The 57,671-nt window shown below is 56.3% G+C and carries 47 protein-coding genes and 1 other annotated feature (2 of these 48 cut by a window edge); of the genes, 30 read left to right on the forward strand and 17 right to left on the reverse strand.

Annotation, left to right across the window (positions count from 1 at the left end):
• Positions 1 to 1,378, reverse strand: the 5' portion of a protein-coding gene (locus IBT46_RS07475; protein WP_200545114.1) for a ShlB/FhaC/HecB family hemolysin secretion/activation protein. The gene continues 335 nt to the left of window position 1, outside the view; 1,378 of the gene's 1,713 nt are visible here — the first part of the coding sequence; it begins with the start codon at positions 1,376 to 1,378; its stop codon lies beyond the left edge, outside the window.
• 573 nt (positions 1,379 to 1,951) lie between these two features.
• Positions 1,952 to 3,619, reverse strand: a complete 1,668-nt coding sequence (gene ettA / locus IBT46_RS07480) for an energy-dependent translational throttle protein EttA (protein ID WP_200545115.1) — start codon at positions 3,617 to 3,619, stop codon at positions 1,952 to 1,954.
• Between the two features lie 205 nt (positions 3,620 to 3,824).
• On the opposite strand from ettA, the gene IBT46_RS07485 reads away from it, so the two are divergent.
• On the forward strand, positions 3,825 to 4,772 hold the full coding sequence (locus IBT46_RS07485) for a 2-hydroxyacid dehydrogenase (protein ID WP_200545116.1): 948 nt from the start codon (positions 3,825 to 3,827) through the stop codon (positions 4,770 to 4,772).
• Positions 4,773 to 4,897: 125 nt separating this feature from the next.
• Here IBT46_RS07485 and deoR read toward each other — a convergent pair whose 3' ends face one another.
• The 9 genes from deoR to atzF all read right to left on the reverse strand — a co-directional run bounded on the left by deoR (position 4,898) and on the right by atzF (position 17,428).
• Positions 4,898 to 5,641, reverse strand: a complete 744-nt coding sequence (gene deoR, locus IBT46_RS07490; protein ID WP_200545323.1) for a DNA-binding transcriptional repressor DeoR — start codon at positions 5,639 to 5,641, stop codon at positions 4,898 to 4,900.
• 159 nt (positions 5,642 to 5,800) lie between these two features.
• On the reverse strand, positions 5,801 to 6,499 hold the full coding sequence (gene urtE, locus IBT46_RS07495) for an urea ABC transporter ATP-binding subunit UrtE (RefSeq protein ID WP_200545117.1): 699 nt from the start codon (positions 6,497 to 6,499) through the stop codon (positions 5,801 to 5,803).
• Position 6,500: 1 nt separating this feature from the next.
• Positions 6,501 to 7,292, reverse strand: a complete 792-nt coding sequence (urtD, locus tag IBT46_RS07500; protein WP_200545118.1) for an urea ABC transporter ATP-binding protein UrtD — start codon at positions 7,290 to 7,292, stop codon at positions 6,501 to 6,503.
• Entirely contained in the window at positions 7,285 to 8,361 is a 1,077-nt protein-coding gene (gene urtC / locus IBT46_RS07505; protein ID WP_123336405.1) for an urea ABC transporter permease subunit UrtC, read from the reverse strand. The genes urtD and urtC overlap by 8 nt, the downstream gene beginning before the upstream one ends.
• Positions 8,361 to 9,920, reverse strand: a complete 1,560-nt coding sequence (urtB, locus tag IBT46_RS07510; protein ID WP_200545119.1) for an urea ABC transporter permease subunit UrtB — start codon at positions 9,918 to 9,920, stop codon at positions 8,361 to 8,363. Before urtB ends, urtC begins: the two co-directional genes overlap by 1 nt.
• 77 nt (positions 9,921 to 9,997) lie before the next feature.
• Positions 9,998 to 11,266 carry an urea ABC transporter substrate-binding protein gene (gene urtA / locus IBT46_RS07515; RefSeq protein WP_200545120.1) on the reverse strand — a complete coding sequence of 423 codons (1,269 nt, stop codon included), beginning with the start codon at positions 11,264 to 11,266 and terminating at the stop codon, positions 9,998 to 10,000.
• A 28-nt stretch (positions 11,267 to 11,294) separates the two neighbouring features.
• Positions 11,295 to 12,005, reverse strand: coding sequence for a GntR family transcriptional regulator (locus IBT46_RS07520; RefSeq protein WP_200545121.1), 711 nt, complete (start codon positions 12,003 to 12,005; stop codon positions 11,295 to 11,297).
• Between the two features lie 10 nt (positions 12,006 to 12,015).
• Positions 12,016 to 15,633 carry an urea carboxylase gene (gene uca / locus IBT46_RS07525; protein ID WP_200545122.1) on the reverse strand — a complete coding sequence of 1,206 codons (3,618 nt, stop codon included), beginning with the start codon at positions 15,631 to 15,633 and terminating at the stop codon, positions 12,016 to 12,018.
• On the reverse strand, positions 15,626 to 17,428 hold the full coding sequence (gene atzF, locus IBT46_RS07530; RefSeq protein WP_200545123.1) for an allophanate hydrolase: 1,803 nt from the start codon (positions 17,426 to 17,428) through the stop codon (positions 15,626 to 15,628). The genes uca and atzF overlap by 8 nt, the downstream gene beginning before the upstream one ends.
• A 262-nt stretch (positions 17,429 to 17,690) precedes the next feature.
• Here atzF and sltY point away from each other — a divergent pair, with 262 nt between their 5' ends.
• Together sltY and trpR are read left to right on the forward strand one after the other, a co-directional pair.
• Positions 17,691 to 19,613 carry a murein transglycosylase gene (sltY, locus tag IBT46_RS07535; RefSeq protein ID WP_200545124.1) on the forward strand — a complete coding sequence of 641 codons (1,923 nt, stop codon included), beginning with the start codon at positions 17,691 to 17,693 and terminating at the stop codon, positions 19,611 to 19,613.
• Positions 19,614 to 19,713: 100 nt separating this feature from the next.
• Positions 19,714 to 20,046 carry a trp operon repressor gene (gene trpR / locus IBT46_RS07540; protein ID WP_105594795.1) on the forward strand — a complete coding sequence of 111 codons (333 nt, stop codon included), beginning with the start codon at positions 19,714 to 19,716 and terminating at the stop codon, positions 20,044 to 20,046.
• Here trpR and yjjX read toward each other — a convergent pair.
• Positions 20,043 to 20,567: an inosine/xanthosine triphosphatase gene (gene yjjX, locus IBT46_RS07545; protein ID WP_200545125.1), complete on the reverse strand. Its 525-nt coding sequence runs from the start codon at positions 20,565 to 20,567 to the stop codon at positions 20,043 to 20,045. The two genes, trpR and yjjX, sit on opposite strands and share 4 nt — an antisense overlap.
• A 49-nt stretch (positions 20,568 to 20,616) precedes the next feature.
• Here yjjX and gpmB point away from each other — a divergent pair, with 49 nt between their 5' ends.
• On the forward strand, positions 20,617 to 21,264 hold the full coding sequence (gene gpmB / locus IBT46_RS07550; RefSeq protein ID WP_200545126.1) for a 2,3-diphosphoglycerate-dependent phosphoglycerate mutase GpmB: 648 nt from the start codon (positions 20,617 to 20,619) through the stop codon (positions 21,262 to 21,264).
• Positions 21,265 to 21,304: 40 nt separating this feature from the next.
• On the opposite strand, the gene robA is transcribed toward gpmB, so the two are convergent.
• Complete coding sequence (gene robA / locus IBT46_RS07555; RefSeq protein ID WP_200545127.1) at positions 21,305 to 22,183, reverse strand: MDR efflux pump AcrAB transcriptional activator RobA; 879 nt, start codon at positions 22,181 to 22,183, stop codon at positions 21,305 to 21,307.
• A gap of 214 nt (positions 22,184 to 22,397) precedes the next feature.
• Here robA and creA point away from each other — a divergent pair, with 214 nt between their 5' ends.
• A complete protein-coding gene (gene creA, locus IBT46_RS07560) occupies positions 22,398 to 22,874 on the forward strand; it encodes a protein CreA (RefSeq protein WP_200545128.1) in 477 nt (158 codons plus the stop codon).
• 77 nt (positions 22,875 to 22,951) lie between these two features.
• On the opposite strand, the gene arcA is transcribed toward creA, so the two are convergent.
• Positions 22,952 to 23,668, reverse strand: a complete 717-nt coding sequence (arcA, locus tag IBT46_RS07565) for a two-component system response regulator ArcA (protein ID WP_105594790.1) — start codon at positions 23,666 to 23,668, stop codon at positions 22,952 to 22,954.
• Positions 23,669 to 24,280: 612 nt separating this feature from the next.
• Between arcA and IBT46_RS07570 the strand changes: the two genes are divergently transcribed.
• From IBT46_RS07570 to thrC, 5 genes are all read left to right on the forward strand, one after another.
• On the forward strand, positions 24,281 to 24,979 hold the full coding sequence (locus IBT46_RS07570; protein ID WP_200545129.1) for a tRNA/rRNA methyltransferase: 699 nt from the start codon (positions 24,281 to 24,283) through the stop codon (positions 24,977 to 24,979).
• Between the two features lie 193 nt (positions 24,980 to 25,172).
• Entirely contained in the window at positions 25,173 to 25,244 is a 72-nt protein-coding gene (thrL, locus tag IBT46_RS07575; RefSeq protein ID WP_105594825.1) for a thr operon leader peptide, read from the forward strand.
• Positions 25,180 to 25,301, forward strand: a sequence feature (Thr leader region). Its footprint overlaps the gene before it by 65 nt.
• A 24-nt stretch (positions 25,302 to 25,325) precedes the next feature.
• Complete coding sequence (gene thrA, locus IBT46_RS07580) at positions 25,326 to 27,788, forward strand: bifunctional aspartate kinase/homoserine dehydrogenase I (RefSeq protein ID WP_200545130.1); 2,463 nt, start codon at positions 25,326 to 25,328, stop codon at positions 27,786 to 27,788.
• A gap of 2 nt (positions 27,789 to 27,790) precedes the next feature.
• Positions 27,791 to 28,720 (forward strand): homoserine kinase, encoded by a 930-nt coding sequence (gene thrB, locus IBT46_RS07585; RefSeq protein ID WP_200545131.1) that lies wholly within the window; start codon positions 27,791 to 27,793, stop codon positions 28,718 to 28,720.
• A gap of 3 nt (positions 28,721 to 28,723) precedes the next feature.
• Positions 28,724 to 30,010 (forward strand): threonine synthase, encoded by a 1,287-nt coding sequence (gene thrC / locus IBT46_RS07590; RefSeq protein ID WP_200545132.1) that lies wholly within the window; start codon positions 28,724 to 28,726, stop codon positions 30,008 to 30,010.
• Between the two features lie 111 nt (positions 30,011 to 30,121).
• Here thrC and yaaA read toward each other — a convergent pair whose 3' ends face one another.
• Positions 30,122 to 30,898, reverse strand: a complete 777-nt coding sequence (yaaA, locus tag IBT46_RS07595; RefSeq protein WP_200545133.1) for a peroxide stress protein YaaA — start codon at positions 30,896 to 30,898, stop codon at positions 30,122 to 30,124.
• A gap of 266 nt (positions 30,899 to 31,164) precedes the next feature.
• Between yaaA and tal the strand changes: the two genes are divergently transcribed.
• The 7 genes from tal (at position 31,165) to nhaR (ending at position 40,135) form a co-directional block, all read left to right on the forward strand.
• Positions 31,165 to 32,118: a transaldolase gene (tal, locus tag IBT46_RS07600; protein WP_105594784.1), complete on the forward strand. Its 954-nt coding sequence runs from the start codon at positions 31,165 to 31,167 to the stop codon at positions 32,116 to 32,118.
• A 267-nt stretch (positions 32,119 to 32,385) separates the two neighbouring features.
• Entirely contained in the window at positions 32,386 to 32,973 is a 588-nt protein-coding gene (mog, locus tag IBT46_RS07605) for a molybdopterin adenylyltransferase (RefSeq protein ID WP_200545134.1), read from the forward strand.
• Between the two features lie 128 nt (positions 32,974 to 33,101).
• On the forward strand, positions 33,102 to 34,406 hold the full coding sequence (locus IBT46_RS07610) for an MFS transporter (RefSeq protein WP_200545135.1): 1,305 nt from the start codon (positions 33,102 to 33,104) through the stop codon (positions 34,404 to 34,406).
• Between the two features lie 236 nt (positions 34,407 to 34,642).
• The gene (gene dnaK / locus IBT46_RS07615) at positions 34,643 to 36,550 is read left to right on the forward strand and encodes a molecular chaperone DnaK (protein WP_200545136.1); all 1,908 of its coding nucleotides are present in this window, start codon (positions 34,643 to 34,645) and stop codon (positions 36,548 to 36,550) included.
• A 110-nt stretch (positions 36,551 to 36,660) separates the two neighbouring features.
• The gene (gene dnaJ / locus IBT46_RS07620; RefSeq protein WP_200545137.1) at positions 36,661 to 37,800 is read left to right on the forward strand and encodes a molecular chaperone DnaJ; all 1,140 of its coding nucleotides are present in this window, start codon (positions 36,661 to 36,663) and stop codon (positions 37,798 to 37,800) included.
• Between the two features lie 265 nt (positions 37,801 to 38,065).
• On the forward strand, positions 38,066 to 39,226 hold the full coding sequence (nhaA, locus tag IBT46_RS07625; protein WP_200545138.1) for a Na+/H+ antiporter NhaA: 1,161 nt from the start codon (positions 38,066 to 38,068) through the stop codon (positions 39,224 to 39,226).
• An 18-nt stretch (positions 39,227 to 39,244) separates the two neighbouring features.
• Complete coding sequence (gene nhaR, locus IBT46_RS07630; protein WP_105594774.1) at positions 39,245 to 40,135, forward strand: transcriptional activator NhaR; 891 nt, start codon at positions 39,245 to 39,247, stop codon at positions 40,133 to 40,135.
• Positions 40,136 to 40,192: 57 nt separating this feature from the next.
• Here the strand turns inward: nhaR and rpsT are convergent, their stop codons facing one another.
• Complete coding sequence (gene rpsT, locus IBT46_RS07635) at positions 40,193 to 40,456, reverse strand: 30S ribosomal protein S20 (protein WP_105594773.1); 264 nt, start codon at positions 40,454 to 40,456, stop codon at positions 40,193 to 40,195.
• A 317-nt stretch (positions 40,457 to 40,773) separates the two neighbouring features.
• Between rpsT and ribF the strand changes: the two genes are divergently transcribed.
• Genes ribF through ispH form a run of 5 tightly spaced genes read left to right on the forward strand, consistent with a single transcriptional unit; the run spans position 40,774 to position 46,481 of the window.
• Positions 40,774 to 41,712: a bifunctional riboflavin kinase/FAD synthetase gene (gene ribF, locus IBT46_RS07640; RefSeq protein ID WP_105594772.1), complete on the forward strand. Its 939-nt coding sequence runs from the start codon at positions 40,774 to 40,776 to the stop codon at positions 41,710 to 41,712.
• Between the two features lie 35 nt (positions 41,713 to 41,747).
• Positions 41,748 to 44,567 (forward strand): isoleucine--tRNA ligase, encoded by a 2,820-nt coding sequence (gene ileS, locus IBT46_RS07645; RefSeq protein ID WP_200545139.1) that lies wholly within the window; start codon positions 41,748 to 41,750, stop codon positions 44,565 to 44,567.
• Entirely contained in the window at positions 44,567 to 45,073 is a 507-nt protein-coding gene (gene lspA, locus IBT46_RS07650) for a signal peptidase II (RefSeq protein WP_200545140.1), read from the forward strand. The genes ileS and lspA overlap by 1 nt, the downstream gene beginning before the upstream one ends.
• A 3-nt stretch (positions 45,074 to 45,076) precedes the next feature.
• Positions 45,077 to 45,547: an FKBP-type peptidyl-prolyl cis-trans isomerase gene (gene fkpB / locus IBT46_RS07655; protein WP_200545141.1), complete on the forward strand. Its 471-nt coding sequence runs from the start codon at positions 45,077 to 45,079 to the stop codon at positions 45,545 to 45,547.
• Positions 45,528 to 46,481 carry a 4-hydroxy-3-methylbut-2-enyl diphosphate reductase gene (gene ispH, locus IBT46_RS07660; protein ID WP_200545142.1) on the forward strand — a complete coding sequence of 318 codons (954 nt, stop codon included), beginning with the start codon at positions 45,528 to 45,530 and terminating at the stop codon, positions 46,479 to 46,481. Before fkpB ends, ispH begins: the two co-directional genes overlap by 20 nt.
• Before the next feature lie 600 nt (positions 46,482 to 47,081).
• Here the strand turns inward: ispH and IBT46_RS07665 are convergent.
• Complete coding sequence (locus IBT46_RS07665; RefSeq protein WP_234480019.1) at positions 47,082 to 47,291, reverse strand: hypothetical protein; 210 nt, start codon at positions 47,289 to 47,291, stop codon at positions 47,082 to 47,084.
• 199 nt (positions 47,292 to 47,490) lie between these two features.
• Between IBT46_RS07665 and dapB the strand changes: the two genes are divergently transcribed.
• The 8 genes from dapB to IBT46_RS07705 all read left to right on the forward strand — a co-directional run.
• Complete coding sequence (dapB, locus tag IBT46_RS07670) at positions 47,491 to 48,312, forward strand: 4-hydroxy-tetrahydrodipicolinate reductase (protein ID WP_200545144.1); 822 nt, start codon at positions 47,491 to 47,493, stop codon at positions 48,310 to 48,312.
• Positions 48,313 to 48,778: 466 nt separating this feature from the next.
• On the forward strand, positions 48,779 to 49,927 hold the full coding sequence (carA, locus tag IBT46_RS07675) for a glutamine-hydrolyzing carbamoyl-phosphate synthase small subunit (protein ID WP_200545145.1): 1,149 nt from the start codon (positions 48,779 to 48,781) through the stop codon (positions 49,925 to 49,927).
• A 17-nt stretch (positions 49,928 to 49,944) separates the two neighbouring features.
• On the forward strand, positions 49,945 to 53,169 hold the full coding sequence (carB, locus tag IBT46_RS07680; protein ID WP_200545146.1) for a carbamoyl-phosphate synthase large subunit: 3,225 nt from the start codon (positions 49,945 to 49,947) through the stop codon (positions 53,167 to 53,169).
• Between the two features lie 195 nt (positions 53,170 to 53,364).
• Positions 53,365 to 54,108, forward strand: coding sequence for a phosphatase PAP2 family protein (locus IBT46_RS07685; RefSeq protein ID WP_200545147.1), 744 nt, complete (start codon positions 53,365 to 53,367; stop codon positions 54,106 to 54,108).
• A 222-nt stretch (positions 54,109 to 54,330) separates the two neighbouring features.
• Positions 54,331 to 55,050, forward strand: coding sequence for a FadR/GntR family transcriptional regulator (locus IBT46_RS07690; RefSeq protein ID WP_200545148.1), 720 nt, complete (start codon positions 54,331 to 54,333; stop codon positions 55,048 to 55,050).
• Positions 55,031 to 56,188: a PLP-dependent transferase gene (locus tag IBT46_RS07695; protein WP_200545149.1), complete on the forward strand. Its 1,158-nt coding sequence runs from the start codon at positions 55,031 to 55,033 to the stop codon at positions 56,186 to 56,188. Before IBT46_RS07690 ends, IBT46_RS07695 begins: the two co-directional genes overlap by 20 nt.
• A 43-nt stretch (positions 56,189 to 56,231) precedes the next feature.
• Positions 56,232 to 57,515, forward strand: coding sequence for a sugar ABC transporter substrate-binding protein (locus tag IBT46_RS07700; RefSeq protein ID WP_234471978.1), 1,284 nt, complete (start codon positions 56,232 to 56,234; stop codon positions 57,513 to 57,515).
• 42 nt (positions 57,516 to 57,557) lie between these two features.
• Positions 57,558 to 57,671 carry the 5' portion of a carbohydrate ABC transporter permease gene (locus IBT46_RS07705; protein WP_123337309.1) on the forward strand. Its footprint extends 810 nt past the window's final position, so only the first 114 of its 924 coding nucleotides appear in the window; the start codon lies at positions 57,558 to 57,560; its stop codon lies beyond the right edge, outside the window.

A 57,671-nucleotide genomic window follows, 5' to 3' on the forward strand; every position in this document is an offset into this window, starting at 1 on the left:
TTTGTTCAGCCCCATCCAGATTTTTGCTGGTTTGCTGCCCCGAAAAATTCAGGGTGAAGCTAATACGGGGGTAAAGCGCCTGCATAAAAGTGGCATTTTCTGTCAGCTTAACGAAACGGCCCCGGGTATGATTGCCGTTCCAGTCATCCAGATTGCTCAATCGCCCAATGGACGGGGAGAACTGATACTGCAAAATATTCGGTCTGTCCCACAATTCGCCTTGATTATCACCGGAAAGCTGTAACGACAATATCGGTGCATGGCGAATGTTTTTCATCCCCCAGAACTTATCCTGCATACGCTTATAGTCAAACGTAGCGCCAAGATTGATGGTCCTTTTCTCACGGCGTAACAGAGTCCAGCTACTATAGAGTGAGGCGACGTCGGCAAAGCCATCGCCCAGTCCGTGTAACACCGGCCCGCCTAGCCGATAACTCACACGAGATACGGCGGCACCTAAACGCCATCCCTTAACGTTAACCGGTGCATCATAGGACAAACGGCCTATCAGCGTATTACCGTGCTTACTGTCATTGTTTGTCTGCAAGAAGTCCGGTGCAGCATAGGCCAGAGCCTGAAGCCTGTCCCCTATTCCTGACGGACTGTTGACGTTCAGCTGGACTCCCAGACGACTGCGTCCGCTGGAAATTGATCCCATATTGTCAAACAGCACCGTGCCGTTTAAACGTGGTGCGGCAGTGAGGTCAAGGGCCAATATGCTGCCGCCAGCTTCGTTACCCACGCTAAGAAAAGATGAAAGGTTTTCCACGCCGGGCAGATCGGAAATACGCGACATGGATGTTTCTAATGCTTTTATTTTATCTTTTAACTCATACATCTGCGCAACATAGCGGTTAACCGTTTTATCATTAACCAGCGAGCTATTCTGATTAATTTTGATGGCTTCAATATGGCCGTTCATGACGTTCATTATCAGTATTCCATTCTGCATTTTTTGCTCTGGAATATAGGCGTAACTTAACCTTTCACCGTGTTTCTGAAGCAGGCTGGTAATGTTGATAGCGAGATTTTTTAACGCGGGAAACGTCATGTTTTTATTTTTGTAACGATCGACCAAATGTTTAACGTCACTTTTAGCGTTTTCCGATACATCTTTAACAATGACTTCGGATATATATACCGTTGGCCCTCCCTCATCTTCCTCAATCTTTTTTTCCGTCGGCGGGGTAAGCTTTTCCGTATTTTTTGTAGGTAAAGGGGGCGGTGTTGTTAATACGGGATTGTTTTGTAATAACTGTCCACTAACAGAACCAACTTCGGCCGAACATGGTTGAAAAGGATGTGAGAATAATGTTAACGCAAGCAATCCGGCTTGACGTTTGATAAAAGGGGGAGAGACAAAAAATCTTTCCTTCATAAAACTTTCCCTGTAAATACATCAAAGCAAAAGATAGCTAATTTACTTCTTTATTAAAAATTCATCCTGAATAAGATACGCAGTTCTAGATGAGTCAGATATATTATTTAAACAATCTTCTGAGATAAGGATGTTAGATCAAGTCAATTAGCAATACAATAGCTGTATTACTAATAATTTTGAAAAAATAAAAAATAAGAAATATTACTAAAGAAATATTCGATAAATGTTTTGTTATTAAATTCAACGAGATACTTCTCTGGAGTGTTAGAAATTCGAGTGGAAAGGTGGATTATTCTTTCTTTATAGTGAAAATTCTCTGAATTGAAGATGATTACATCGCATAACTAGCAGGATTCCCACCTCCGGCGATATGGGAGATTATTGAGATTATACTTACAATGCTTAAATGGACGTTAACTTTTACACATAGAAAACGTGTAATAAATATTTTTACAGGATGATGTTTAAAAGAGGGGAGGGATTTCCGGTACAGATAAAAAAGCCACGGTCGAAGGCCGTGGCTTGAAGGCGTTGAAATGGCAGAATCCTGGAGAATCCGCCGGTTTCGTTTTACTTAATCATACGCTTGTACTTGATACGCTTCGGCTCCAGCGCGTCGGCGCCCAGCGTGCGTTTCTTGTACTCTTCGTATTCGGTGAAGTTACCTTCGAAGAACTCGATCTTGCCTTCATCCTGGTAATCCAGAATGTGGGTCGCGATACGGTCCAGGAACCAGCGGTCGTGCGAGATAACCATCGCACAGCCCGGGAACTCCAGCAGGGCGTTTTCCAGCGCGCGCAGGGTTTCGATATCCAGGTCGTTGGTCGGTTCATCGAGCAGCAGCATGTTGCCGCCAACCTGCAACAGCTTCGCCAGGTGCAGACGACCGCGCTCACCGCCGGACAGTTCGCCCACGCGTTTGCCCTGGTCGACGCCTTTAAAGTTAAAGCGACCCACATAGGCACGGCTTGGCATCTCGGTGTTGCCGATACGCATAATATCCTGCCCGCCGGACACTTCTTCCCATACGGTCTTGGAGTTGTCCATGCTGTCGCGGAACTGATCGACCGAGGCCAGCTTAACGGTTTCACCCAGCACGATTTCGCCGGAATCAGGCTGTTCCTGACCGGACATCATGCGGAACAACGTGGATTTACCCGCGCCGTTCGGGCCGATAATCCCGACAATCGCACCCTTCGGTACGGAGAAGCTTAGATCGTCAATCAGCAGGCGGTCGCCGTAGGATTTACGCAGGTTGCTGACTTCCAGCACTTTGTCACCCAGACGGGCTCCAGGTGGAATAAACAGCTCGTTGGTTTCGTTACGCTTCTGGTATTCGGTGTTGTTCAGCTCTTCGAAGCGAGCCAGACGTGCCTTACCTTTCGACTGTTGGCCTTTGGCACCTTTACGCACCCACTCCAGCTCTTTCTCAATCGATTTACGGCGTGCAGCTTCGCTTGAGGCTTCCTGCGCCAGGCGCGCGTCTTTCTGTTCCAGCCATGAGGAGTAGTTGCCTTCCCATGGGATACCCTCGCCACGGTCCAGCTCCAGAATCCAGCCCGCCACGTTATCCAGGAAGTAACGGTCGTGGGTAATCGCCACGACGGTGCCTTCGAAGTCGTGCAGGAAGCGTTCCAGCCAGGCCACGGACTCGGCGTCCAGGTGGTTCGTTGGTTCGTCCAGCAGCAGCATGTCTGGTTTTTCCAGCAGCAGGCGGCACAGCGCGACGCGGCGGCGTTCACCACCGGACAGGTTGGCGATTTTGGCATCCCAGTCCGGCAGGCGCAGCGCATCGGCAGCACGTTCCAGCTGGGTGTTGAGGTTGTGGCCGTCGTGCGCCTGGATAATCTCTTCAAACTTGCCCTGCTGTGCGGCCAGTTTGTCGAAGTCTGCGTCCGGCTCTGCGTACTTCGCGTATACCTCGTCCAGACCTTTCAGCGCACTCACCACTTCGGCAACCGCTTCTTCCACCGATTCGCGCACGGTGTGTTCCAGGTTCAGCTGTGGTTCCTGCGGCAGGTAGCCGATCTTAATCCCCGGCTGTGGACGCGCTTCGCCTTCGATGTCTTTATCGATACCGGCCATAATGCGCAGCAGGGTAGATTTACCCGCACCGTTCAGGCCGAGCACGCCGATTTTGGCACCCGGGAAGAAGCTGAGTGAGATGTTCTTTAGAATATGACGCTTCGGCGGCACGACTTTGCCGACGCGATGCATGCTATAGACGAATTGAGCCACGTAGATTGAGCCTCTTATGGTCTGAGTAATTAGCAGGGCGCACTGTTGCCCCTTCAAACCACGGAGTTTAGCTGTTTTCCCCACTTAATCACAGCCACCTTGCAGCGGATTATCCCGATATCACCCCAACAATCGGATATCTGTTTGATTTCTCACCATGTAACGCTATGCTAATTTTTTTGCCTTATAAATTATGGAGATATCGATGAGAGTCCTGATCGCGGCGCAAGAAAATGCCTGGGGCGGTATGATCCAGCAGCTACGAGAGACGCTGCCCGACGTTGAATTTGTCGCTTCAGCAGAGCAGGCCGGGAAGAGCCTGGCCGGGTTTGATGCGCTGATCCCGACCATGACCCAGGTCAGCGAGCCGCTGCTGCAAACGGCCGATCGGCTGAAGCTGATCCAGCAGTCGGGTGCCGGACTGGAGCGGGTGGATATCGCCGCCGCCCGCGCTCGCGGCATCGCAGTCGCCAACGTGCCGACCGATATCTCCGGCAATGCGGATTCTGTTGCCGAGCTGGCAATCTGGATGATGCTGGGCCTGGCGCGTAAAGCCAGCGAAGTGCCGCAGATGCTGGCGGATCGTCGGCTCGGGCAGCCCATAGGCCTGGGGCTGAAGGGAAAAACCGTGGGCCTGGTGGGTCTCGGCGGCATCGGTAAGGCGCTGGCGCAGAGGCTGGCGGCGTTTGAGATGCGGACGATCGGCGTAAAGCGCAGCGTAGACGCAGAATTTGCCCGCCGCCATCGGCTGGACTGGCTGGGCACTATGGAACAGCTCCCGCAGCTGCTGGCCGAGTCTGATTTTGTGGTGCTGAGCCTGCCGGATAACCCGGAAACCCACCATATTATCGACGAACCTGCGCTGGCGAAGATGAAGCCCGGCAGCTTCCTGATTAACGTGGGTCGCGGTGGATTGATTGAGAAGAGGGCACTGCTGGCGGCGCTGGATAGCGGGCAGCTGGCCGGTGCAGGGCTGGACGTATTCTGGCAGGAGCCGCCCGATCCGCAGGATGTGCTGTTCCGCCACAACGTGATCGCTACGCCGCATATCGGTGGCGTGACCGATATTTCAATCAGCGGGATCGTGGCCGGGGTGTGCGAGAATTTGCGCCGTCTGCGCGACGGCGAGGCGATCCTTAACGATCAATCTTAACGCCTGAGGGGCTGGCGGTCGCCGTGCCGTAAAGCCGGAGCGACCTTCAGTTACGGATAAGCCTGCTTGAAAATCAGGCTTTTTAGCGAGCAGGGAATAAATGGCTGCCGGGAGGAACGCCCGCTTTACGGGTAGATCACCGGAATTCCCAGGTCCTGCGGCGGAGCGGCATCGCTAATCAGACCGTCGAAGGCGCTGAGATCGGCGATGCGCGCCGGAAGCACCTTGCCGAATTTGCTGCTGTCAGCCACCAGCAGTCGCTGGCGCGCACGCTGAAGCGCCAGCAGCTTCACCGGCAGCTCGTTCAGGTTATAGCAGCTGGCACCCTGTTTGATATCTACGCCCGCTGCGGAAATAAACGCCTTATCCGGGCAGAGGTTATCCATCACCGACAGCTGACCCAGTGGGGTAAACATGGCGTTGTCCGGGTGGAATTCACCGCCGCAGAGGATCACCCGGCAGGCCGGTTTTTCCTTCAGGGCGAGGAAAGTATTCACCGCGCAGCAGACGGCCGTAAACGGCATATCGTCGTCAATCGCGTCAATAATCCACGGAATAGTGGTGCCGCAGTCAAAGTAAATTGTCTCATTGGGATTAATCAGCGCCGCCGCGCGCAGACCCAGTAGCCGTTTTTGTTCAACGTGCTGGCTCATCTGGTCGGAGACAAAATAGTGGCTCTGATTGCGGATGGGATCGGCAACGATATAGCCGCCGAGCAGCACCACCGCACCGGTACCTTCATTCAGATCGCGGCGGATGGTCATCTCAGAGACGCCCAACAACCGGGCGGCTTCTTTCAGATGGATTTTATCGGTGCGCTTCAGCGCCTGGGCCAGCTTATTTATGCGCTCGTCGCGCCGGGTTTCCATGATGGTTCTTCCAATGTGGCGAATGACGGTAAAGGTCAACATTAACCTGGCCATTTCAGACAATTTGGAGTGTACCTTCAATAGGATAGCGCCGCAAATTCCACGCAAAGCTGCCGGAAACCCAGTCCTGGCCGCACACAGGCGCGGCCAGGGCGGACATCAGATCGCGACCAGCCCGCGTACGCCGTCCGTTTCCATATCCTCGCCGCGACCGCGCTGAACGATCTCCCCGCGCGACATCACCAGATAGCTGTCGGCCAGTTCAGCGGCGAAGTCGTAGAACTGCTCCACCAGCAGGATCGCCATATCACCGCGTTTCGCCAGCCCGGCGATCACCGCGCCGATCTCTTTGATCACCGAAGGCTGTATCCCTTCGGTGGGTTCATCAAGGATCAGCAGCTGGGGTTTACAGGCCAGCGCCCGCCCGATCGCCAGCTGCTGCTGCTGGCCGCCGGAAAGATCGCCGCCGCGCCGCTGCCGCATTTCCAGCAGCACCGGAAACAGCTGCCAGATCTCCTCCGGCACTTTGGCGGCCTGCGCGCCGGAAAAACGCGCCAGCCCCATCAGCAGGTTCTCTTCCACGGTCAGGCGGGGGAAGATCTCACGGCCCTGCGGCACGTAAGCGATCCCGGCCTGCACCCGCTGGTGTGGCTTACGATTGTTAATCGTTTTATCCTGCCAGCTGATAGTGCCGGATTTGGCGGGGATCAGTCCCATCAGGCATTTCAGCAGGGTGGTTTTCCCCACTCCGTTGCGGCCCAGCAGGCAGGTGACCTCGCCGGGGCGGGCTTCAAACGACAGTCCGCGCAGAATATGGCTGCCGCCGTAGTACTGATTCAGTTCCGATACTTTTAACATGTCAGCGCCCCAGATAGACTTCAATAACCTGCTCGTTGGCCTGCACCTGACGCAGCGATCCTTCCGCCAGCACCTGCCCCTGATGCAGTACCGTCACGTGGTCGGCAATGGTTTCTACAAAGCCCATGTCGTGTTCCACCACCATCAGCGAATGTTTTCCTGCGAGGCTGCGGAACAGTTCGGCGGTGTATTCCGTTTCCGCATCGGTCATTCCCGCTGCAGGTTCGTCCAGCAGCAGCAGATGTGGCTCCTGCACCAGCAGCATGCCGATCTCAAGAAACTGTTTCTGACCGTGGGACAGCAGCCCGGCGGTGAGCTGCCGACTGCCGCCGAGGCGCAGCAGCTTAAGGACGTCATCGATCCGATCCTGCTGCTCGCCGTTCAGCTTTGCCCGCAGGCAGGCCCAGACGGATTTATCGGTTTTCAGCGCGATTTCCAGATTTTCAAACACCGTCAGCGCCTCAAATACCGTCGGCTTCTGAAACTTGCGGCCAATGCCGACGCGGGCGATTTCCGGCGGCGATAGCGTGGTGAGGTCGGTATCCTGGTCGTAAACTACCCGGCCATTATCCGGACGGGTCTTGCCGGTGATCACGTCCATCAGCGTGGTTTTACCCGCGCCGTTGGGGCCGATAATGCAGCGCAGCTCGCCCACGCCAATCTGCAACGAGAGATCGGTCAGCGCCCGGAAGCCGTCAAAGGAGACGTTGATCTTCTCCAGCTGGAGGACCGGATCGGTTTGCGCACGGTGGCGATCGGACGGGTGGGGTTGGGTAAACAGTTGTTCAGTCATGTTTCCTCCTGCGCAGCAGGCCAATCACGCCACGCGGCAGGAACAGCGTAACGAGGATAAACATCAGTCCGAGGAAAAACAGCCAGAATTCCGGGAAGGCGACGGTAAACCAGCTTTTCGCACCGTTGACGATGGCCGCACCCAGCATTGGACCAATCAGCGTTCCGCGACCGCCCAGGGCGACCCAGATGGCGGCCTCAATCGAGTTGGTCGGCGACATTTCACCGGGGTTGATAATGCCAACCTGCGGCACATACAGCGCACCGGCCAGCCCGCACAGCACCGCCGACAGCGTCCAGACGAACAGTTTGAAGCCGCGCGGATCGTAGCCGCAGAACATCAGTCGGTTTTCCGCATCGCGTACCGCAGTCAGCACGCGGCCAAACTTGCTGCGGGCCAGCGCAAAGCCAATGCCGAGGCTGATGACCAGCAGCAGTACCGTGGCGACAAACAGCCCGATGCGCGTGCCGGTGGTGGTAATCGGAAAGCCGAGCAGGGTGGTGAAACCGGTGAAGCCGTTATTACCACCGAAGCCGGTTTCATTGCGGAAGAACAGCAGCATGCCCGCATAGGTCAGCGCCTGGGTCATAATTGAAAAGTAGACCCCTTTGATCTTCGAACGGAAGGCAAACCAGCCGAACACCAGCGCCAGCACGCCCGGCACCAGCACAATCAGGCACAGCGCCCAGGCGAAGTGCTGCGTTCCGGCCCAGAACCACGGCAGCTCGCTCCACGACAGGAACGACATAAAAGCGGGCAGGCCATCACCGGCCGCCTGGCGCATCAGGTACATGCCCATCGCGTAGCCGCCCAGCGCGAAGAACAGGCCGTGACCGAGCGAGAGCAGCCCGGCGTAGCCCCACACCAGATCCAGCGCCACGGCGACAATGGCGTAGCAGAGGATTTTGCCGACCAGCGTCAGCGTGTAGGTTGACAGCGCCAACGGGTTATCCTGCGGCAGCAGCGCGAGAAACGGCAGCACCAGCAGGGCCAGCAGCAGCACCGCCCCCAGCCCGAGGGTCAGACGCGGCGCTTTCTGCGCCACGGTTAGCGTCATGGGTTGCGTCATCAGTCAATCACCCTTCCTTTAAAGGCGAACAGCCCCTGTGGCCGCTTCTGGATAAACAGCACGATCAGTACGAGGATCAGGATTTTGCCGAGTACGGCACCGATCTGCGGTTCCAGCACCTTATTGAGAATACCGAGGCCCAGCGCGGCTACCACGGTGCCGGCCAGCTGGCCAACGCCGCCGGTCACCACCACCAGGAAGGAGTCGATAATATAGCCCTGACCCAGTTCCGGCCCGACGTTACCCAGCTGTGAAAGCGCCACGCCGCCCAGCCCGGCAATGCCGGAACCCAGACCGAAGGCCAGCATATCCACGCGCCCGGTGGGCACGCCGCAGCAGTCGGCCATCGCACGGTTCTGCGTTACCGCCCGCACATTCATGCCCAGACGCGTTTTATTCAGCAGCAGCCAGGTCAGTATCAGCACGCCGGCCACGAACACCATCACCGCCAGGCGGTTGTACGGCAGAACGAGGTTCGGCAGCACCTGCATTCCACCCGACAGCCAGGCAGGATTAGCAACTTCCAGGTTCTGGGTGCCAAAGACGACGCGGACCAGCTGGATCAGCATCAGGCTGATGCCCCAGGTCGCCAGCAGCGTTTCCAGCGGGCGGCCATAAAGATGGCGAATGATGGTACGTTCGAGCACCATGCCGATGGCGGCGGTAATAAAGAAGGCTACCGGCAGCGCCAGCAGCGGATAAAATGCCAGCCACTCCGGGGCAAAACGCTGAAACAGGTTTTGCACCATCCAGGTGGCGTAGGCACCCAGCATCAGCATCTCGCCGTGGGCCATGTTAATTACCCCCAGCAGACCATAGGTGATAGCCAGACCGAGTGCCGCCAGCAGCAGTACGGAGCCCAGCGACAGGCCGGTAAATGCCTGGCCGAGCACATCACCCAGCATCAGGCGATGGCGGATCTGTTTGAGGCTATCGGCGGCGGCGGCGCGTACGGTGGCATCCGTTTCATTTTGCGGTGACAGCAGGCGTTCCAGGCTGGCCTGGGTTTGCGGATCGCTGGTTTCGCCCAGCACTTTGACCGCTTGCAGACGGACCTGCGGGTCGCCGTCGGCCAGCTGTAACCCGGCAACGGCCTGGGCTAATACCGCATGGACGCTGCTGTCCTGCTCTGCCGCCAGCCTCTGGCGCAGCAGCGGCAGCTGATCGGGCTGGGCATCATTTTGCAGCGCACGCGCCGCCTTCAGCCGCGTCGCGGCCTGCGGGCTGACCAGCTGATGGGCAGCCAGCGTGGTGGCAATCATCGTGCGCAGCCGGTTATTCATAAACAGCTTTTTGGTGGCACCCACCGGCGTGGCGCTGCCTTCCAGCGGCGTCAGCTGGTCTTTAAGCTGGTTGAAGGGCTGTTTGTTCTCGTCGAGAACCACGGTTTCACCGTGCAGGGCCTGCAACAGCGGCAGGCGGGCAGGGTCCGGCGCGGCGGCCCACTGCTGGAGGATCTTCAGCTGATCGCTGCGGCTGGCGGCGGAAAAGTCCGCTGCCGGTCCGGCCACGGCAAGGCATGGCAGGCTGAACAGCAGTATTAGCAGCAATCGCATCATAGTGTGCTCTCTCGCTTTTCTCGGGTGCGATGAATTTCAGCGGGCCAGGCAGCGCCTGGCCCTTCGGAACGGGACTATCAGTTGGTGGTTTTAACCGGGTGGTCAGGCTTTTTGTCGTTACCGGCGATGTACGGGCTCCACGGCTGGGCACGAACCGGCTTATCGGTCTGCCACACCACGTTGAACTGGCCGTTATCTTCGATTTCGCCAATCATCACCGGTTTGTGCAGGTGGTGATTGGTTTTATCCATGGTCAGGGTGAAGCCGTCCGGCGCGGCAAAGGTCTGTCCGGCCATCGCGGCGCGGACTTTATCCACGTCGGTGGTGCCCGCTTTCTCTACCGCCTGCGCCCACATATGGATGCCGACATAGGTGGCTTCCATCGGGTCGTTGGTCACGACGGTATCGGCGTTCGGCAGTTTGTGCGCTTTGGCATAGGCTTTGTACGCCGCGACAAACTTGGCGTTAGCCGGATTATCCACCGACTCGAAGTAGTTCCACGCGGCCAGGTTGCCGACCAGCGGCTTGGTATCAATCCCGCGCAGCTCTTCTTCGCCTACCGAGAAGGCGACGACTGGTACATCGGTTGCTTTGATGCCCTGGTTAGCCAGCTCTTTGTAGAACGGTACGTTAGAGTCGCCGTTGATGGTAGAAACCACCGCCGTTTTGCCACCGGCAGAGAACTTTTTGATGTTGGATACGATAGTCTGGTAGTCGCTGTAGCCAAACGGCGTGTAGACCTCTTCGATATCGCTGTCCTTCACACCTTTAGAGTGCAGGAAAGCGCGCAGGATCTTGTTGGTGGTGCGCGGATAAACGTAGTCTGTACCCAGCAGGAAGAAGCGTTTTGCCGAACCGCCATCTTCACTCATCAGATACTCAACCGCCGGAATCGCCTGCTGGTTTGGCGCGGCGCCGGTGTAGAACACGTTTGGCGACATCTCTTCGCCTTCATACTGCACCGGATAGAACAGCAGACCGTTCAGCTCTTCAAACACCGGCAGAACGGACTTACGGGATACCGATGTCCAGCAGCCAAACACCACGGCGGCTTTATCCTGGGTCAGCAGCTGGCGGGCTTTTTCCGCAAACAGCGGCCAGTTAGAGGCGGGATCGACTACCACCGGCTCCAGCTTTTTGCCCAGCACGCCGCCCTTGGCGTTGATTTCATCAATGGTCATCAGCGCCACGTCCTTCAGCGGCGTTTCGGAAATCGCCATGGTGCCGGAGAGTGAGTGCATAATGCCGACTTTAATGGTGTCGGCCGCCTGAGCGTTCCAGGATAATCCCATGCCAATAACGGTGGCAGAAAGTGCAAAGGCCTTGAGCAATGAACGTCTTTTCATCAGTAATCCCCTGAAATTTTTTAAAAGATTATGTGGGTGAAACCGTGTGTAGCCTCGCCTGCTGGAGCATATGCAATGTGATTTTTCTGACCTCTGCCCTGCTGACGGCAATATGGTCGGTCAGAATTTGTTGGGCCTCCTCGCTTTGCTGGTGAAGTACTGCGTTTAAGATCTGCGCGTGTTCGTTGTAGGTGGCATCAACGCGATCCTCGCGGGTGAAGTCGAGGCGGCGGATGATGCGGATTTTTTCGGTTAACTCACTGTGAATACGGGCCATTTCCTCGTTGCCTGCGGCGGAAACCAGCGCCATATGAAAGGCTTCGTCATGCAGGGAAACGGCGATAAAGTCCGCCAGGCGCGGTTCGTCAATCCAGAAGCGCGTCAGCCGGTCGAGCAGCTCGCTGCACTGCCGGGCGGGCAGGCGGCAGAGCCGTTTCACCGCCTCGCACTCCAGCACCGTGCGCAGGTCGTACAGCTCTTCGAAGTACGCAAAATCAAACTGGCGAACCTGCCAGCCGAGGCGGTTCCACACTTCGACATAGCCTTCACGCTCCAGGCGAAACAGCGCCTGGCGCACCGGGGTGCGGCTGACCGCCATGCGTGTGGCGATTTCGCTTTCGCTGAAGCGGTCGCCCGGCATCAGACGAAAGTCGAAAATGTCATTTTTCAGCGCGTGGTAGACGCGATCGGCCAGCACCTCCGGCCGATCTTTGCTGTTTTTCTGCGACGATCCCTGCATGCTCACATCCTTATTCCAGCCACAGCAGCGCATCGCCCGGGCTGACCGGACGGCCTGACTGACAGCCAATGCGTTTTACCCGACCGGCCTGCGGTGCGTTGATGGCCAGCTCCATTTTCATCGCCTCTACCACGATCAGCGGCTGCCCGGCCTCCACGACGTCACCTTCCTGCACCAGGATCTTCCAGATATTGCCGTTCATATCGGCGCTGACCTGCAGGGCGCTGTCGTCCTCTTCCGGCGGCAGCAGATTCTCGCTGCTGCTGAGCGGCGCACCTTCCTCTTCCTGCGCCCACAGCGCGACTTCGGCATCAAAGGCGCTGGCCTGGCGGCTGCGGAAGGCCGCGATGGACCCGGCGTTATCGGCGAGGAACTGCGTGTGTTCCGCAAAGTCGAATTCGCTGTGTTCAATACGCACGCTGGCGCGGCCTTCACGGAAATCATCACGCAGCACGTCCAGCTCGGCTTCGCTGACCGGATAGAAGCGCACCTGATCGAAGAAGTGCAGCAGCCAGGGTTCGTTGGCGGCAAACTGTTCGTTTTTCAGGAACTTGTTCCAGATTGGCAGCGTGCGGCCTACCAGCTGATAACCGCCGGGGGAGTCCATGCCGTAGATGCACATATACATGCCGCCGATACCAACGGTGCCTTCGGCGGTAAAGGTGCGCGCCGGGTTGTACTTCGAGCTCAGCAGGCGGTGGCGTGGGTCAACCGGCACCGCGCACGGTGCGCCGAGGTAAACGTCGCCCAGACCGAGGATCAGATAGCTGGCGTCGAAGATCGTATCTTTCACCTCATCGCGGCTGCTGAGGCCGTTAATACGCTGGATAAAATCAACGTTGTTCGGCAACCACGGCGCGCTGGCTCGGACGGTTTCCTGGTAGCGTTCCACCGCGCCTAACGTCGCGCTGTCTTCAAAGGCCATTGGCAGATGCACGATGCGCGACGGCACCTTCATCCGGCTGACGTCGCCGAGATTTTTCTCAAGATCCTGTAGCAGCGTCATCAGCTGTTTCTGGCTGAGAATACGGCTGTCATAGCGGATCTGTAGCGAGCGCACGCCGGGAGACAGCTCTTCAACGCCGGGCTGGCCGTAATCGCGCAGCGCGGTCATCAGCAGATGGATGCGCAGGCGCAGCGCCAGGTCCAGCACGTTATCGCCGTATTCCAGCAGGATGTAATTGTCGCCCGCCTGGCGCCAGACCACCGTTGGTGTAGTGGCGGTGGCTTTCAGTGAGCCGAGAATGGTGGCGGAACCGTGCGCGGTTTCTGCCAGCGACGGCACCTCAAAACTCGGCAGGTGCAGCGCGCTCAGGTTTTCCACGCTGCGGGCCTGAGCCTGCTCCAGCGCATGGGCTTCTTCCGGACTAATCGGATGGAAGCGCAGGCGATCGCCCGGTTTTACCTGGCCGACTTTCCACAGCTCGGCTTTGGCGATGGTCACCGGGCAGACGAAGCCGCCAAGGCTCGGTCCGTCGCGGGTGAGGATCACCGGGAAGTCGCCGGTAAAGTTGATCGCGCCGATGGCGTATTCGCAGTCGTGAACATTGGAAGGGTGCAGCCCGGCTTCGCCGCCGTTATCACGCGCCCAGCCGGGTTTCGGCCCCACCAGACGTACGCCAAGGCGGTTCGAGTTGTAGTGGACATGCCAGTCGCTGGCAAAGAATTCATCAATGGACTGCTGAGTAAAGAAGTCGGGTGCGCCGTGCGGTCCGTAGAGCACGCCGATGCGCCACTCATCGCCGTAGACCGGCTGTGCGGCCACAGGCAGTGCCCGGGGTTCGCTGACCGGTGCCGGGGTCGTGCAGGCTTCCAGCTCTGGCTGCGAAATCGCCAGCATATCGGCAACGCGCAGGGTGCGCCCGGCGTGGCCGCCGAACTGGCCGAGGGCAAAGGTAGAACGGCTGCCGAGGTATTCCGGCACGTCGAAACCGTTTCGCACCGCCAGATAGGTACGGCAGCCCTGCTGCGCGCGACCCAATGTCAGCGTCTGGCCCGCTTTCACCGCCAGCGGCTGCCAGTAAGCGACCTCTTCATCGTCCAGCGTGGCCGGGCAGCGCGCACCGGTCAGGGCGATCAGCGCATCGCTGTGGAAGCGCAAAGTCGGTCCCTGAAGCGTGAACTCCAGTGCGGCGGCTTCTTCTGCGTTGCCGACGATGCGGTTAGCCAGTTGGAAAGCGTAATCATCCATTGGGCCGGAAGGCGGTACGCCGATATCCCAGTAGCCGAGGCGGCCGGGATAATCCTGAATACTGCTCCAGGTACCCGGCTGAATCACTTCAATCACCGGCGAGGCGGCGCTGAAGCTGTCCAGCATGCGCGTCCATACCTTGCCGCTGTGGAAGGCCTCCGTGGCAACAACCTGGCGCAGATAGTCGAGGTTGGTGGCGATGCCGTGCAGGCGAGTCTGGTTCAGTGCGGTCTGCATTTTCTTCAGCGCCGCCTCGCGGTTTTCGGCGTGAACGATCAGCTTGGCGATCATCGGGTCGTAGAAGGCGGAAACTTCGGTACCGGTGGTGATCCAGCTGTCCACGCGCACATCGTCCGGGAAGCTGACTTCGGTCAGTACGCCGGGGCTGGGCTGGAAGTTCTTCAGCGGATCTTCCGCGTAGATACGTACTTCAATGGAAGCCCCCTGTGGGGCCTGAGCCATCCGCGCCCAGTCGGGTTGTTCGCCCGCCGCGACCTGCAGCATGCACTCCACCAGGTCCAGACCGGTGACGCATTCGGTGACCGGATGCTCCACCTGCAGGCGGGTATTCACTTCGAGGAAGTAAAACTCGTCGCGGGCGGCATCGTAGATATATTCCACGGTGCCGGCGCTGCGGTAGTTCACCAGTTCGCCCAGCTTTACCGCAGATTCCAGCAGCGCGCTGCGCGTGGCGGCGGGCAGGCTCGGTGCCGGGGTTTCTTCCACCACTTTTTGATTGCGGCGCTGTAAGGAACAGTCGCGTTCGCCAAGGGCAATCACTTTGCCCTGACCGTCGCCGAAGATTTGTACCTCAACGTGACGGGCGCGATCGATGCAGCGTTCCAGGAACACGCCCGCATCGCTGAAGAACTGCTCGCCCAGGCGGCGGACGCTTTCCCAGGCGCTGCGCAGTGCGGCGTTGTCCTCACAGCGGGTCAGACCGATGCCGCCGCCGCCCGCGGTACTTTTCAGCATAACCGGGTAGCCAATGCGCTCCGCGGCGGCCAGTGCTTCCTCCAGCGAGGCGAGCAGCGGCGTGCCGGGCGTCATCGGTACGCCTGCGGCAGCGGCCAGTTCACGCGCCCGGTGCTTCAGGCCAAATTCGCCGATCTGATGCGCGGTCGGGCCGATAAAGACCACGCCGGCCTCTTCGCAGGCGGCGGCAAACGGCAGACTTTCGGACAGAAAACCGTAGCCCGGCCAGATGGCCTGAGCGCCAGTTTCCAGTGCGGCATTGAGGATCTTGTCAATTTTCAAGTAGCTGTCGCTGGCTTTTTCGCCGCCCAGCGCAATCGCAATATCGGCATCTCTCACGTGCTGGGAATTCCGATCCGCATCGGAGAAAACGGCCACGCTGGTAATCCCCAGGCGCTTCAGGGTGCGGATGGCGCGGCAGGCGATTTCGCCACGGTTGGCGATCAGTACGGTATTAAACATGTGACGTCTCCTGACGGGCCAGCCAGTTGCGCCAGCCACCGAATGCGGTGATTTCAGTTGCCTCTGCCAGTGCCGCCGGTTCGCAGATAAAGCCCTTCACCGTGCGGCCATCGGCCAGTTCCAGCGTTCCTATCCCCAGCGGGGCCGGGATTTCTGCAACAAACTCGCCGAAGCGGGCCAGCGGGATATCCCACAGCTCAACGGTAATTGCTGCGCCCGCGCTGTCTTTCGCCAGGCCGGGTTTCGCCGGGGTGGTGTTAGCCAGCGCATACAGCCGGTAGCAGGCGGCGGTGGTGGTTTCTTCCACCAGCACGGCATCGCGGCGGGTCAGCTGGTGGTTAAGCGGCATGCCGGTCAGGTGAGCACCCACTACCGCAACGCGCACGTGCAGTGGAGAAACGGGTAATGACGTTCTGGACGCGGGCTGCGACAGGCCGGTCGCACCGAGGCTGAGCGCCTGCTGTTGCTGCCAGCGGCGACCAAATTCTGCCAGCGCGCGGTCGTACCAGGCTGGCGCGATAACGGTGATCCCGGCAGGCAGTCCGTCGGCACGGAACGGGCCGGGAAGCGCCAGCGCGGACAGGTCGGCGAGGTTGGTAAAGTTGGTGTAGGTGCCGAACTGCGAGTTGTAACGCACCGGCTCCTGCTTCATTTCTTCCAGGGTATGAATGGTCGGTGAGGTTGGCACCACCAGCGCATCAAACTGGCTCAGGGTCTGCTGGATCTGACGGGTCAGCTCGGCGCGCAGGTACTCGGCTTTAAAGGTATCCACCGCGCTGTAGTTATGGCCGCTGTTAACGATGCCGTACACCACCGGGTCCATCTCCTCCGGGCGGTTGAGCATGTCGCCGACGGCCACGGTACGTTCAGCCACCCACGGGCCGTAGTAAAGCTGCTCCGCCAGCTGGTGGAACGGTGCGAAATCAATGGGATGCAGCGTTGCGCCCCCGGCAGTGAGTTCTGCCAGTGCTGCTTCCCATGCGGCGGCGGCCTGTACATCGCCGAAGAACTCCGGGACGGCCGGAATGGCCAGACGCGGCGCGGCGGAGAGGGCGGCGGGTGCCAGGCCCGGATCGGCGCGCGAATAGGCATCCTGGCTGTCGTAGCCCCCGGCGCAGCTGGCGACGAGGAAGGCATCTTCCACCGTCAGGGCGAAAATCGAAATGGTGTCGTTCAGGCGGCAGGCGGGCAGCATGCCGGTCGCCGAGAGCCAACCTTTGGTCGGCTTCAGGCCAACGATATTGTTGAATCCGGCGGGAACGCGGCCGGACCCGGCGGTATCGGTCCCGAGGGCAAAACCGACCAGCCCGCGGGCGGTTACCGACGCGGAGCCGGAACTGGAGCCGCCGCTGACGTATTCCGGGTTAAAGGTGTTGCTGACCGCGCCAAACGGCGAGCGCGTGCCGACCAGCCCGGTGGCGAACTGATCGAGGTTAGTTTTGCCAATGACCACGGCACCGGCCGCCTTCAGTCTGGCTACCGCAGTGGCATCGGCTGTGGCCTGATAAGTGAAAGTTGGGCAGGCCGCGCTGGTCGGCCAGCCCGCGACGTCAATATTGTCTTTAACCGCAAAGGGAACGCCAAACAGCGGCAGTGACGCCGGATTCTGCTGCCAGGCCGCCAGCAGCGGTTCAACCTGCGCTCGCAGCTGGGCGGGAGAAGCAAGGTACAGCCAGGCATTATCGGCGGTGGAAAGTCCGGAGAGCAGCGACTCCAGCGTGGACAGCACCGAATCAGGATGCTGCTGATAGTGATGCTGCCAGTCCTGTAACGTAAATCCTGTGGTTAAAGCCATATGTTGAATTCCGTCTGGTATACAAGATGGAATTCAATAGTGCAAAGGATGTGCCATGTTTTTAATTTATTGAATTTTATTGTTTTTAATTCATCCCTGCGCTGAGCGTGCACAATCAACGCGCAGCGAATGAGCAAAAATGGGGCGCAGAAAGGATTTCGGTAAATATTTGTTCGTCACGTGGCACAACCGGCTGTACCTGGTTAGCATGAAGGGGGTAGTTTTGGGTGTTCAGGATTAACAAAGTAAGGTGGGGAAGGTCATGGCGGACAAGTGGCAGTTGTGGACAGTGGCATCCTGTTTGGTGCTGGCGGCAGGCAGTGTGCAGGCGGATTCGCTTGATGCGCAGCGCACCCGGTATTTGCAGATCAAGCAGGCCTGGGATAGCAAACAGATGGATACCGTGGCACAGCTGATGCCCACTTTGCAGGATTATCCGCTTTATCCCTATCTGGAGTATCGCCAGCTGGCACAGGATCTCGGTCAGGAAACCGGGCTGGCGGTGAACGCCTTTATCCAACGCTATCCGACACTGCCACCCGTGCGCTCGCTGCCCGCCCGTTTTGTTAACGAGCTGGCGCGGCGTGAAGACTGGCGCGGGCTGCTGGTCTTCAGCCCCCAGGCTCCCAAACCCGTTGCCGCGCGCTGTAACTGGTACTACGCCAAGTGGGCCACCGGCGAGCAGCAGGTCGCCTGGCAGGGAGCTAAAGAGATCTGGCTGACCGGCTCGTCGCTGCCTGCCACCTGCGACAAACTGTTCAGCGTCTGGCAGCAGGCAGGAGAGCAAAATCCGATCACTACGCTGGAGCGCATCCGCCTGGCGATGAAAGCGGGCAATGGCAGCCTGGTGAACTATCTGGCGAAGCAGCTACCTGCGGATTATCAGACCATCGCCAGCGCGGTGATGAATCTGCAAAACGATCCGCAGACCATTCAAACTTTCGCGGCCAGCGTGGGCCCAACCGATTTTACCCGCCAGGCGACGGCGATTGCGTTCGCCAGCGTGGCGCGCACCGATGCAGAGCAGGCCCGGCAGATGATCCCTTCACTGGCGGTGCAGCAGAAGCTGGACGAGCAGCAGGTGCAGGAGCTGAAAGAGGCAGTAGCCTGGCGGCTGATGGGTAACGACATTACCAGCGAGCAGGGCCGCTGGCGTGATGACGTGGTGATGCGCAGTGATTCGACCTCGCTGGTTGAGCGCCGGGTGAGGATGTCGTTGGGCAACAACGATCGCCGTGGCTTAAACACCTGGATTGCTCGCCTGCCGGTGGAGGCGAAGGAGAAAGACGAGTGGCAGTACTGGCAGGCTGACCTGCTGCTTGAGCGCGGGCGCAATGAGGAAGCCGAGGGCATTCTGCGCAAGCTGATGCAGGAGCGCGGCTTCTATCCGATGGCGGCCGCACAGCGGCTGGGCGAGGAGTATCCGCTGCAGATCGATAAGGCTCCGGCGATTGACGCTGCGCTGACCACCGGTCCGGAAATTGCCCGGGTGCGCGAACTCATGTACTGGGGGATGGATAATCTGGCGCGCAGCGAGTGGAGCTATTTGATCGGCAGCCGCACCGCCGGTCAGCAGCAGATGCTGGCCAGCTACGCGCTGAAGCAGGGGTGGTGGGATCTTAGCGTGCAGGCGACTATTGCAGGTAAGTTGTGGAACAGCCTGCAGGAGCGCTTCCCGCTGGCCTGGCAGAGCCAGTTTGAGCGCTACATCAGCGGAAAAAGCATACCGCAAAGCTATGCAATGGCGATTGCACGGCAGGAGAGTGCCTGGAATCCGAAAGCCCGTTCGCCGGTAGGTGCATCCGGATTGATGCAGGTGATGCCGGCAACCGCTCAGCATACGGTGACCAAATTCGGCATCAGCGGCTACAGCAATAGCAGCCAGCTGCTTGATCCGGAAACCAATATTCAGATTGGGACACAATATCTGGAATCGGTTTATCAGCAGTTCGGGCAGAACCGCATCTTTGCGTCTGCTGCCTATAACGCCGGTCCGGGGCGGGTAAGAACCTGGCAGGGCAACAGCGCCGGGCGTTTAGATCCGGTGGCCTTTATTGAAACCATTCCGTTTTCAGAAACGCGCGGCTATGTGAAAAACGTGCTGGCCTATGATGCCTATTACCGTTATTTCCTCAATAAACCGGACAAGCTGTTTGCCGACAGCGAGTGGCAACAGCGTTATTAAGGTGCTTTCCGGGCCGCAGCGGCTGATAGCAGTTGCGGCTTCAAGTATGGCGGGGATGATGCTACACTTCTGTACTAGTTAAATAGTATGGTTGCCCATCATGACCGATGATTCTCCTGTTCCGGTATCCGTTGAACCCCCAAATGAAGACTGGCTGCGTTTTGTTGTGCTGATGCAGCGCGCCTATCAGAGCGAGCTGCACCTGCCGCTGCTCCAGCTGATGCTGACTCCGGATGAGCGTGAAGCGTTAGGAACCCGGCTACGGATTGTGGAAGAGCTGATGCGCGGTGAGATGAGCCAGCGCGAGCTTAAAAATCAGCTGGGTGCCGGCATTGCCACGATTACCCGTGGATCGAACAGTCTGAAAAGTGCGCCACCTGCCCTGAAAGCCTGGCTGGAAGCGCAGCTGCTGAACGGCAGCGATCGGGTTTAAACCGGCTGGCTGTAAACGTCGTTATGGAAAGGACAGAGGGCGAGGATCAGCGCCTGATGATAAACGCTGGTGCGGGACAGATGCCCGGCGGTGAAGGCGCCGATAGCGCCGCCTTTCTGTTTGATGTTATCAATACCGGTCAGGCGTGCCATCTCTTCGCCCAGCTCGCGCCCTTCACGAATCCCTTTCATGACAACCGCCGGCAGCGTAAAGCTGGCAGAGCGGGATTCACCGCGTAGTTTATGGTTTTCAATCACCATCCAGGCGAAAGCGGTGTCCTCTTCGATCCCGGCTTCAATCGCCACCCAGAAGTCGGCTTCAGGTCGGACCTGTCTGGCATTCATCACTCTTTGACGTGCGCCAGTTCGCGTTTCTGCATTTGTCATGGGCTGTGCCGCTACGCCACTGTCGACCTCTACACCCTCGATGTGGCAGGATCTTTCTCCGAAAATATCGCTGAAGGCCTGAGTAATTGCCCTAATTTTGGCTGGATTGCTGGTAGCAGCGACAACATGGTACATAATTGGTTGAACCCTTTACGTAAATAATCGCAGTATAACGGAAAAACGTATGTTACAGGTCTATCTTGTTCGCCACGGAGAAACGCTGTGGAATGCCGCTCGGCGCATTCAGGGGCAGTCAGACAGTGCGCTGACTGCAAAAGGAGAATTACAGGCGCATCAGGTGGGTGAGCGGGTTAAAAGCCTCGGTATTACCCATGTCATCGCCAGCGATCTGGGCCGTACCCGCCGTACTGCTGAGATTATTGCCGATGCCTGCGGTTGCGATGTTACCGTCGATCCCCGCCTACGTGAGCTGAATATGGGCGTGCTGGAGCAGCGTGCGCTGGATTCCCTCACACCGGAAGAAGAACGCTGGCGTAAGACGCTGGTGGACGGCACCGTAGATGGGCGTATTCCTGAAGGGGAATCAATGAGTGAGATGGCCGCTCGTATGCATCAGGCCCTCAATGCCTGCCTTGAACTGCCTGCCGGTAGCCGCCCGCTGCTGGTCAGTCACGGCATGGCGCTGGGCGTATTGCTTAGCACTATTTTGGGTCTGCCTGCCAATGCAGAACGTCGGTTAAGGCTTCGTAACTGCTCAATTTCTCGCATCGAACATCAGGAAAGCCCTTGGCTGGCATCCGGCTGGGTGGTGGAAACCGCTGGCGATATTACCCATCTTGATGAACCGGCGCTTGACGAGCTGCAGCGCTGAACAAAAAGGGCCGGTGTGACCGGCCCTGGCTGTTTCCCATTTATTCCGGCGCGCGCCGGATAGGGATCAGATATTCGCAGCGAATTTCAGTCGGCGGTTCAGCGCGCTTTTTACCACCGTGCGTGTAAAAGCGCTCAATATCCTGGCCGTTGCGTCGTGTGAGATGTAAAAGTGGCATACAGGTGCCGTACAGCAGCAGGACAAACTCCTGCAATCCGCTGGTCGATCCCTCATAGGTAAACTGTACATAGTCTCCCCCTTCCAGTGTGACCGGCTGCGCTGATTGTAGCTGACTGGTGTTCTGGTCAGGCATCACGGCTGTTGTGTAAAGTATCTCCTGCTCATCATCTTTTTCAGAACTGGGGTGCGACTGGTGTAAACCATACAGCACCGGTGGAACCGTGTCCGTTTCAGTCAAAAACTGGCGCCAAAAATGCACACGCATATCATCACGAAAACGGGAGATCTGTTCCAACGTGCAGGTATAACTTTGCGTCTGTCCCAGTAATGTTGTTTCCGGCATGCTAACCCACGTTGGCTCCGGAAGTTTAAACTCTCCCAGACGAATGGGCGGGCGAAGCCCGGAAGCATTCCAGTCAGATGAACGGCGATACCAGGCTGGAGTCTGGGTAAATTGCTTTTTGAAGGCCCGGGTAAAGGTTTGTTGAGAATCAAAACGATACTGCAAAGCGATGTCCAGAATCGGACGGCTGGTCAGCCTCAGGGCGACCGCTGCTTTTGACAAACGACGCGCACGAATATATGCACCAATGGCATGCTCCGTGACATCTTTAAACATTCTTTGCAAATGCCATTTTGAATAACCCGCCTTTGCCGCGACGTTATCTAACGACAGCGGTTGATCCAGGTGGCTCTCCAGCCAGACAAGCAAATCTCGAATGATACCGGCTTGGTCCATTAAATCGTCCTCATTCTACTCAGTTCAGTGTTGCAGCAAATAAAGCAAAGTCGGTGGATAGTAGCACTAAATGCAAAATTAAAGTACGCGGTTATAGTTTTAAGAATGTGCTAAATCAATTGCTCATTGAATAGTTCGCGTGAGTAGCGGTGAGCTATGTATGTCATCCAAGATGACTTACAATGTCGGCTATTTTCTTTGAAATGGTAACGTCATGACAATTAAAAAATTGTTAATAGTCGCTTCAGTCGCGCTGGTTTCATTCTCTCTACAGGCTGAAGAGATTGGCTCTGTTGACACGGTTTTTAAACTATTTGGCCCCGATCATAAAATTGTCGTAGAGGCATTTGATGACCCGGATGTGAAGAATGTGACCTGCTATCTGAGCCGCGCAAAAACCGGCGGCATCAAGGGTGGGCTGGGGCTTGCCGAGGATACGTCGGACTCGGCAATTTCCTGTCAGCAGGTTGGACCTGTCACGCTTTCCGATAAAATCGCTCAGGGAAAATCAAACGGAGAAGTCGTTTTCCGCAAGCGCACTTCGCTGGTATTTAAAAAGCTGCAGGTTGTCCGTTTCTATGACAAAAATCGTAATGCTTTAATCTATCTCAGTTATTCCGATAAGGTTGTTGACGGTTCACCAAAAAATGCACTCAGCGCCGTGCCAATTATTCCGTGGGGAGGAAAGTGATCTGCGGAACCGCATGATTTTTAGATAAAAAAATGGGCCGAATAAATTCGGCCCATGAATACTTAATACGATTTCCGTTAATCTTCCAGATCGCCACAGAAGCGATAGCCTTCGCCATGAATGGTGGCGATAATCTCAGGGGTATCAGGAATTGATTCGAAATGTTTACGAATTCGGCGAATGGTGACATCAACAGTGCGATCGTGTGGTTTCAGTTCGCGGCCTGTCATTTTTTTCAGCAGGTCAGCACGGGTTTGGATTTTTCCCGGGTTTTCGCAGAAATGCAGCATCGCGCGGAACTCACTGCGCGGTAGCTTGTACTGCTCGCCCTGCGGGTTGATCAGAGAGCGGCTGTTAATATCCAGCTCCCAACCGTTGAAGCGGTAGCATTCTACCAGTTTACGCTCTTCGCTTACCGCGGCCAGATTCATGGTGCGCGACAGCAGATTACGGGCACGGATGGTCAGTTCACGTGGGTTAAACGGCTTGGTGATGTAATCATCTGCGCCGATTTCAAGACCGAGAATCTTGTCAACTTCGTTATCGCGTCCGGTCAGGAACATCAGGGCGACATTAGCCTGCTCACGCAGTTCACGAGCCAGCAACAGGCCATTTTTACCGGGCAGATTGATGTCCATAATGACCAGATTGACGTCGTTTTCCGTCAGGATCTGGTGCATTTCGGCACCATCCGTAGCTTCATAAACCATGTAGCCTTCGGCTTCAAAAATACTTTTGAGTGTATTACGAGTGACTAATTCGTCTTCAACGATAAGTATGTGCGGGGTCTGCATGTGTTCGCTACCTAAAATTGCCAACAAAACTGGAACAGGACATACCGCCGTCACAAGGCTGATGTGAAAAATCAGCGATAAAAGAACAGCAGTACAGAATAATTTTCTTGATACACCTTAGTTACTGTCAACAACATGGTCAGCGTAGCCAAACGGGTGGCGTCTGAATGCCCCGGCAGTGCAAATACGGCATACATCCTAACTGCAACAACGGCAACATAACAGCACTGGCAACAACCATTAAGCAATAAAGTAACGCTTAGTTGACTTATATCAAACCAATTGTAGCACGTTAACAGTTTTGTGAAAAACTCTTCCCAGAATGCCAGCTTAGCTCACAAACAGAGCCAAATGCTAACGATTAAGGATGAGAGGTTAATCTAACGTTTGCTATACATTTAACAATTGTTACTTAATTGATAAAACTGATTTTATTTACGTAACATCAGGTTTTTATTGCTTATTCAACAGAATGCTAGTGTAACATCAGATTCTTCTCTTTTAAATTGCTACCACTTGGCTGTTGGCGAGTTGTTAAATATCAGCGTCTGTCATTTGTGCCTTCGGCATGGCAAAGTACCCGCTCTGGTTTTGTTAATAGTAAAGGCGGTTATGCGTTTCCCTCTTATTCTTGTTTCTCCTGCTCGTCCTGAAAATGTTGGTGCCGCTGCGCGTGCGATGAAAACCATGGGATTTAGTGAGTTACGTATTGTCAGTAGCGATGTCCATCTTGATGATGCCGCCAGACGGGTTGCCCACGGAGCCTGCGAGATCCTCGATAATGCCACGCACTGGGAATCGCTGGCCGCCGCGCTTGAGGATATCGATTTCAGCATTGCCACCACGGCCCGCAGTCGCGCAAAGTTTCGTTACTACGCAACGCCACAGCAGGTACAAACCGTACTGGAAGAAAAGCAGCGGTGGATTGGCAGCGCCGCACTGGTATTTGGCCGTGAGGATAGCGGCCTGACCAATGAAGAACTGGAGCTGGTCGATCTGCTGACAGGGGTCCCGATGGCCGGGGACTATCCGTCGCTGAATCTGGGTCAGGCGGTGATGGTCTACTGTTACCAGCTATCTGCGCTGCGCCAGGTCAGTGCTGCCGCCGAGCCTGCGGCAGAAATTCCCCAGCTTGCTGCACTGCGCCAGCGTGCGCAGCTGCTGCTGGAGAAGCTGGACGTGGCGGGTGACGTTAAACTGGCGGACTGGCTACAGCAGCGGCTGGGTCTGCTACAGCAGCGGGATACGGCAATGCTGCATCGTTTACTTCACGACGTGGAAAAAAAGCTGGCAGATAAAAACGCTGGCTAATGCCGAATTGATGGCGTGATTTACTGCCATCCATCGCAGGGATAACAGAACAGATCGGCATCAGGCTAAATTTGTCTCAACTGACGTCGCCGGGCCGATAAGGCGCAGGCGATAAAAAAATTGACTTAGTGGGGCAATTGCTTTACTTCTGAAGGCCGACAGATTTTACAGACAGACAGACGATAAATCTAAAATGCGTAAAAACAGCCTGATTACCACAATCATTATTACCACCACCATTACCACAGGTAACGGTGCGGGCTGACGCATAAAGAGTAAAATAGAAAAAAGCCCGCACCTGAACAGTGCGGGCTTTTTTTTGGTGAAAATTCAGGAGAGTTTGAACATGCGAGTGCTGAAATTCGGTGGAACCTCGGTAGCCAATGCGGAAAGATTTCTGCGTGTGGCTGACATTCTGGAAAGCAATGCAAAGCAGGGACAGGTTGCTACCGTATTGTCCGCGCCAGCAAAAATTACCAATCATCTGGTGGCGATGATTGAAAAAACCATCGGTGGCCAGGATGCCGCGCCGAATCTCAGCGATGCCGAACGTATTTTTGCTGAGCTGTTACAGGGACTGGCCGATGCTCAGCCGGGCTTCGACTTTGACCGCCTGAAGAGCGTGGTCGATCAGGAGTTCACCCAGCTTAAGCAGGTTTTGCACGGGATTAGCCTGCTGGGACAGTGCCCGGACAGCGTTAATGCTGCCATCATCTGCCGCGGTGAAAAACTCTCAATTGCCATTATGGAAGGGCTGCTCCAGGCGCGCGGCTACGGCGTCAGCGTGATCAATCCGGTAGAGAATCTGCTGGCAGTTGGTCACTATCTGGAATCAACCGTGGATATTGCGGAATCGACCCGCCGCATCGCTGCCAGTAAAATCCCTGCCAGCAATATGGTGCTGATGGCCGGTTTCACCGCCGGTAACGAGCGCGGCGAACTGGTCGTGCTGGGCCGTAACGGTTCTGACTATTCTGCTGCGGTGCTGGCCGCCTGTCTGCGTGCCGACTGTTGCGAGATCTGGACTGACGTTGACGGCGTCTATACCTGCGACCCGCGTCAGGTCCCGGATGCGAGGCTGCTTAAGTCAATGTCGTATCAGGAGGCCATGGAGCTTTCCTACTTCGGCGCTAAAGTTCTCCATCCTCGCACCATCGCTCCTATCGCCCAGTTCCAGATCCCCTGCCTGATAAAAAATACCGCCAACCCACAGGCTCCAGGTACGTTAATCGGTGACAGTGCCAGCGATGATGACACGCCGGTAAAAGGCATCACCAACCTGAACAATATGGCGATGTTCAACATTTCCGGTCCGGGAATGAAAGGCATGGTTGGCATGGCGGCGCGCGTATTCGCCACCATGTCCCGCAGCGGTATCTCAGTGGTGCTGATCACCCAGTCATCATCGGAATACAGCATCAGCTTCTGCGTGTCGCAGAGCGAGCTGTCGCGGGCCCGTAAAGTGCTGGAAGACGAATTCTATCTGGAGCTGAAGGACGGCCTGCTGGAGCCGCTGGATGTGATGGAGCAGCTGGCGGTGATCTCCGTGGTCGGCGACGGCATGCGCACGCTGCGCGGCATCTCGGCCAAGTTCTTCTCCGCGCTGGCCCGCGCCAACATCAATATCGTTGCTATCGCTCAGGGCTCTTCCGAGCGCTCTATCTCCGCTGTGGTCAGTAATGATGAAGCGACCACCGGCGTGCGCGTAGTGCACCAGATGCTGTTTGCCACCGATCAGGTGATTGAGGTGTTCGTGATCGGCAGCGGCGGTGTCGGCGGTGCGTTAATCGATCAGATTAATCGCCAGCAGGCCTGGCTGAAGAACAAACATATCGATCTGCGCGTTTGCGGTATTGCTAATTCCCGGGCGCTGCTGACTAACGTTCACGGTATTCCGCTGGAAAACTGGCAGGAACAGCTGCAGGCGGCAAAAGAGCCGTTCGATCTGGACAGGCTGAAGCGCCTGGTGAAGGAATATCACCTGCTGAACCCGGTGATCGTTGACTGTACGTCGAGTCAGCAGGTTGCCGATCAGTATGCCGATTTCCTGGCCGATGGCTTCCATGTGGTGACGCCGAACAAAAAGGCCAATACCTCGTCGTATAGCTATTATCAGCAAATGCGTGCGGCGGCGGCGAAATCACGCCGTAAGTTCCTGTACGATACCAACGTCGGTGCCGGTCTGCCGGTGATCGAGAACCTGCAAAATCTGCTGAACGCCGGTGACGAACTGATTCGCTTCTCCGGTATTCTCTCCGGCTCGCTGTCGTTTATTTTTGGTAAGCTGGACGAAGGCGTATCGCTCTCTGCGGCCACGCATATGGCACGTGAGATGGGCTTTACCGAGCCGGACCCGCGCGACGACCTTTCCGGGATGGACGTCGCGCGTAAGCTGTTGATCCTTGCGCGTGAAGCGGGCTATCAGCTGGAACTGGATGATATTGAGATCGAAGCGGTGCTGCCGGAAGCGTTTACCGCCATTGCCGATGTCGATACCTTTATGGCGCGTCTGCCGGAACTGGATGATGCGTTTGCCGCCAGGGTTGCCAGTGCGCGTGACGCGGGTAAAGTCCTGCGCTTCGTCGGTGCGATTGAAGAGGGCGGTGTCTGCAAAGTGAAGATTGATGCCGTGGACGGTAACGATCCTCTGTTTAAAGTGAAAAACGGCGAAAACGCGCTGGCCTTCTACAGCCGTTACTATCAGCCAATTCCGCTGGTGCTGCGTGGTTACGGTGCCGGTAATGATGTGACCGCGGCGGGCGTGTTTGCCGATCTGTTACGCACTCTGTCGTGGAAGTTGGGAGTTTAAACATGGTTAAGATTCATGCCCCTGCCTCAATTGGTAACGTCAGCGTCGGCTTCGACGTGCTTGGGGCGGCGGTATCGCCGATTGACGGTACGCTGCTGGGCGACTGTGTCAGCGTGGAAGCGGCTGACGAGTTCAGCCTGCGCAATGAAGGCAGTTTCGTCAGCAAACTGCCCGCCGATCCGAAAGAAAACATTGTCTATCAGTGCTGGGATCGCTTCTGTGAAGCCATCGGCAAGCGCGTGCCGGTGGCGATGACGCTGGAAAAAAATATGCCGATCGGTTCCGGCCTCGGTTCCAGCGCCTGCTCGGTGGTGGCCGGTTTAATGGCGATGAACGAGTTCTGCGGCAAGCCGCTGAATGATACCGAGCTGCTGGCCCTGATGGGCGAGCTGGAAGGGCGTATTTCCGGCAGTGTACACTACGATAACGTTGCGCCGTGCTTCCTTGGCGGCATGCAGCTGATGCTGGAAGAAAACGGCATTATCAGTCAGTCCGTGCCAGGCTTTGATGACTGGCTGTGGGTGATGGCGTATCCGGGGATCAAAGTCTCTACCGCCGAGGCGCGCGCGATTTTACCCGCGCAGTATCGCAAAGAGGATATTATTCGCCACGGCCGCTACCTCGGCGGCTTTATTCATGCCTGCCATACGCAGCAGCCGGAACTGGCCGCGAAGCTGATGCAGGATGTGATTGCAGAACCTTACCGTACCCGACTGCTGCCCGGCTTTGCCGACGCGCGCGAGGCCGCTGCCGATATCGGCGCACTGGCCTGCGGTATTTCGGGTTCAGGGCCGACGCTGTTTGCCGTATGCAATCAGCTGGATACGGCACAGCGGATGGCGGACTGGCTTCGCCAGAACTATCTGCAAAATGATGAAGGCTTCGTTCATATTTGTCGTTTAGATACGGCAGGCGCACGTAAACTGGGATAACGCATGAAACTGTACAATCTTAAGGATCACAACGAGCAGGTTAGCTTTGCCCAGGCGGTGAAGCAGGGGCTGGGTTCACAGCAGGGCCTGTTCTTTCCGCTGGAATTACCGGAATTCGAACTGACCGATATTGATGCACTGCTGGAGGAGGACTTCGTCACTCGCAGCAGCAAGATCCTGTCGGCGTTTATCGGCGATGAAATTCCAAAAGACCAGCTGCTGGCGCGTCTGAAAACCGCCTTTACCTTCCCGGCGCCGGTCGCCAGCGTGACTGATGATATCGCGTCTCTCGAACTGTTCCACGGCCCGACGCTGGCTTTTAAGGACTTCGGCGGCCGCTTTATGGCGCAGATGCTCTCACACGTCAGCGATGCAGATGAGAAGATCACCATTCTGACCGCGACCTCGGGTGATACCGGTGCCGCAGTGGCCCATGCTTTCTACGGTATGGAAAACGTGCGCGTGGTGATCCTGTATCCGCAGGGTAAAATCAGCCCGCTGCAGGAAAAGCTGTTCTGTACGCTGGGTGGCAACATCCAGACTATCGCTATCGACGGTGACTTTGATGCCTGCCAGGCGCTGGTTAAGCAGGCCTTTGACGATGAAGAGCTGAAAAAGGCGATTGGCCTGAACTCGGCTAACTCTATCAATATCAGCCGCCTGCTGGCGCAGATCTGCTACTACTTCGAAGCCGTTGCCCAGCTGCCACAGGAAAAACGCAATCAGCTGGTGATTTCGGTGCCAAGCGGTAACTTTGGCGATCTGACCGCCGGCCTGCTGGCCAAATCACTGGGCCTGCCGGCGAAGCGTTTTATCGCCGCTACCAATGCCAACGATACCGTGCCGCGCTTCCTGGCCGACGGTCAGTGGACGCCAAACGTCACCGTTGCCACGCTGTCTAACGCGATGGATGTGTCGCAGCCAAACAACTGGCCGCGCGTGGAAGAGATCTTCCGCCGTAAAACCTGGCGTTTGCAGGATCTGGGCTTTGGTGCGGTCAGTGATGAAACCACCAAAGAGACCATGCGCGAGCTGGCCGATCTTGGCTATATCTCTGAACCTCACGCGGCGATTGCCTATCGTCTGCTGCGCGATCAGCTGCAGGACGGGGAGTTTGGTCTGTTCCTCGGCACCGCGCATCCGGCGAAGTTCCTCGAGAGCGTGGAAGCGATCCTCGATCGCAAAATTCCTCTGCCAGAGGCATTAGCCGAGCGTGCCGATCTGCCGCTGCTGTCGCATAAGATGAAGGCCGAATTTGCCGATCTGCGTGAATTCCTGCTGAAGAAGTAATTTGTGCCGGGGCGAAAAAGTTTCGCCCTTAGCTATCTCGCTGATTAGCCGCTCACAGTCAGTTAATTAGCGACAAAACGGAGAGGGTATCGCCCACTCCGTTTCTTTTTTTCAAGCCACTTCACGCCGCTTAAACACCAGCTCATTTCCCTTGCTACCGTCGGCATCGTAAACGTATCCGTCAACATCAAACTTTTTCAGCTGCCCGGGCTTTGTCAGCCGGTTCTGAATAATGTAGCGGCTCATCAGACCACGCGCTTTCTTGGCGTAGAAGCTGATGACTTTGAACTTGCCGTTCTTCTCATCGAGGAACACCGGTTTGATAATCTCGCCGTTCAGCTGCTTAGGTTTTACAGACTTGAAGTACTCATCGGAAGCGAGATTCACCAGCACATTATCGCCCTGCGCGGCCAGTGCATCGTTCAGCGCCAGGGTCAAACGGTCGCCCCAGAAGCTGTAGAGGTCTTTACCCGCCGGGTTTTCCAGCTTGATACCCATCTCTAACCGGTAAGGCATCATCAGGTCCAGCGGGCGCAGCAGGCCGTACAGGCCGGACAGCATGCGCAGGTGCTGCTGGGCATAGTCAAAATCATCTTCGCTAAAGCTTTCCGCCTGCAGACCGGTGTAGACATCGCCTTTAAACGCCAGAATGGCCTGGCGCGCGTTTTCAGGGGAAAACTCAGGCTGCCAGTCATTGAAGCGCTCCGCGTTCAGCACCGCCAGCTTGTCGCTGATGTGCATCAGGGAACCAATCTGTGCCGGGGAAAGCTGACGCGCAACGGCGATCAGTTTCTGTGACTCCTCCAGCAGCATGGGCTGGGTAAAACGTTTGGTCGCCAGCGGGCTTTCATAGTCCAGCGTTTTTGCGGGGGAAATTACCATCAACATGATCGGGGGTCCTTGTGCATCGCGAAAAATTGCCAGTGCATACTGTAGCAAAAAAGCGTTTAAAGAGGACAAATCGCTGTCATTGGTGGATCTGCTGATTCATCGTAAAGGAACGAAAAAAGCCCGTTTGTGTTGAGGTTTTATCCCCCTGTGGCACAGGGTTTTATGGTTGTTGCATGGCAGGGTACGCGTGCTATCATCCGGGGCAGACATTTTCAACACCCTGACAAATCAACCTTGTTTCAACCTTGATGAGAATGACAACTATGACGGACAAATTATCCTCCCTGCGTCAGATCACTACCGTTGTTGCCGATACTGGTGACATCGCAGCGATGAAACTCTACAAACCGCAGGATGCAACCACCAACCCTTCTCTGATCCTCAGTGCCGCCCAGATCCCTGAATACCGTAAACTGATTGATGAAGCCGTTACCTGGGCGCGCGAGCAGAGCAGCGACAAAGAAGCACAGGTTTCTTTCGCCGCGGACAAACTGGCCGTCAACATTGGTCTGGAAATCCTTAAGCTGGTTCCGGGCCGTATCTCTACCGAAGTCGATGCACGTCTGTCTTATGACACCGAAGGCAGCATCGCGAAAGCGCGTAGCCTGATCAAACTGTACAACGATGCCGGCATCAGCAACGACCGCATCCTGATCAAACTGGCTTCTACCTGGCAGGGTATCCGTGCCGCCGAGCAGCTGGAAAAAGAAGGCATCAACTGTAACCTGACCCTGCTGTTCTCCTTCGCTCAGGCGCGCGCCTGTGCTGAAGCTGGCGTGTACCTGATCTCGCCATTCGTTGGCCGTATCCTCGACTGGTACAAAGCTAACACCGATAAGAAAGAGTACGCACCGGCTGAAGATCCAGGCGTGATCTCGGTGACTGAAATCTACGAATACTACAAGCAGCACGGTTACGAGACCGTGGTGATGGGCGCAAGCTTCCGTAACGTAGGTGAAATCATTGAGCTGGCTGGCTGCGACCGTCTGACCATCTCTCCAGGCCTGCTGAAAGAGCTGGCTGAGACCGAAGGCAGCATCGAGCGTAAACTGTCTTACACCGGTGAAGTGAAAGCACGTCCGGCGAAAATGACCGAGTCTGAGTTCCTGTGGCAGCACAACCAGGACCCAATGGCGGTTCAGAAACTGGCTGAAGGCATCCGTAACTTTGCCGTTGACCAGGGCAAGCTCGACAAGATGATCGCTGACCTGCTGTAACAGCCTTCATACCTGAAGCTGTAGCGGCGTTGGCTGCGCGGACGTACCCCGGTCACTTACTGACGTAAGCTCCCGGGGATTAACCCGCCAGCCACCTTGCTACAGCTCCAGTTAATTTGGCTGCTCCAGCCTTCGCACCTGAAGCTGTAGCGGCGCTGGCTTCTACCGTTTCTGTCTGTGAATGTCCAATCGCCCACCCTCGCTATACATCCTGCTTTGCTATGGTTTATCCTTGCGTTAACTTTCTCTATCTGACGGCAAATACCTATGAATACACTTCGCATTGGCCTGATCTCCGTATCTGACCGCGCGGCAAACGGCATCTATCAGGATCTGGGGCTTCCCGCGCTGGAAGCCTGGCTTTCTGAAGCGCTATCCACGCCGTTCAAAATTGAGAAGCGGCTGGTCCCCGATGAGCAGCCGATGATCGAGCAGGCAATCTGCGAACTGGTTGATGAGCTGTTCTGTCATCTGGTGCTGACCACCGGAGGCACCGGTCCGGCGCGCCGCGATGTGACGCCCGATGCCACTCTGGCAATCGCCGATCGTGAGACGCCAGGGTTTGGCGAACAGATGCGGCAGATCAGCCTGAATTTTGTTCCTACCGCTATCCTTTCCCGTCAGGTTGGTGTGATTCGCAAACAGTCGCTGGTGATTAATCTGCCCGGCCAGCCGAAATCGATCAAAGAGACGCTGGAAGGGCTTAAGAATGAGCAGGGTAAGACGGTTGTGCACGGCATTTTTGCCAGCGTGCCCTACTGTATTCAGCTTCTGGACGGGCCTTATATTGAAACTAACCCGCAGGTAGTAGCAGCATTCAGGCCGAAAAGCGCTCGCCGCGAAACAAACAGCTAAAAATCAGGATTCTCAGGCATAAGATCCAGTGCTGTCTGGTGTGAAAGATAATTGCCGTTATAGTAAGCATAGCTTTACAAGGTGTAATTATTTTTCTGCTCTCAGACTATGGATTTATCAGAAGAATCATGGAACAAGCACACGCACGACCTCTGAACCGACAGGATTACAAAACCCTGGTGCTCGCCGCGCTCGGTGGCGCGCTGGAATTCTACGACTTTATTATCTTCGTCTTTTTTGCTGCGGTGATTGGCGAACTGTTTTTCCCCTACGATATCCCGGAATGGCTACGCCAGCTGCAAACCTTTGCTATTTTTGCTGCCGGCTATCTTGCCCGTCCGCTGGGCGGTCTGATCATGGCCCACTTTGGTGACAGCAAAGGGCGCAAGAAAATGTTCAGCCTGAGTATTCTGCTGATGGCTCTGCCAACGCTGGCGATGGGCCTGCTGCCCACCTACGCCACGCTGGGTATTGCTGCCCCCATTCTGCTGCTCCTGCTGCGCGTGCTGCAGGGCGCGGCTATTGGTGGTGAGGTTCCCGGTGCCTGGGTGTTTGTGGCCGAACACGTGCCGCAAAAGCGCGTAGGTTTTGCCTGCGGTACGCTGACCGCCGGGCTGACCTTTGGCATTCTGCTGGGGTCGCTGGTCGCCACGCTGATTAATACCAGCATGACACCGCAGACTATCGCCGAGACCGGCTGGCGTATTCCCTTCCTGCTGGGCGGTGCCTTTGGCCTGTTGGCCATGTATCTGCGCCGCTGGCTGCATGAAACCCCGGTGTTTACTCAGATGCAGCAGCGTAAAGCCTTATCGGATGAGCTGCCGCTGAAAACAGTGGTTTCCCATCATCGCCAGAGCGTGGTGGTGTCGATGCTGCTGACCTGGCTGCTCTCCGCCTGTATTGTGGTGGTGCTGCTGATGGCACCCGCGCTGCTGCAAAAACTCCACGGCCTGCCCGCAGCGTTGACCCTGAAAGCGAACAGCCTGGCCACGGTGATGCTGATCTTCGGCTGCATTATCTCCGGTGCGCTGGTCGATCGCATCGGTGCGGCAACTACGCTGATCGTCGGCAGCCTGCTGCTGGCAGTGACCAGCTGGACTTTCTTCACCGTTGCCGCCGAGTATCCGGCCTGGCTGTTTAGCGCCTATGCGCTGGCCGGTTTATGTGTTGGCGTGGTCGGCGTGGTGCCTTTCGTCATGGTGTCTGCGTTTCCGCCCGCGGTCCGTTTTACCGGGATCTCCTTCTCTTACAATCTCTCGTATGCCATTTTCGGCGGCCTGACGCCCATCATGGTGACGCTGTTGATGAAGCTGACGCCGATGGCACCGGCTTATTACGTTTTAGGCCTGGCCGGGGTTGGTGTACTGGTCGGTCTGTGGCTTAAGCGGGCATCCGCGCAGCGCGTTTTACTGCAGCAGGTCAGCGCGCAGTAACCCCTGATTTGCCGTGGTTAAACCGGACTGGCCTGCGCCGGTCCGTTTTTTTTCAAAAAAAACGAATTTTTTTTGCTGTTGCCCCTTGATGCGGCGCCTGGCGGCCCCATCTTAATTGGCATCCGAGGCTACGGACCTGGAAAAAAAGAGCGGGATGAGCAGTTGAAACTGTGAATAATGCCCGCATTTAAGGTTCATAACCTGATTTGAAATGAATTTAAGTGGGAGACGTTTAGATGGGTAAGATTATTGGTATTGACCTGGGTACGACTAACTCTTGTGTAGCTATCATGGATGGCGGCAAGGCACGCGTACTGGAGAATGCGGAAGGCGATCGCACCACGCCATCCATCATTGCTTACACTCAGGATGGTGAAACGCTGGTGGGTCAGCCTGCTAAACGTCAGGCCGTGACCAACCCGCAGAATACCCTGTTTGCGATTAAGCGCCTGATTGGCCGTCGCTTCCAGGATGAAGAAGTACAGCGTGATATTAAAATCATGCCGTTCAAAATCGTTGGCGCTGACAACGGTGACGCATGGCTGGACGTGAAAGGCCAGCGTGTAGCACCTCCGCAGATCTCTGCAGAAGTGCTGAAAAAAATGAAGAAAACAGCCGAAGATTATCTGGGTGAGCCGGTGACTGAAGCGGTTATTACCGTACCGGCTTACTTCAACGATGCACAGCGTCAGGCAACCAAAGATGCAGGCCGCATCGCTGGTCTGGAAGTCAAACGTATCATCAACGAACCAACCGCAGCCGCACTGGCCTACGGTCTGGATAAAGGCCAGGGCAACCGCACTATCGCGGTATACGACCTGGGTGGTGGTACCTTCGATATCTCTATCATCGAAATCGATGAAGTTGACGGCGAAAAAACCTTCGAAGTGCTGGCAACCAATGGTGATACCCACCTGGGTGGTGAAGACTTCGACAGCCGTATGATCAACTACCTGGTAGCTGAGTTTAAGAAAGATTCAGGTATCGATCTGCACAACGATCCGCTGGCGATGCAGCGTCTGAAAGAAGCCGCTGAAAAAGCGAAAATCGAACTGTCTTCTGCGCAGCAGACCGACGTGAACCTGCCGTACATCACTGCTGATGCGACCGGTCCTAAGCACCTGAACATCAAAGTGACCCGTGCAAAACTGGAATCACTGGTAGAAGACCTGGTTGCTCGCTCTATTGAGCCGCTGAAAGTTGCATTGCAGGATGCGGGTCTGTCCGTGTCTGATATCAACGACGTTATCCTCGTTGGTGGCCAGACGCGTATGCCAATGGTGCAGTCGAAAGTGGCTGAGTTCTTTGGTAAAGAGCCGCGTAAAGACGTTAACCCGGACGAAGCCGTTGCCGTGGGCGCAGCCGTACAGGGTGGCGTACTGGCCGGTGAAGTAAAAGACGTTCTGCTGCTGGACGTTACCCCGCTGTCGCTGGGTATCGAAACCATGGGCGGCGTGATGACCTCACTAATCGCCAAGAACACCACCATCCCAACCAAGCACAGCCAGGTGTTCTCTACTGCAGAAGACAATCAGTCTGCGGTAACCATCCACGTTGTGCAGGGTGAGCGTAAACGCGCTGCGGATAACAAGTCACTGGGCCAGTTCAACCTTGACGGTATCCAGGCTGCACCGCGCGGTATGCCGCAGATCGAAGTGACCTTCGATATCGACGCCGACGGTATTCTGCACGTATCCGCTAAAGACAAAAACAGCGGTAAAGAGCAGAAGATCACCATTAAGGCCTCTTCCGGTCTGAACGACGAAGAGATCGAAAAAATGGTGCGTGATGCGGAAGCGAACGCCGAGTCTGACCGCAAGTTTGAAGAGCTGGTGCAGACCCGTAACCAGGGTGACCAGGTTGCGCACAGCACCCGCAAACAGCTGACCGATGCCGGTGACCAACTGCCAGCAGACGTGAAAGCGCCAATCGAAGCGGCTCTGGCCGAGCTGGATGCTGCGCTGAAAGGCGAAGACAAAGCTGAGATTGAAGCGAAAATCCAGGCGCTGATGGAAGTGTCCGGTAAGCTGATGGAATTTGCTCAGCAGCAGCAGGCCGCTGGCGGCGCAGCCGAAGCAGCCGAAGGTAAGAAAGATGACGACGTCGTTGACGCCGAATTCGAAGAAGTTAAAGACAAGAAATAATCGCCCTTGAGCGGGCATGATGCTCCCCTGATGGAGCATCGTATTAACCAGCACGGGCGTGGAGATTTCTCCCCGCCCGTGCACGCATGTTAAGGGCAGGATCAATAACAATGGCGAAGAAAGACTATTACGAGGTTTTAGGCGTTTCCAAATCTGCGGAAGAGCGTGAAATCAAAAAGGCTTATAAACGTCTTGCGATGAAGTTCCACCCTGACCGCAACCAGGGCGATAAAGAAGCCGAAGAGAAATTCAAAGAGATCAAAGAAGCGTACGAAATTCTGACCGATGAGCAGAAACGTGCGGCTTACGATCAGTACGGTCATGCAGCCTTTGAACAGGGCGGAATGGGCGGCGGCGGCGGTGGTTTCGGCGGTGGCGGTGCAGATTTTAGCGATATCTTTGGCGACGTATTCGGCGATATTTTCGGCGGAGGCCGCCGTCAGCAGCGCGCCGCACGCGGTGCTGATTTGCGCTACAACATGGAACTGACGCTGGAAGAAGCGGTACGCGGCGTGACCAAAGAGATCCGCATTCCAACGCTGGAAGAGTGTGAAGTTTGCCACGGCAGCGGAGCGAAAGCGGGAACCAAGCCGCAGACCTGTTCAACCTGTCACGGTGCAGGTCAGGTGCAGATGCGCCAGGGTTTCTTCACCGTTCAGCAGGCGTGTCCGACCTGTCACGGTCGCGGCTCGGTGATTAAAGATCCGTGCAACGCCTGTCACGGCCACGGCCGCGTAGAGAAATCTAAAACGTTGTCGGTGAAAATTCCGGCGGGCGTGGATACCGGCGATCGCATTCGTCTGAGTGGCGAAGGTGAAGCGGGCGAGCACGGTGCACCGTCTGGCGATCTGTACGTGCAGGTTCAGGTGAAAAAACACCGCATCTTCGAACGTGAAGAGAACAACCTGTACTGCGAAGTACCGATCAACTTCGCGATGGCAGCCCTGGGCGGCGAGATTGAAGTGCCGACCCTGGATGGCCGCGTGAAGCTGAAAGTGCCGGCGGAAACGCAGACCGGCAAGCTGTTCCGCATGCGCGGTAAAGGCGTGAAATCCGTACGCGGTGGTGCGCAGGGCGACCTGCTGTGCCGCGTGGTGGTGGAAACCCCGGTCAGCCTGAACGAGAAGCAGAAAGCATTGCTGCGCGAACTGGAAGAGAGCTTTGGTGGGCCGAGCGGCGATCAGAACAGTCCGCGTTCAAAGAGTTTCTTTGACGGCGTGAAAAAGTTCTTTGACGATCTGACGCGCTAATCTGCTTTACCTCTTAAGCGCAGTATCCGATGGGCGGCCTCAACAGGCCGCCCATTATATTTATTCGGACCCGCGTATTCATCGGCACATTTTCTTCCACTTAACGGTATTTTTCACCTTCGAATATGCACGGATTTATCGCGCCGTATCGCTATACTTCGGAAATTCCGATCGGTTAACCATTTATAATCTGTTTTTTACGAAGAGTTAAAGCGAGTATGCTGTGGCCTTCTTAAAGCCCAAACTCGAATTAATGGAATCTTCGATGAAAACAGCTCTCAAGCGCCTGCTTAACAATGACGCCACCGGCGGTGTGGTACTGATCGTGGCCGCTGCTATCGCCATGTTCCTGGCAAACAACAGCGCAACGCAGCAGGGATACCAGGCGCTGCTGGCGATGCCGGTGCAGTTCCGTTTTGGCGAACTCGATATCAACAAAGATCTGCTGCTGTGGATCAATGATGCGCTGATGGCGCTGTTCTTCCTGCTGATTGGTCTTGAGGTGAAACGCGAGCTGGTCACCGGCTCGCTGAACAGCCGCGAGCGGGCGATGTTCCCGCTGATTGCCGCGCTGGGCGGCATGCTGGCTCCGGCCCTGATCTTCACCGCCTTTAACCATAACGATCCACTGGCGATCCACGGCTGGGCGATCCCCACCGCCACGGACATTGCCTTTGCGCTGGGTATTCTCGCGCTGCTGGGCAGCCGGGTGCCGGTACAGTTAAAAATTTTTCTGATGGCGCTGGCGGTGATTGATGACCTTGGCGCGATCGTGATTATCGCCTTCTTCTACACCAGCAACCTTTCACTGCTCTCACTGAGCGTAGCTGCTGCTTGTGTTGTAGCGCTGGCGCTGTTGAATCTGTGCGGTGTCCGTAAGACCTCGCTGTATCTGCTGGTCGGAGTGGTGTTGTGGATTGCGGTGCTGAAATCTGGTGTTCACGCCACGCTGGCGGGGGTGATCGTTGGCTTCTTTATCCCGTTGAAGGGAGAGGGAGACGTGTCACCGTCTATCGATCTGGCGCACGGGTTACAGCCCTGGGTCAGCTGGCTCATCCTGCCGCTGTTTGCCTTTGCCAATGCAGGCGTGTCGCTGAGCGGCGTGTCGCTTAACGGTCTGTTCTCCGCCGTGCCGCTGGGGATTATCCTTGGCCTGTTTATCGGCAAACCGCTGGGCATTACGCTGATCTGTTGGCTGTCGGTGAAGCTGAAAATTGCCGCTCTGCCCGAGCGGACTAAGATGGTCGATATTGCCGCCGTCGGCGTGCTGTGCGGAATTGGTTTTACCATGTCGATTTTTATCGCTTCACTGGCCTTTGATGCGCAGCATGAAGAGATGGTCACGCTGGCGAAGCTGGGTATCCTGACTGGCTCGGTGGTTTCCGCCGTGGTGGGCTATCTGCTGCTTCGGGTTAAGCTGAAGTAAGGCAACGCGGGGGATGACATGTCGCAGATGAACTTTAACCACCTCTATTACTTCTGGCAGGTCTGTAAAACCGGCTCGGTGGTTAAAGCTGCTGAGGTACTCAACCTCACGCCACAGACCATTACCGGCCAGCTGAAGGCGCTGGAAGAGCGTCTTCAGGGGCGCCTGTTTAAGCGGCAGGGGCGGGGACTGGTGCCCTCAGAGCTGGGACAGCTGGTTTTCCGCTACGCCGATCGCATGTTTACCCTCAGCCAGGAAATGCTGGATATCGTTAACTACCGCAAGGAGGCCAGTCTGTTATTTGACGTTGGCGTGGCCGATGCGCTATCCAAAAAGCTGGTCAGCCAGATTCTGGCGACTGCCGTACAGGAAGCGGAGCCTATCCATCTGCGCTGCTTTGAGTCCACCCATGAGCTACTGCTGGAGCAGCTCAGCGAGCACAAGCTGGATATGATCCTCTCCGACTGCCCGGTCGACTCCTCGCAGCAGGCGGGGTTGTTTTCCATCAAGCTGGGCGAATGCGGCATCAGCTTCTGGTGCCACGATGCGCTGCCCGACAGCGCGTTTCCGGCCTGTCTGACCGCGCATAATCTGCTGGTTCCCGGCAGGCGTTCAATGTTGGGGCGCAGGCTGCTGAACTGGTTTCAGTCACAGAATCTGGACGTTACCATTCTCGGTGAATTCGATGATGCGGCACTGATGAAGGCCTTTGGTGCGGCAAATCGGGCCATTTTTGTGGCACCCACGCTGTATGGCAAAGAGAGTTATTACGCTGAGGGGATTGTTGAACTGGGCCAGGCGGAGGCGGTGGTTGAAGAGTACCACGTGATTTTTGCTGAACGGATGATCCAGCATCCGGCAGTGCAGCGGATCTGCAATAAGGATTTCAGCGCGCTGTTTGCCGTTTAACGGACATAAAAAAACCGCCGTAAGGCGGTCTTTTTAACGCGGATTCACAAGCCGGCATTACGCCAGGTTGCTGATCTGTGCAGCCAGGTTTGCTTTATGACGAGCAGCCTTGTTTTTGTGGATCAGGCCTTTAGCTGCCTGGCGGTCCACGATAGGTTGCATTTCATTGAATGCAGCCTGTGCAGCTGCTTTATCGCCAGTAGCGATAGCTGCGTATACTTTCTTAACAAAGGTACGCATCATTGAACGACGGCTAGCGTTGTGCTTACGACGCTTCTCAGACGTTACGGCGCGTTTCTTAGCTGATTTGATATTAGCCAAGGTCCAACTCCCAAATAGTTCTATGAGGACAATTCAAAGGCCGAGGAATATGCCCTTTTCGCCTTCGGTTGTCAATGGATTTGTGCAAATAAGCGCCGATGAAACATTGGCACTTGGTTACGTTTCGATGGCGCAAGATTCTACCAGCATAAGCCTGGCGAATACAGCTTATTCACAAGAAAAAATATAATCCCATGGCCAGCGAGTACCATACAGAATGAAATGGCAGTAAGAAAGCGCGAAAGCCCGCAATCGCGGGTTAACCTTCATCGCTGTACAAGGTATAATCCGCCGATTTCCACAAATTTGAGCCAGCCATGAAGTTTATCCGCGGTATACATAACCTGAGAGAGCAGCATCGCGGCTGCGTACTGGCTATCGGTAATTTCGATGGCGTACACCGCGGTCACCAGGCGCTGCTGGCGCGCCTGTGCGAAGAAGGGCGACAGCGCAACCTGCCGGTGATGGTGATGCTGTTTGAACCCCAGCCGCTGGAGCTGTTCGCGGCTGACGGTGCCCCGGCGCGGCTGACCCGCCTGCGTGAAAAAGTTCGTTACCTTGAACAAGCCGGTATTGATAACGTGCTGTGCGTGCGCTTCGACAGGCGTTTTGCTGCCCACACGGCGCAAAGTTTTATTGCTGATTTGCTGGTCGATAAGCTGGGCGTGCAGTTCCTTGTCGTCGGTGATGATTTCCGCTTTGGCGCTGGTCGCCAGGGCGATTTCCTGTTATTACAGAAGGCTGGCGTCGAATACGGTTTCGATGTCATCAGCACCCAGACATTTTGCGATAATGGCAAACGCATCAGCAGCACGGCGGTACGCCAGGCGCTGGCAGACGACGATCTGGCGCAGGCCGCCGTTTTGCTGGGGCATCCCTTCAGCATTTCTGGTCGCGTGGTCCACGGCGATGCGCTGGGCCGGACGATTGGTTTCCCCACCGCTAACCTGCCGCTGCGTCGTACCGTTTCCCCGGTAAAAGGGGTGTATGCCGTTGAGGTCCTGGGCCTTGGGGAGCGTCCGCTGCCGGGCGTCGCCAATATTGGCACTCGACCCACCGTTGCCGGGCTGCGTCAGCAGCTGGAAGTGCATCTGCTGGATGTCGCAATCGACCTATACGGGCGCCATATTGATGTGGTGCTGCGTAAAAAAATTCGCAACGAGCAGCGCTTTGCCTCGCTCGATGCACTGAAAGAGCAAATTGCTAAAGATGTGGTGACTGCCCGCGACTTTTTCGGGCTGAAGACACCGGTTTAAACAGAACTGAAGCGAAATACGGAATCGAGAATCTGATGAGTGACTATAAATCAACCCTGAATTTGCCGGAAACGGGGTTCCCGATGCGTGGCGATCTGGCCAAACGCGAACCGGGAATGCTGCAACGTTGGTATGATGACAAACTGTACGGCATCATCCGCGAAGCCAAAAAAGGGAAAAAAACCTTTATCCTTCATGATGGCCCTCCTTATGCGAACGGCAGCATTCATATTGGTCACTCAGTAAACAAGATTCTGAAAGATATTATCGTTAAGTCGAAAGGCATGGCGGGTTACGATTCGCCGTACGTACCGGGCTGGGACTGCCACGGTTTGCCTATCGAGCACAAAGTTGAGCAGATGATCGGCAAGCCGGGCGAGAAAGTGACCCCGGCCGAGTTCCGTGCTGCCTGCCGCAAATACGCTGCCGAGCAGGTTGAAGGACAGAAAGCCGACTTCATCCGCCTGGGCGTGCTGGGCGACTGGGATCGCCCGTACCTGACGATGAACTTCAAAACCGAAGCCAATATCATCCGCGCGTTAGGTAAAATCATCGGCAACGGCCACCTGCACAAAGGCGCTAAGCCGGTGCACTGGTGCCTGGACTGCCGCTCTGCGCTGGCGGAAGCCGAAGTGGAGTATTACGACAAAACTTCTCCATCCATTGACGTGATGTTTAACGCGCTGGATGCTGATGCCGTGCGCGCGAAGTTCGGCGTTGCCGCTTCAGAAGGCCCGGTTTCGTTGGTTATCTGGACCACCACCCCGTGGACCATGCCGGCCAACCGCGGTATCTCACTGCATCCGGAATTTGAGTATCAGCTCCTGCAGATCGAAGGCCGCAGCCTGATCCTGGCGAAAGAGCTGGTGGAAAGCGTGATGAAGCGAGCGGGCGTTGCAGAGTGGACCGTGCTGGGCGAGTGCAAGGGTGAGGCGCTGGAGCTTCAACTGTTCCAGCATCCGTTCCTGGAGCAGATCCAGTCGAAAGTCGTGCTGGGTGAGCACGTTACGCTGGAAGCCGGTACCGGTGCTGTGCATACCGCACCGGGCCACGGCCCGGATGACTATGTCATCGGTCAGAAATACGGTCTGGAAACCGCGAACCCGGTTGGTCCGGACGGTAGCTATCTGCCGGGTACTTATCCAACGCTGGACGGTGTAAACGTCTTTAAAGCCAACGATATGATCGTTGAACTGCTGAAAGAGAAGGGCGCGTTGCTGCATGTTGAAAAACTGCGCCACAGCTATCCGCACTGCTGGCGTCACAAAACGCCGATTATCTTCCGTGCTACCCCGCAGTGGTTTATCAGCATGGATCAGAAAGGCCTGCGTGCGCAGTCGCTGAAAGAGATCAAAGGCGTACAGTGGATTCCGGACTGGGGCCAGGCACGTATCGAAGCGATGGTGGCGAACCGTCCTGACTGGTGTATCTCACGCCAGCGTACCTGGGGCGTGCCGATGGCGCTGTTCGTGCATAAAGACACCGAGCAGCTGCATCCGGACAGCCTGGCGCTGATGGAAAAAGTCGCGCTGCGCGTAGAGGAAGAAGGTATCCAGGCATGGTGGGATCTTGACCCGCGTGACCTGATGGGTGATGACGCCGACAACTATGTAAAAGTACCGGATACGCTGGACGTATGGTTTGACTCCGGCTCCACCAGCTACTCCGTTGTGGATGCGCGTCCTGAGTTCGGCGGCCATGCACCGGATATGTATCTGGAAGGTTCTGACCAGCATCGCGGCTGGTTTATGTCTTCACTGATGATTTCAACGGCGATGAAGGGCAAAGCGCCTTATCGTCAGGTACTGACCCACGGTTTCACCGTTGACGGTCAGGGCCGCAAGATGTCCAAATCGCTGGGCAACACCGTTTCGCCGCAGGACGTGATGAACAAACTGGGTGCGGATATTCTGCGTCTGTGGGTGGCTTCTACCGACTACTCAGGTGAAATCGCCGTATCCGACGAAATCCTTAAGCGCTCAGCCGACAGCTATCGCCGCATTCGTAACACCGCGCGCTTCCTGCTGGCTAACCTGGCGGGCTTTAATCCGGAAACCGATTTGGTGAAACCGGAAGATATGGTCGTTGTCGATCGCTGGGCAGTGGGCCGTGCGCTGGCAGCACAGAACGATATCGTTGCCTCTTATGAAGCCTATGACTTCCATGAAGTCGTTCAGCGCCTGATGCAGTTCTGCTCGGTGGAAATGGGTTCCTTCTACCTCGACATCATCAAAGACCGTCAGTACACCGCGAAGGCCGATGGCCTGGCGCGCCGCAGCTGCCAGACTGCACTGTGGTACATCGCCGAGGCGCTGGTGCGCTGGATGGCACCGATCATGTCGTTTACCGCCGATGAAATCTGGGGCTACCTGCCGGGCAAACGCAGCCAGTACGTATTTACCGAAGAGTGGTTCGATGGCCTGTTCGGCCTGGCGGCGGATGAGTCCATGAACGACGCCTACTGGGCGGATCTGCTGAAAGTGCGTAGCGAAGTGAACAAGGTGCTTGAGCAGGCGCGTGCAGACAAACTGATCGGTGGCTCTCTGGAAGCCAGCGTAACGCTGTATGCCGATGCTGAGCTGGCCGCGAAGCTGAACAGCCTGGGTGAAGAGCTGCGCTTTGTGCTGCTGACCTCCGGTGCTCAGGTGGCGGATTACGCTCAGGCTGGCGACGACGCGCAGCAGAGCGAGATCGTCAAAGGCCTGAAGATCGCTCTGCGTAAAGCAGACGGTGAGAAGTGCCCGCGCTGCTGGCATTACACCACCGATATCGGCCAGAACGCTGCGCATGCAGACGTTTGTGGCCGCTGTGCCACCAACGTCGCGGGCAGCGGCGAACTGCGTAAGTTTGCATAATGAGCCGCCCCGTTCTTTCTACCGGATTGCGCTGGTTGTGGCTGGTGCTGGTGGTGATTGGCATCGATTTCGCCAGCAAGCAGTGGATTATGAATACGCTGATGCTGCACGAGTCGATGCCGGTGATGCCATTTTTTAACTTCTTTTATGCTCACAACTACGGCGCGGCGTTCAGCTTCCTCGCCGATAAAGGTGGCTGGCAGCGCTGGTTCTTCGCCGGCATTGCCATCGCTATTGTCGTCGTGCTGCTGGTGATGATGTACCGTAGCCCGGCGAGCAATAAACTGAATAACATCGCCTATGCGCTGATCGTGGGTGGCGCATTGGGCAACCTGTTCGACCGGTCATATCATGGCTTCGTGGTGGACTTCATCGATTTTTACGTTGGAGACTGGCACTTCGCCACGTTTAATATCGCAGACTGCGCTATCTGTATAGGTGCTGCGCTGGTCGTACTGGAAGGGTTTATCAGCCCGGCCGGTAAACAGGCTAAGAATAAAGGGTAGGGCATGATCGATTCTGTACAGCGCGACAGCTCACTGCTGGTGCATTTCACCTTAAAACTGGCGGACGGTTCTACCGCAGAATCCACGCGTAACAACGGTAAGCCGGCGCTGTTTTGTCTGGGTGACGGCAGCCTGTCCGAAGGGCTGGAAAACCAGCTCATCGGGCTCAAGGTGGGTGACAAGCACGCCTTTGCGCTGGAGTCTGAAGACGCTTTCGGCGGCATCAGCCCGGATTTAATCCAGTATTTTTCCCGCCGTGATTTTATGCAGGCGGGAGAACCGGAGATTGGCGCAATCATGCTGTTCTCCGGCATGGACGGTAACGAAATGCCCGGTGTGATCCGTGAAATTTCTGGTGATTCTATCACCGTGGATTTCAACCATCCGCTGGCCGGGCAGACCATTCATTTTGACGTAGAAGTACTGGAGATTAATCCGGTACTGGAGGCGGCGAATGCAGATCCTGTTGGCTAACCCACGCGGTTTTTGTGCGGGCGTTGATCGCGCTATCAGCATTGTCGAGCGTGCGCTGGAGATGTACGGCGCACCGATTTACGTTCGTCATGAAGTTGTGCATAACCGCTACGTGGTGAACAGCCTGCGCGAGCGCGGGGCGATTTTTATTGAGGAAATCAGCGAAGTGCCGGATGGCTGCATTCTGATTTTCTCCGCCCACGGCGTTTCCCAGGCGGTGCGTGCAGAAGCGAAAGCGCGCGATCTCACTATGCTATTCGATGCCACCTGTCCGCTGGTGACCAAAGTCCATATGGAAGTTGCGCGTGCCAGCCGTAAGGGCACCGAGGCGATCCTGATTGGCCACGCCGGTCACCCGGAAGTGGAAGGCACCATGGGCCAGTACAATAACCCGAAAGGGGGGATGTACCTGGTGGAAGCGCCCGCTGATGTGTGGAAGCTGCAGGTGAAGGATGAAGACAACCTGTGCTTTATGACTCAGACCACGCTGTCGGTGGACGACACTTATGAAGTGATCGATGCCCTGCGCGCGCGTTTCCCAAAAATTGTGGGTCCGCGCAAAGACGATATCTGTTACGCGACGACCAACCGCCAGGAAGCGGTGCGTACGCTGTCGAAGGATGCGGACGTGGTGCTGGTGGTGGGTTCGAAAAACTCCTCTAACTCCAACCGTCTGGCCGAACTTGCGCAGCGCGCCGGTAAGCTGGCGCGGCTGATCGATTCTGCCGATGATATTCAGGAAGAGTGGATCAAAGGCGCGCGCTGCGTTGGCGTTACTGCCGGTGCATCGGCTCCTGACGTGCTGGTGCAGGAAGTTATCCAGCGGCTGAATCAGCTTGGCGGTGTGGATGCCATTGAGCTGATTGGTCGCGAAGAGAATATCGTGTTTGAAGTGCCGAAAGAGCTTCGCGTTGAGGTTCGGCAGGTCGATTAATCGGCTTGTTTCGCTGGCTGTTGCACAGATGGCTGGACGAATAGTTTGCTGTGATTTCGCTGGCTATCAGATAGGTTGCAGCGAGGACGGGTGGGCTTTGGCCTGGCGGTCCTCGCACCGGGCTTTGCCCGGTTCCCTCACTACGTTCGTCAGCCTTTTGGACCGGTGAAGATGGCGCGTCCCTGCGCCAGCTTCACCTCTCGCCAACGTCCTGTTGGCAAGTCCAGTCTTCCTCTCTCCGTTCCGCGCTGCGGATTGCCCTGCCAAAGCCCACCCGTCCTCGCCTCACTTTCCGCGTTGCCTGTTGAATACGATCATATATCTGACGTTATCTTTAGACTCGCTACATCCATTGATGAAAGGGGACAGTGCATTCCACAGCGCTGAGGTGGAGGCAGCAGTCCAGGAGACGGCAACAGAGATAGCCAAAAGCCAGTAAATCTATGAAGCAATGGCCGCATATCTACTCGCTGTATCTGACGCTGTCTTTGAACCCGCGACGCCATTGATAAAAGGGGGGACAGCCTCTGCGGCTGCAGGGCATTCCGCAGCGCTGAGGCGGAGGCAGCAGGCCAGGAGACACCAACAAGGATGTTGGTGTCAGGTGAAGTTGGGGCAGGGATGCACCATCTTCACCGGTCCGACAGGCCGGATGCCGTAGACGAAGGCACCGCGCAGCGGCGCGAGGACCGCCCGAAAGCCGCAGAGGCTGTCCCCTAACCCAAAGCTATCAGCGGCAAAAACACCAGCCACACCATGATCCAGCTTTCTCCCTAACCCAAAGCCATCAGCGGCAAAAACATCAGCCACGCCATGATCCAATCTTCTCCCTAACCCAAATCCATCAGCGACAACCTCTCCCCGATCCGCCATAAATCTGTTTTACTGATAATCTGCGCCAGCTGGCGTAAAATTCTAATTATGTGGTTTTAATTGTGGCGCAGAGGTTAACGCGTGGTTAATCTGTATGCGCTTTGCATGCATAGAAATCTGTCAGGAATGAATAATTATGAGTAACGCAGAAATCCGTATCGCCGTTGTGGGAGCCGCAGGGCGTATGGGGCGTCAGCTGATTCAGGCTGCTGTTCAGGCTGAAGGTGCACGTCTGGGTGCCGCCGTAGTGCGTGCCGGTTCTTCTCTGGTTGGCAGCGATGCCGGTGAACTGGCGGGTTGTGGCGTACAGGGCGTGAAGATTAGCGACAGCCTGGATGCGGTGGTCAACGACTTCGACGTATTGATCGACTTCACCCGCCCGGAAGCGACGCTGAACTATCTGGAATTTTGCCGCCAGCATAAAAAAGCGATGGTAATTGGTACTACCGGTTTCGATGACGCCGGGAAAGCCGCAATCAAAGCCGCTGCGGAAGATATCGGTATCGTGTTTGCCGCCAACTTCAGCGTCGGTGTGAATCTGGTGCTCAAGCTGCTGGAAAAAGCGGCCAAAGTGATGGGCGAGTACGCGGATATCGAAATTGTAGAAGCGCATCACCGTCATAAAGTCGATGCTCCTTCCGGCACGGCGCTGGCAATGGGTGAGGCGATTGCCGATGCCATGGACTGGGATCTGAATGAGCACGCGGTTTACGCGCGTGAGGGGATCACCGGGGAACGTAAGGCGCAGACCATCGGTTTTGCTACCGTTCGCGCGGGCGATATCGTTGGTGAGCACACCGCGCTGTTTGCAGATATCGGTGAGCGGGTAGAGATTACCCACAAGGCTTCCAGCCGCATGACCTTTGCTAATGGTGCGGTTAAAGCAGGATTATGGTTGGGTGCGCATAAATCAGGTCTTTTTGACATGAGAAGCGTGCTTAATCTTGATGATTTATAAGTGTTGTAAACCATCGTGATGTGGTTATTTCAATCATAAGTTTATGATTGGATGGGCAATAATTTTATTGCCCTTTTTATTTTTTAAAAATGACATCTTTTTGTCATTTATCATCTGTAGTCCTTGTAATATTACCTTTACCCCTTCTGAGAACTCCTTTTTATAAGATTTTTGACCATTTGGTCCACTTTTTCACGTTCCGGCATCCGTTTTTATGCATTCACTGGCAGGCAACCGATTTTATTGCCAGGATATGTGGTGTTTTCAGCGTTAATCTTCTTATAAACCAACCAGTGAGTTAAAAAGTGAAGAAAAAGTGCCTCGCAGGGTAGACATTCGCGAGGGCGATCATTAGAATGCGCGCAATTTGCCAAAAACTGAGCAGTCAGGCAGTTTTTGCATTGATTCAGTGCTATTTCTGAATTAATATGCAGATATTGTGACTGTTTATTCCCTGGAGGATGTTTTGATTAAGTCAGCGCTCTTGGTTCTGGAAGACGGAACCCAATTCCACGGTCGGGCCATCGGGGCAACCGGATCGGCAGTGGGAGAAGTTGTTTTCAACACTTCAATGACCGGTTATCAAGAAATCCTCACTGATCCTTCCTATTCCCGCCAAATCGTTACTCTTACTTATCCCCATATCGGCAATGTCGGCACCAACTCAGCTGACGCAGAATCTACTCAGGTACATGCACAGGGTCTGGTGATCCGTGACTTACCGCTGATTGCCAGCAACTATCGCAATGAAGAAGGGCTGACCGACTATCTGGTCCGCAACAACATTGTCGCTATTGCCGATATCGATACGCGTAAGCTGACTCGTCTGCTGCGCGAAAAAGGGGCGCAGAACGGCTGCATTATTGCCGGAGATGCACTGGACGCTGCTGTGGCGCTGGAAAAGGCTAAAGCCTTCCCTGGCCTGAAAGGCATGGACCTGGCGAAAGAAGTGACCACCCCGGAAGCCTACAGCTGGCTGCAGGGTAGCTGGACGCTGGAAGGCGACCTGCCTGCGGCGAAAGCGGAAGGTGAACTGCCGTTCCACGTAGTGGCCTACGATTACGGCGTGAAGCGCAATATTCTGCGTATGCTGGTGGATCGCGGCTGCCGCCTGACCGTGGTGCCTGCACAGACTCCGGCTGAAGACGTATTAAAGCTGAACCCGGACGGTATTTTCCTCTCCAACGGCCCTGGTGACCCGGAGCCGTGCGACTACGCCATCAGCGCGATTAAGCGTTTCCTGGAAACCGATATTCCGGTATTCGGCATCTGCCTCGGTCACCAGCTGCTGGCGCTGGCCAGCGGTGCAAAAACCGTGAAGATGAAACTTGGTCACCACGGTGGCAACCACCCGGTGAAAGATCACGATAAGAGCACCGTGATGATTACCGCCCAGAACCACGGTTTTGCCGTTGATGATAGCAACCTGCCTGCGAATCTGCGCGTGACGCATACCTCACTGTTTGACCACACGGTCCAGGGTATTCACCGCACGGATAAAGCGGCTTTCAGCTTCCAGGGTCACCCTGAAGCCAGCCCGGGCCCGCACGATGCAGCCCCCCTGTTCGATCACTTTATCGAACTGATTGAAGCTTACCGTTCCAGCGCGAAATAAGGTCAGGAGAGAGAGCAATGCCAAAACGTACAGACATAAAAAGTATCCTGATCATTGGCGCAGGTCCTATTGTTATCGGTCAGGCCTGTGAATTTGACTATTCCGGTGCGCAGGCGTGTAAGGCGCTGCGTGAAGAGGGCTACCGCGTCATTCTGGTGAACTCTAACCCGGCGACCATTATGACCGACCCGGATATGGCCGATGCGACCTACATCGAGCCGATTAACTGGGAAGTGGTGCGTAAAATCATCGAAAAAGAGCGCCCGGATGCCGTGCTGCCAACCATGGGCGGCCAGACTGCGCTGAACTGTGCGCTGGAGCTGGAGCGCCGTGGCGTGCTGGAAGAGTTCGGTGTGACCATGATTGGTGCTACCGCCGATGCGATTGATAAAGCCGAAGACCGTCGCCGCTTCGACGTGGCGATGAAAAGCATCGGCCTGGACACCGCGCGTTCCGGTATCGCCCATAATATGGAAGAAGCGCTGGCGGTTGCCGCCGACGTGGGCTTCCCGTGCATCATTCGTCCTTCCTTCACCATGGGCGGCACCGGCGGCGGTATCGCTTACAACCGTGAAGAGTTCGAAGAGATCTGCGAACGCGGTCTGGATCTGTCGCCAACCAACGAGCTGCTGATTGATGAGTCGCTGATTGGCTGGAAAGAGTACGAGATGGAAGTGGTGCGTGATAAAAACGATAACTGCATCATCGTCTGCTCGATTGAAAACTTCGATGCCATGGGGATCCACACCGGTGACTCGATTACCGTTGCGCCAGCACAGACGCTGACCGACAAAGAGTACCAGATCATGCGTAACGCCTCGCTGGCGGTGCTGCGTGAAATCGGCGTGGAAACCGGTGGCTCCAACGTGCAGTTCTCCGTTAACCCGGAAAACGGCCGCCTGATCGTTATCGAAATGAACCCGCGCGTATCACGCTCTTCCGCGCTGGCATCGAAAGCGACCGGCTTCCCGATTGCTAAAATCGCCGCCAAGCTGGCGGTGGGCTTCACCCTCGATGAGCTGACCAACGATATCACCGGCGGCCTGACCCCGGCATCGTTTGAACCGTCTATCGACTACGTGGTGACCAAGATCCCACGCTTCAACTTCGAGAAATTTGCCGGTGCTAACGACCGTCTGACCACCCAGATGAAATCCGTGGGTGAAGTGATGGCGATTGGCCGCACGCTGCAGGAATCCATGCAGAAAGCGCTGCGCGGTCTGGAAGTGGGCGCGCATGGTTTCGACCCGAAAGTTGACCTTAACGATGCTGAAGCGCTGACCATCATTCGTCGCGAGCTGAAAGATGCCGGTTCAGACCGCATCTGGTACATCGCCGACGCCTTCCGTGCCGGAATGACCGTGGAAGATGTCTTCGCACTGACCAACGTGGATCGCTGGTTCCTGGTGCAGATTGAAGAGCTGGTTCAGCTGGAGCAGCAGGTAGCGAAAGTCGGTCTGAACGGCCTGACCTACGACTTCCTGCGCACCCTGAAGCGTAAAGGCTTTGCCGATGCGCGCCTGGCAGCGGTTGCCGGTGTGACCGAATCAGAAATTCGTAAACTGCGCGAGCAGCACAACCTGCACCCGGTGTACAAACGTGTGGATACCTGTGCGGCCGAGTTCTCGACCGACACCGCCTACATGTATTCCACCTATGAAGAAGAGTGCGAAGCGAACCCGAATCAGGATCGCGACAAAATCATGGTGCTGGGCGGCGGTCCAAACCGTATCGGTCAGGGTATCGAATTCGATTACTGCTGCGTTCACGCCTCGCTGGCGCTGCGCGAAGACGGTTTCGAAACCATTATGGTGAACTGTAACCCGGAAACCGTCTCCACCGACTATGACACCTCCGATCGTCTGTACTTCGAGCCGGTAACGCTGGAAGACGTGCTGGAAATCGTGCGCATCGAGAAGCCGAAAGGCGTTATCGTACAGTACGGCGGCCAGACTCCACTGAAACTGGCGCGTGCGCTGGAAGCCGCAGGCGTACCGGTTATCGGCACCAGCCCGGACGCGATTGACCGTGCTGAAGACCGCGAGCGTTTCCAGCAGGCGGTTGACCGCCTGGCGCTGAAACAGCCTGCCAACGCCACTGTGACCACCATCGAAATGGCGGTAGAGAAAGCGGCCACCATCGGCTATCCGCTGGTTGTGCGCCCTTCCTACGTGCTGGGTGGCCGGGCGATGGAAATCGTTTACGACGAAATCGACCTGAAGCGCTACTTCACCACCGCAGTTTCCGTTTCCAACGATGCGCCGGTGCTGCTGGATCGCTTCCTGGATGACGCGGTAGAAGTCGACGTGGATGCGATCTGCGACGGTGAGCAGGTGCTGATTGGCGGCATCATGGAACATATCGAACAGGCTGGCGTTCACTCCGGTGACTCCGCCTGCTCCCTGCCGGCCTACACGCTGAGCAAGGAAATTCAGGATGTGATGCGTCAGCAGGTTGAGAAGCTGGCCTTCGAGCTGGGTGTACGTGGTCTGATGAACGTGCAGTTTGCGGTGAAGGATAACGAAGTTTACCTGATTGAGGTGAACCCTCGTGCCGCTCGTACCGTGCCGTTCGTCTCCAAAGCCACCAGCGTGCCGCTGGCGAAAGTGGCCGCGCGCGTGATGGCCGGTAAAACGCTGGCTGAGCAGGGCGTGACCGAAGAAATTATCCCGCCGTACTTCTCGGTGAAAGAAGTGGTGCTGCCGTTCAACAAGTTCCAGGGCGTGGACCCTATCCTTGGCCCGGAAATGCGTTCTACCGGTGAAGTGATGGGCGTAGGCCGCACCTTCGCTGAAGCCTTCAGTAAAGCGATGCTGGGTGCGCAGAGCAACATGAAGAAGAGCGGTCGTGCGCTGCTGTCGGTTCGTGAAGGCGATAAGAAACGTATCGTTGAGCTGGCGCGTCGTCTGCTGGGCTTCGGCTTTGAGCTGGATGCCACCGACGGTACCGCAGCCGTGCTGAAGGCTGCCGGCATCGAAGTGCGTCGCGTCAACAAGGTGCATGAAGGCCGTCCGCACATTCAGGACCGCGTGAAGAACGGTGAGTACGTGTATATCGTTAACACCACCGCAGGCCGCCAGGCGATTGAAGACTCCAAGCTGATCCGCCGCAGTGCGCTGCAGTATAAAGTGCACTACGACACCACGCTGAACGGTGCTTTCGCTACCACCAACTCGCTGAACGCCAGCGCGATCGACCAGGTTATCTCCGTGCAGGAAATGCACGCGCAGATTAACGGCTGATCACGGCTTAAGTGACCATGAACCCTCGCCCCGGCGAGGGTTTTTTATTTGCGCGATGATTTCCTGGAGATTACCGGTTTTGTGATCTCATGGCTTGCAACAATATCCCGGCGTTATAGGATTGCCGGGTTGGTTGGATTGTTAGGTGCTGAATGAACAGCCTGTTGTATACCAAGAGTAATAGGGAAATTGATAATGAAAAAAATCGTCCTGGCGACGTTAATCGTTGCCGTTATGTCTCCGCTGGCCTTTGCTGCGAAAGATGTCACCACCAAACCTGATGTTTACTTCCTGAAAGAATCACAATCCATTGACAGCCTGGCGCTGCTTCCTCCTCCTCCGGCGGTGGACAGCATTGAGTTTCTCAATGATAAAACCCAGTACGACGCGGGAAAAATGCTGCGTAACACCCCACGGGGTAAGCAGGCATGGAAAGATGCGAACGTTGAGGGTGACGGCGTGGCAGAAGCGTTTTCAGACGCTTATGGCATGTCCATCAACAAAGAAAAAACGCCTGAACTGGATCGTCTGGTAAAAAAAATGCGTGAGGATGCGGGCGATCTTGCTACGCGCAGCGCCAAAGAGCATTACATGCGTATCCGCCCGTTTGCCTTCTATCATGAGGCGACCTGCCGGTCTGATGAAGAAGGAAAACTGTCAACCAACGGCTCTTATCCTTCCGGGCATACCACCATCGGCTGGGCTACCGCGCTGGTGCTGTCCGAGATCAACCCCGACCGCCAGGGCCAGATCCTGCAGCGGGGCTATGAGATGGGGCAGAGCCGGGTGATCTGTGGATATCACTGGCAAAGCGATGTGACGGCTGCTCGCGTGGTGGCGTCAGCCATTGTTGCGCGTCTGCATGCGGAACCAACGTTTATCAGCCAGCTGCAGAAAGCCAAAGACGAATTTAAACGCCTGCAGGGCAGCACGCACTAATTTACGCCTTCCTTTCGCCACCAACACTCGATTAGCGGCTCCGTCGTTCGGGGCCGCTGTCTGCGCATTCGCTGCGCAATTCATCCTAAATCTGCACTCTTGCCGATCAGAAGATTTGCTTATTCCTCGTCTCTTTTCTTATAAATCAGCATGTTAACTTTTGGCATCAAAATTGCCTTATCTGAATCAGGTTGAGTTGTTGGACCAATTTCAGGAGGCAGCATGTCATCACTTCCCACCGCACTGGCACCGATAGCCGTACAGCACAGCGATGTGCTGGTGCTTGATGCGCTGACGCGCTACGTCGCGCAGTCAGGGATGCAGATCGGCGAGCGCCTGCCGCCGGAGCGGGTGCTGGCAGAGCAGCTTGCCGTTAGCCGCAATACGGTGCGCGAAGCGCTGAAACGCTGGGAAACGCTGGGCATTATCATGCGGCGTAAGGGCAGCGGCACCTTTCTGCAGGCCGAAGTCACCAGCAATGACAGTTTTCTGTCGCTGCGCTTCAAAAACGACTCACAAAACATGCTGCACGCGCTGGAGGTCCGCCGGATTATTGAGACCGAATCCTGCGCACTGGCGGCGGTGCGCGCCACGGCGGATAACCTGTTGCTGATTGAACAGCGTCTGCTGGAGATGGAGCGCGTACACCTGGCCGTCGGTTCCGCCGGCGCGGAGGACTGGCTATTTCACTCCAGTATTTACCAGGCGGCGCACAACCCGCTGTTACTGCATATGGTGGTGGGGCTGTACGACACCCTGCACGCCTTTTTTGAATCCCCGCCCGAGCAGGCGCTGTTCAGCGACTCGTTTCCGCTACACCGCACACTGTTTCAGGCCATACAGCAGCGCGATGCCGATGAGGCAAAGCGCGTCAGCCATCTGATTCTCGACATAACCGAACGTGACATGAAGGACGTGATCCATGCAGCCAGAAAAGCGTAGTGACCAGACCCAGTTAACCCACGATGCCCGTCATGACAAAGGGGCCGTATCGCCGCCGATTTACCAGTCTTCGCTGTTCAGCTTCAGCGACTACGACAGCATGATTGCCCGCTTCCGTGGCGACAGCGATCAGCCGCTCTATTCCCGCGTGGATAACCCGACGGTGAAAGAGCTGCAGGAAAAGGTGGCGAAGCTGGAGCAGGGGGAAGCCTGCCTGGCATTCAGCAGCGGCATGGCGGCGATCAGCAACGCCATTCTCAGCGTGGTATCGCCCGGTGACAAAGTGGTGTGTATCAATCACGTTTACCCGGATACCTATCGTTTCCTGCGTGGCTTCTGCCAGCGCTTCCGTATTCGCAGCGAATTCGTCGACGGTGAGTCGCTCGAGTCGGTTAAAGCGGCGCTGTCCGGCGCGAAACTGCTGTATCTGGAAAGCCCGAGTAGCTGGGTGATGGGCGAACAGGACCTGCGTTCGCTGGCCGAACTGGCGCAGTCGATGGGCGTCACCACCATTATCGACAATAGCTGGGCGTCGCCGCTGTATCAAAAACCGCTGACGCTGGGTATCGATATCGTGGTGCATTCCGCCTCGAAATACATCAGCGGCCACAGCGATGTGGTGGCCGGACTGGTGATTGCCAGCCGCGAACGCATTGCCGCTATCACCAGCGGGGTCAGCCCGTTCCTCGGCGGCAAGCTGTCGGCTAATGAAGCCTGGCTGCTGATCCGCGGCCTGCGAACGCTGCCGCTGCGTATGCGTCAGCATCAGGAGAGCGCCCTGAGCATTGCCCGGCAGTTGCTGGCGCATCCGCAGGTCACCCGCGTTTATCACCCCGGTCTTGAACCGCTGCCTTCCTCCGCCCTCAGCGGCTACAGCGGGCTGTTTGCCTTCGAACTGGATGAGTCGGTAGATATTCCCCGCTTCTGTAATGCGCTTGGCCTGTTCCATATGGGCGTGAGCTGGGGCGGTTTTGAGAGCCTGGTGATGCCGGCGATCTCGGTGCTCAACCAGGCAGGAGAGTTTAATTCCGCTCGCGATTTTGGCGTGTCGCCCCGCGTGGTGCGCGTCTCTATCGGTCTGGAAGAGACGGAAGAGTTGTGGCTCGACTTGCAGCAGGCGATTGCCGCCGCACGCTAAACCCCGCCCGGCGGGACATTTCATCTAACCAGAGGTCATCATCATGCAACATCCTATGCGCGCTTTGTTATGCCAGTGCGTGGTCGCCGCCCTGGGAATGGGTGCCGCGGTCTTTAGCCAGGCCGCCACCAAACTGACGCTGGTAGAGGTGATCACCAGCCCGGCAAGGACCGCCGTTTTGCAGGAGATGCTGACGGACTACAAGAAACAGCATCCGGGAACGGAAATCGAGGTGATCTCGCTGCCGTGGGGCCAGGCGTTTGAAAAGCTGGGCACCATGCTGCAAAGCGGCCAGGTGCCGGACGTAGTGGAGATGCCGGATACCTGGCAGGGGCTGTACGCCAGCAACAATATGCTGGAAGACCTGGAGCCGCAGCTGAAAAGCTGGTCTGCCACGCCGCAGCTGACCGACAAGGCGCTGGCGATGGCGCGTGCCGCCAACGGTAAAGCGACGATGATCCCTTACGGCTTCTATTTGCGGGCGATGTTCTGGAACAAGAAGCTGTTCCAGCAGGCGGGCCTGAGCGAAGCGCCGAAAACCATGGATGAGTTTGTTGCCGATGCGAAGAAAATCAGCGCGCTGGGCAACGGCATCAGCGGCTACTGCATGCGCGGTGGCGTGGGCGGCACCAACGCGTGGATGATGTTTATGGCGGCGATGAACGGCTCGCCGGACTTCTTCGATAAACAGGGTAACAGCACGCTGACCCAGCCCGGAGCGCTGAAGGGGGCGCAGCTGCTGGTGGATATGTACCAGAGCGGCGGCGCACCGAAGGATAGCGTGAACTGGGGCTTTAACGAGATCGTTTCCGGCTTCTACTCCGGTAAATGCGCGATGCTCGATCAGGACCCGGATGCGCTGATCGCCATCAAAAACAGCATGCCTGCCGAGGACTTTGCCGTAGCTCCGATGCCGGTTGGCCCGTCGGGTAAAGCCTTCCCGACCATTGGCTATACCGGCTGGTCGGTGTTCAAACAGGCAAAACAGAAGGATCAATCCTGGCAGCTGATCCAGTTCCTCAGCAGCGAGTCAAACAACCTCACCTGGTCGAAGTTCGTCGGTACGTTGCCGATCTACAAGGGCGCGGAAAACGATCCTTACTACCACTCGCCGCAGTTTGCCGGCTGGTTTGCCGAGCTGAACAGCCCGAACTACGTGCCGCTGACCATGCCGACGCATCTGAAAGGCTGGGGCTACTTTAACTCGGTGATTGTGAAGGAAAGCTCGCAGGAAACCCTGCTGGATCAGAATGATACGGAATCCATGGTCAAGGACTGGGCGAAATACCTGACGAAAGAGCAGAAGGCCTGGCTGGCCACGCAATAACAGTGATTCCCGCTCAGGCGGGAGCCTTTACGGAGACGCCCTATGATGCTTGATACCCCCGCTGGCCGCGTCGCCAGCGCTCCGCGCTTTGCTCGCCTGCGTATGCTGGCCGAGCCGTGGCTTTACCTCAGCCCGACGCTGGTGCTGATCGGGCTG

The sequence above is a fragment of the Erwinia sp. S38 genome (genome assembly GCF_016624545.1).
GTDB classification, from domain to species: domain Bacteria; phylum Pseudomonadota; class Gammaproteobacteria; order Enterobacterales; family Enterobacteriaceae; genus Erwinia; species Erwinia coffeiphila.

Excerpts from the sequence above, each read along its gene's own strand:
- IBT46_RS07685 (WP_200545147.1), top strand. The coding sequence starts at position 53,365 with ATGAAAAAAATCGTCCTGGCGACGTTAATCGTTGCCGTTATGTCTCCG.
- IBT46_RS07570 (WP_200545129.1), top strand. The coding sequence starts at position 24,281 with ATGCGTTTCCCTCTTATTCTTGTTTCTCCTGCTCGTCCTGAAAATGTT.
- fkpB (WP_200545141.1), top strand. The coding sequence starts at position 45,077 with ATGATCGATTCTGTACAGCGCGACAGCTCACTGCTGGTGCATTTCACC.
- thrB (WP_200545131.1), top strand. The coding sequence starts at position 27,791 with ATGGTTAAGATTCATGCCCCTGCCTCAATTGGTAACGTCAGCGTCGGC.
- atzF (WP_200545123.1), bottom strand. The coding sequence starts at position 17,428 with ATGGCTTTAACCACAGGATTTACGTTACAGGACTGGCAGCATCACTAT.
- ispH (WP_200545142.1), top strand. The coding sequence starts at position 45,528 with ATGCAGATCCTGTTGGCTAACCCACGCGGTTTTTGTGCGGGCGTTGAT.
- lspA (WP_200545140.1), top strand. The coding sequence starts at position 44,567 with ATGAGCCGCCCCGTTCTTTCTACCGGATTGCGCTGGTTGTGGCTGGTG.
- trpR (WP_105594795.1), top strand. The coding sequence starts at position 19,714 with ATGACCGATGATTCTCCTGTTCCGGTATCCGTTGAACCCCCAAATGAA.
- mog (WP_200545134.1), top strand. The coding sequence starts at position 32,386 with ATGAATACACTTCGCATTGGCCTGATCTCCGTATCTGACCGCGCGGCA.
- arcA (WP_105594790.1), bottom strand. The coding sequence starts at position 23,668 with ATGCAGACCCCGCACATACTTATCGTTGAAGACGAATTAGTCACTCGT.
- dnaJ (WP_200545137.1), top strand. The coding sequence starts at position 36,661 with ATGGCGAAGAAAGACTATTACGAGGTTTTAGGCGTTTCCAAATCTGCG.
- deoR (WP_200545323.1), bottom strand. The coding sequence starts at position 5,641 with ATGGAAACCCGGCGCGACGAGCGCATAAATAAGCTGGCCCAGGCGCTG.
- dapB (WP_200545144.1), top strand. The coding sequence starts at position 47,491 with ATGAGTAACGCAGAAATCCGTATCGCCGTTGTGGGAGCCGCAGGGCGT.
- uca (WP_200545122.1), bottom strand. The coding sequence starts at position 15,633 with ATGTTTAATACCGTACTGATCGCCAACCGTGGCGAAATCGCCTGCCGC.
- IBT46_RS07610 (WP_200545135.1), top strand. The coding sequence starts at position 33,102 with ATGGAACAAGCACACGCACGACCTCTGAACCGACAGGATTACAAAACC.
- IBT46_RS07485 (WP_200545116.1), top strand. The coding sequence starts at position 3,825 with ATGAGAGTCCTGATCGCGGCGCAAGAAAATGCCTGGGGCGGTATGATC.
- urtA (WP_200545120.1), bottom strand. The coding sequence starts at position 11,266 with ATGAAAAGACGTTCATTGCTCAAGGCCTTTGCACTTTCTGCCACCGTT.
- gpmB (WP_200545126.1), top strand. The coding sequence starts at position 20,617 with ATGTTACAGGTCTATCTTGTTCGCCACGGAGAAACGCTGTGGAATGCC.
- IBT46_RS07520 (WP_200545121.1), bottom strand. The coding sequence starts at position 12,005 with ATGCAGGGATCGTCGCAGAAAAACAGCAAAGATCGGCCGGAGGTGCTG.
- nhaR (WP_105594774.1), top strand. The coding sequence starts at position 39,245 with ATGTCGCAGATGAACTTTAACCACCTCTATTACTTCTGGCAGGTCTGT.
- urtB (WP_200545119.1), bottom strand. The coding sequence starts at position 9,920 with ATGATGCGATTGCTGCTAATACTGCTGTTCAGCCTGCCATGCCTTGCC.
- thrA (WP_200545130.1), top strand. The coding sequence starts at position 25,326 with ATGCGAGTGCTGAAATTCGGTGGAACCTCGGTAGCCAATGCGGAAAGA.
- IBT46_RS07700 (WP_234471978.1), top strand. The coding sequence starts at position 56,232 with ATGCAACATCCTATGCGCGCTTTGTTATGCCAGTGCGTGGTCGCCGCC.
- IBT46_RS07690 (WP_200545148.1), top strand. The coding sequence starts at position 54,331 with ATGTCATCACTTCCCACCGCACTGGCACCGATAGCCGTACAGCACAGC.
- dnaK (WP_200545136.1), top strand. The coding sequence starts at position 34,643 with ATGGGTAAGATTATTGGTATTGACCTGGGTACGACTAACTCTTGTGTA.
- yjjX (WP_200545125.1), bottom strand. The coding sequence starts at position 20,567 with ATGTACCATGTTGTCGCTGCTACCAGCAATCCAGCCAAAATTAGGGCA.
- IBT46_RS07695 (WP_200545149.1), top strand. The coding sequence starts at position 55,031 with ATGCAGCCAGAAAAGCGTAGTGACCAGACCCAGTTAACCCACGATGCC.
- thrC (WP_200545132.1), top strand. The coding sequence starts at position 28,724 with ATGAAACTGTACAATCTTAAGGATCACAACGAGCAGGTTAGCTTTGCC.
- urtC (WP_123336405.1), bottom strand. The coding sequence starts at position 8,361 with ATGACGCAACCCATGACGCTAACCGTGGCGCAGAAAGCGCCGCGTCTG.
- yaaA (WP_200545133.1), bottom strand. The coding sequence starts at position 30,898 with ATGTTGATGGTAATTTCCCCCGCAAAAACGCTGGACTATGAAAGCCCG.
- sltY (WP_200545124.1), top strand. The coding sequence starts at position 17,691 with ATGGCGGACAAGTGGCAGTTGTGGACAGTGGCATCCTGTTTGGTGCTG.
- ribF (WP_105594772.1), top strand. The coding sequence starts at position 40,774 with ATGAAGTTTATCCGCGGTATACATAACCTGAGAGAGCAGCATCGCGGC.
- ileS (WP_200545139.1), top strand. The coding sequence starts at position 41,748 with ATGAGTGACTATAAATCAACCCTGAATTTGCCGGAAACGGGGTTCCCG.
- nhaA (WP_200545138.1), top strand. The coding sequence starts at position 38,066 with ATGAAAACAGCTCTCAAGCGCCTGCTTAACAATGACGCCACCGGCGGT.
- urtE (WP_200545117.1), bottom strand. The coding sequence starts at position 6,499 with ATGTTAAAAGTATCGGAACTGAATCAGTACTACGGCGGCAGCCATATT.
- urtD (WP_200545118.1), bottom strand. The coding sequence starts at position 7,292 with ATGACTGAACAACTGTTTACCCAACCCCACCCGTCCGATCGCCACCGT.
- carB (WP_200545146.1), top strand. The coding sequence starts at position 49,945 with ATGCCAAAACGTACAGACATAAAAAGTATCCTGATCATTGGCGCAGGT.
- tal (WP_105594784.1), top strand. The coding sequence starts at position 31,165 with ATGACGGACAAATTATCCTCCCTGCGTCAGATCACTACCGTTGTTGCC.
- creA (WP_200545128.1), top strand. The coding sequence starts at position 22,398 with ATGACAATTAAAAAATTGTTAATAGTCGCTTCAGTCGCGCTGGTTTCA.
- robA (WP_200545127.1), bottom strand. The coding sequence starts at position 22,183 with ATGGACCAAGCCGGTATCATTCGAGATTTGCTTGTCTGGCTGGAGAGC.